Below are 57,671 nucleotides of genomic sequence, written 5' to 3' on the forward strand. Positions count from 1 at the left end.
TGTAGAGGCCGACGATATCCTCGACCTTGCTGGCGAAGGCGGGATCGGTCGAGCGTTTGAAGGTGCGCAGGCGGTGCGGCTGCAGGCGGTTGGCCTGCCAGATCCGCTGTACCGCGCTCAGGCTGATACCGACCTTCTTGGCCATGGCCCGTCCGGTCCAGTGGGTGACGGCCCCGGGCGGCTCTGCGCAGGTCAGCGCCAGCACCTTGGCGACCGTCGCCGTGGCCAGCGGCGCCCGGCCGGGTTTGCGCGTCTTGTCGCGCATCAGACCATCGACGCCCTGCTCGGCGTAGCGCCGTTGCCAGCGCCACACCGCAGGGCGGCTCACACCCACGCGGCGGGCCACCTCCAGGACCGGTAGCCGCTTGGCCGACAGCAGAATGATGTTGGCCCGCTGCGTATGCTTGAGCGGGCGGTTCCGGTCGCCGATGATCTCAGCCAAGCGGGCACGATCCTCGGATCCAACAATGACACTGACGGTCTGGGCCATGCCCGGAGCATTCCACCGCCCCAGCTCGCTGTGAATCCTCCGTCTGGGTCAGTGCATTAGACTGCTCTGCCCGGGAGAAGGTTCCCGTTCCAGCGCTCTCAGACACCCCCGGCGGTTGCGAGACGGCCTGCGGCTGCGCTGCCAGGCGCCCCGATGGCAGGCAAACTGCCATCGCAGCTGCCATTCCGAAGGATGTAGCCAACCCGTAGCAGCTGGTCATCTTGGCGACACCTCCGTGTTGGGAACGATCGGTCAAAAATCCACGTTTGAACGGTTACCGCCCTGGTTCCAACCGAGACTAAGCCATTCAGCGCACGACGTGACAGTTCTCTTCCGGCACTCGGACGGAAGGCCCGCCCCTAGCGGCCTTCCCCAGATGTTCCATTCGAAGGCGGACTTGCTGCTCTTCTCGGTGTCATCCAGGCTTAGTGTCCGTCCATGATCATGTTGAGTCTTGGGAGGCAGTTATGATTCTCTCGTGGCTGCCGCCGTTGGGAGGAGCCGCCCGATGTGGACCGTCGAGAACCGCGCCCGGCATGATCGCAGCAAGCTGCGCTACCCCAGCGACCTGACCAACGAGGAACGGGACCTGGCCAAAGCGGAGATCCCACCTGCCAAGCGAGGCGGCGACAAGCGGTCGGTGGACGTCCGTGATGTGATGAACGGCCTGATGTATGTGCTGAGCACCGGCTGCCAGTGGCGCGCGCTCCCGAAAGACCTGCCACGCCGGAGCACGGTGAGCCACTACCTCTGCCACTGGCAGCAAGACGGCACGCTCGACCGGCTTCACCATGCTCTCTACGTGCTCTGCCGCGAGCAAGCGGATCGCGCGGCGAGTCCGACAGCGGCGATCATCGACAGATAGAGCGTCAAGAGTGCTGAAAAGGGGGGCGTCGGATCGATCCGTCGGGCTTTGACGGCGGCAAGAAGATCACAGGCACGAAGCGGCACGTCCTKGTCGAYACMCAGGGCCTGCTGATGCAGGCAGTCGTCCGGGCAGCCGACCTGCAGGATCGCGATGGTGGCGTGCTTCTGATAGCGACGTTGTTCGGGCTCTATCCATTCCTGCTGAAGCTTTACGCCGACGGCGGCTATCAAGAGCCCAAGTTCAAGCAGGGCTTGGCCAAGGTCTGCCGCGGCGTGAACGTCGAGATCGTGCGACGGTGCGACACGGGCAAGTTAGTGGTGCTGCCCAAGCGCTGGATTCTGGAACGCACCATCGCCTGATTGAACCGCTGCCGACGCCTGAGCACGGATTGGGAGTGCCTGAACCGCAACGCTCTGGGGTTCCTGCGCTGGGAGTCAATCAGGCTTATGCTACGAAGGCTTTGCCCAATTTGAGGATGATCTTGGACGGACTCTTAGCTGGACTTTGGCCATTTTTCTGGGCTGAGGCGGCGGAGCGGGTGATCGGCTAGGCTGGCGACGTCCCCGCCAGAGGACCGCCACCATGCTGCGCCTGCCAGCCCGCTTCGCCGCGGCCATGCTATGCTTCGCGCCCCTGTTCCAGCAACGGAGTTGGCGTCACGCCCAGGTGCTCTTGATCGGCGCCATTCTGGTGCCGGGGCAGCGCACGGTAACCAGCATCATGCGCATCACCGGGCTCTGCCGGGAGCGGCGGTTCGTCAACTACCACCGCGTCCTCAACCGTGCTGCCTGGAGCGGACGGGCGGCGGCGCGGGTGTTGCTCGGCTTGCTGCTCGACGCCTTTGTGCCGACGGGGCCGGTATTGCTAGGCCTCGACGACACCATTGAGCGCCGACGCGGCAAGCGCATCAGCGCCAAGGGGATCTATCGCGACCCGGTCCGCTCCAGCCACGGCCATTTCGTCAAGGCGAGCGGCCTGCGCTGGCTCAGTCTGATGCTGATAGTGCCGATTTCCTGGGCCGGGCGGGTTTGGGCACTGCTGTTCCTGACGGTCCTCGCCCCCTCGGAGCGGTACTGCCGCGGGCGCGGGCGACGCCATAAGAAGCTCACCGACTGGGGACGGCAGTTGGTCCTGCAGGTCCGCCGCTGGATGCCAGGGCGGCAAGTCGTGCTGGTGACCGACAGTGGCTTCTCCGCTCTCGAGTTCCTGGCCGCCCTACGCCATCAGGAGGTCACCTGCGTCACCCGCTTGCGTCTGGACGCTGCCCTCTACCAACCGGCCCCGCCACGCCAACCCAACACCCTCGGGCGGCCCCGGACCAAAGGCGACCGCCTGCCCACCCTGGCCGAGGTGCTGGCCGACAAGGCCACAGGGTGGCAGCGCGTCACCGTGCCCGGCTGGTACAGCGAAGGCGAGCGCGTGGTGGAGATCTGCTCGGATAGCGCCGTTTGGCGCCACAGCGGCCTGCCGGTCGTGCCGATCCGCTGGGTGCTGTTGCGCGATCCCGGCAACCGCTTCGACCCCCAGGCTCTGCTTTGCACCGACCTGGCGCAGGAGCCGCTGCAGATCGTCCGCTGGTTCGTCCAGCGCTGGCAGCTGGAAGTCACCTTTCGCGAGGTGCGCGACCATCTCGGCGTCGAGACCCAGCGCCAATGGTCGGACAAGGCGATCGCCCGCACGACGCCCTGCCTGCTCGGGCTGTTCTCGATCGTCACCTTGCTGGCAACTCGCCTCGATAGCCGTGCTCGGATCAAAGTTCCGGCCAGCGCCTGGTACCGCAAGCAGCGGCCAACCTTCGCCGACACCCTCGCCGCGGTACGACGTGCCATCTGGAGCGAGCAGGGTTTCAGCATGTCCCGGCAATCAGCCGAAGCTGGGAAACTCCCACCAGCCCTGCGCGAAGGCATCGCTTATGCCCTCTGCCATGCCGCATGAATGGCCAAAGTCCAGATTAGGGCAGGAAAGGAGACCTGCGTTGTTAATCGACCGGTCCCCGTTGGCATTCACCGGTGAGGGTGCGTGATTGCTCGTCGTCGAGCATGCGGCCACCTCGGGGGTTAGCCACGGTGAAGACTGTGCTCAGTCTTGCCGCGAACGTCTCCTTGTCGACAGCCATCCTGTATGAATAGGCGGCCTCCCCGGTTTGGATATCGGGGAGGATCCATTGAATGTCGTAGGCGGCTGGGGTCTCAAAGAACTGGCTTCCAACGCTCACTTGCTGGCCGTTTAACCGACGTAGCTGGCGCCGATTGAGGGATATGGTCACCGTTGAGCTGCTGTCGGGATCTCGCGGGTCCCGGAAAGTGCAGGCGAGGCCATCCCTGGGCAGCAGCAATTCGCCCAGGGTTTCAGCCGACAGGATGATGGGCGCGGCCTGCTGGACAGGACGCCTAGCCTGGACGACGCGTTCCGTGGAACAGGCGGAACACCCCAGGGCGAGAACGGCGCCCAGAATTTGGCCGGTGCGTATCATATATGAGACATGGTGGGAGACCGCATCTATTCAACGGCAGAGGGCGCGCACATCTCTTCGTCCGATTTTCGTAGGTGACCCCATCATCTTTTTCGGAGTGTGCTGACCCTTGGAGCGGACCAAGCGCGGCACCTGATGAAGAAAAATGCTCGAAAGTTAAAGTTGGACATGGCCCAGCGGCGTTCGTTATTTGTTCTGCCACGAACTGCGTGATACCCTCATGTGAGCTGGTGGAGCCAATGGACGTTGCACCACTTGTGCCGCGCACTGTCGATCTTCTGCGCGCCACCTTTCGAATAGGTGGGACTGCAGCGGCCTAACGCTGCACGTCCGCACTGCGGACCAGACCCACAACACCCCTGGAACTTCCGTCATGATTCTCCTGCATCGCGGGCTCGAACGCGCACGCCCGCTACTCCTCATCGAAGCCGAGCGACTCGAAAACCTAGCGCGCGATCTTCGCGCCATTGCCGGGGGCACCAGCCCCTCTCCAGCCGACCTCCATGCCGCTCCCGTCGTAGACCTCTGGCGGTGGAGTTCACGCAGCATGAGAACCGTTGTAGGAACCCTGCAGGGACATCCTCGTCTCCCTGATGGTCCTGTTCACACGACCGAGCTGTGGGCCGTCGACCTCAAACGCAGGTGGGCCAGGACCCTGTCGCGCTACTACGTTCTCGGCGACCCGCACGTGGAGACTGATCATGGCGTTTGATCGCAAGCGCCTTCAGAAATCCTTTCAGGGTAGAGGCGATCCACCTCTCGCTGAGGCAACCCGAGATCTCCTCGGTAGCGACGCGGCAGGCAATGACAGTCGGCTACATGAGGAGCCGTCTCGCTCCGAAGTACGGCCGATCTCCGACAAGGGACGTAAAGGTAAGGCCCGCAAGAAGGAGCGCAGGCTCTCTGTTCCCTGGGGTGACAACGTGTCGGCAGGGATGGATCCCTTTCGTCGCGCTGCCGATCGGTCGCCCTCCACCGTTGTCGGTTTGCTACTCGTGCGAGCCGCCCTGCTGGCAAAGCCTGGTTTCCTGGTCCGCGCCATGGAGCCTGGTACTGTCTCCGTGATCCAGCTGCCCGACCGAGAGTGGAGCTACAGCGTCGTTGAGGCCTGGAACCTAGTCACGGACGCCATCGTGACGCGCGAGGATGCTGTTCAAGGTGATGCACTCGCTCAGGCGTCATCGCAGCGCCTTGCGTGCGCTCGCTCCAAACTCGGGGATGGCGACCGGAGCGGGGCGCGAGCAGTGCAGATTGTCGCTACCGAGAAGCCGATGCGGGTTATCGACCGAGAGCAAGTGCCCCGGAATACAGCGGGTATGCATCGGTTCGTCCACGCATTCTCCACCGAGCCTGAGGCCCTCCTTCCACAGGACGTCATCCTCACGGAAGATCAACGGCTACTCGTCCCGCTGCCGGATTCTGAGATTTTTGAACTGCTGGCAGGAGCCCTTGTCTCCGGCGATGGATGGCCATCGACACGGCTGCCGCAGGTGCCTGCCCGTGTTGCGGCCGCGCCCAGTGCGGTTACGTCCACCATTGTCGATCTGGCGAGACGTCCGGGACAGACACCGGATGCTTACCTGCAGCGCCTCGCCGAACTGATGGCTAGGCGTGAAGCCCTTACTGCGAGAGAAGAGAAGCCGACAGGCATCACCTTGGATGACCTTCCGGGTCTCGGCGCCGCTGGTGTGTGGGGGCGACAGACAGTTGCAGACCTCCAGGCCTACGCGGCCGGTAACCTTCCGTGGTCAGAGCTTGATCGCGGCGTCGTGTTGGAAGGTCCGCCAGGGACGGGAAAAACCAGCTTCGCAGGTGCGCTCGCGAACTCGGCAGGGGTGGCTTTTGTCTCTGCATCACTAGCGCAATGGCAAGGCGATCGCGATGGTCACCTTGGCACACTATGCGCTGCAATGTGCAGAACTTTTCAAGAGGCCCGAAGCAAAGCTCCATGCATCCTGCTCGTCGATGAGGTGGATGGATTTCCGACTCGCGCTCTGGTCCGCTCCGACCACCGCAATTACACCATTCAAGTCGTCAACGCATTCCTTGAACAACTCGACGGCGCCACTGACCGGGCTGGTGTTCTTGTTGTTGCGGCTTGCAATGATGCATCGGGTTTGGATCCAGCCCTAACCAGACCGGGGCGCCTTGAACGAATCATCAGGCTAGAGAAGCCCGATGAGGATGGACTTGTAGACATCGCACGGGTTCACCTCGCCGGAGATCTGCAGGAGGCAAATCTAAAGCCGCTTGCGATGAGTGCGTTCCGTCGTGGAGCTGTGGGCGCTGATGTTGAGAACTGGTGCCGCGGTGCTCGACGGCGGGCCCGGACTGCAGGACGCCCGATGCTTCTTGATGACCTCATTGCCGAAATCGGGGAAGCGCCCCCCGTGCATGGACCGGAAGCCATCTGGCGCATGGCAGTGCACGAAGCCGGGCACGTGCTGGCCTGCGCTGCCTTAGATGCATCATCCGTTCAGGAGGTGACCGTCGATCCGAAGGTTGGTGGCCGGTCGGCTACCATGGTCAATACTTTCGATCTCTATAGAAGGGTGCCAAACGCAACGAGGCCTCAGGCGCGAGCAAAGTTGAGAGTTGCCCTTGCGGGTCGTGCAGCCGAAGAAATCATCCTCGGGGAGCCCTCAAGCGGAGCAGGTGGATCGGCTGACTCCGACCTAGCGAGGGCAACCAGAATGGCAGGTATTCAAGTCGTATCCTCCGGTCTCGATGAGCACTTTGAAGGTTTGCTATACCTTGGCGGTGCCGATGACCAACAACGGTTTGACAGCCTTCTGCTCCTGCCAGAGGTCCGCGGTCGAGTAGCTGCCGTCTTGCGCAGCGCATACAGCGACGCCTTGGATCTGGTTCGGCGACATCGTTCAGGGGTGGAGCGGGTGGCTGAGGTCCTGGTTGAGCGAGGAACCCTGTCTGGAGAGGAGGCCCGAGATCTTCTTGGTGACCTAGGGCGTGAGGAGGACACCCGGTGAACGATCTGGCCAACAGCCAGGGATGTACGTCCCTGGAGGAGGGAACGCGGGTTGGACGCTACGTCACCGTGAGGGATACCAATGGTGTCCTCCATGCAGTGGCCGCCTCCGCTGTGGCGGCGATCTGTGAAACGGAGGATGGCGCCCTGCTCATGTTGCCAGGGGGGCGCATGGTCCAGGTGGAGCACTCACTTCGGACGGTGCTCTCCTGGCTCGAGGTGGGAGTGCGCTGAGCTTGTCTTGATCCCGCCCGAATCCGAGGAGGAGACGACCCTGCGAAACAGGGAGCGCCCTCCTCGGGAGTGGATGTCAGTTGTCGGGCGAAGGGAGTCACGCTTCCCGATTGTACCGACAGAACCGGCGTTCTCCAGCACATCTCGTGATTGCGAAGTAACGCCGCGTTGAGAGCTACCCATCCGAGGAAATGCGCTGGCTGGGAATTGCGCTGTGCTGTTTTAGAAGACCTTCGGCAACGTAGGACCGATGCTGCCAGAAGGCTCAGTGGAGATGTGGCTGCCACCTGCCCCTACATGCGCGTTATCATCGCCATGGCGGACCTCGTGACCAGGGTAGGGGACAGCGGATGGGTCAAGGCCGGTGGCTACCTGGCGAGATTGATGTGAGGTCCGTGGGAATAGGCCGGAAGGGAGATACCGTGATCGGAGATTTGGTGATTTCTGTTCGATATGGAACTGAGATCAAACTGTGCATTTGACCACGAAACAATCTGTGAAGAATTCCTCGATATAATACCGGCTGCCCCCCGTCGTTGACCCGTACGGAAATCCCATCTCAGCAGTGAAAAGCTTACCGGCTGCTAATGGCCTACCGGTCAGCTAGGGCGGCTGGTATAAGGTGCGAGGAAGCCCCGATGCAGACCCTGACGTCCTCACCCGGACCAAGCACCCTGAGCCATGCTCAGATCCGGATCATGCTCCAAGACGCCGAGGGTCTGGCGGCCGCGATGCGCAGGCAGCTGACGAAGCGGCCCAAATCGGGGCTGTCGCGTGCCCGGGCCCTGGTCTTCCTGATCTGCGCCTCCCTCATGAAGAGATGCGTATCGCTTGGCGCTCCTGCACGGGTCGATTGAGAATAGGCGAACATTGCGGCATGGGGGTGATCTTGCCAGAGTGAGCCTATAATCCCAAAGCCGCTTCAGGCAGTCATCTTCGATATGGATGGCCTCTTGCTGAACACTGAAGCTCTTTATCGAGAGGCCATCTTTGCCGCTTGTGTCAGCCAAGGGCATGAGATGGTGGACCACCTGCGTCTCAGCTTGATCGGCACGCCCAAGGACCTCGGGGATACGAAGCTTTTGGCCCATTTTGGCGACAGCTTTGATCTGGAGGAATACCATGCCGCCTGCGCTGAGCACTTCGACAACCTGTGCAGTCTGGATGTCCCGTTACGTCCCGGCGTCCGAGAGCTCCTATATCTCCGAAAGCGTGTTGCTATTTCAATGGGTGTCGCGACGTCCACGGCACGCCCGAAAGCGGAAGCCCAACTTGCGAGGGCAGGCATTCTAGATGCCTTTGACGCCCTCGTGACCCGGACAGACGTCTCGCTGGGCAAGCCGCATCCAGAGTCCTTTCTCAGAGTTGCCAAGTTGCTTGGAGCTGAGCCCCCGTACTGTCTTGCCCTCGAAGATTCCCATAATGGCGTCCGGGCTGCCGCTGCCGCTGGGATGGCGACGGTCATGATCCCCGATCTCCTGGCACCGACGAGGGAGATTGAAAACTTGTGCGTCGGCGTGCTTCCAAGTCTTACCGATGTCGCAAGCCTGATTGCAGCGCGCCAAGCGTAGTGGCGTACAAGCTGGACAAAGCTCTCTACCTGACGAGCCGAACACGATCTCCAAGGCGGATCACCCCAGGCCGCGCAGTCGCACAGTAAACCCCGACCTTGTTCCCGAAGCTTCTGGCTACTGTCCGCATGACGGAGGGATCCCGCTCAGCTGTGTCAGGGTCAATGGTGATGAGCGCACAGCGGGGGATGCCCGCATTCACCAGGAGCTGGGCTCCCTGCTCGTCGTCGCCAAAGATGAGCCGCCCCGAGCTCCAGCCTGCCTCCTCCACGCTGCTTTCGATAACAATGTTCAGGCGGAAGCGCCTTGCATCGAGGGGCTTGCCGTGAACAGCATCAATTGCGGTCAGGCTGGCGGTTGAGGCCAGAGAAACCGGCATTGCATCAAAGACGCCTCGCCCAACTTGCATAAGCTGCACGTCCCTACCAGCTTCATGGGAGATACGGGCTGCTAGTGCCGGATCCTCAACAGGAATTTGGGCGCCGGAGGGAAGCAGTACATCAACGGGCGAGTTCCGGGGATCTCTGGGATCGCGGTAAGCGGGCCGGTAGAGCACTAGGCTGGACAGGTCGCGGGCCGAGAGCCAAGGGAAGCGAGTCTGGTCCCCGGTGCGGCAGAAAGTATACTGCCGATCTCCATGGAAACCGGGCCACCGCAAGTCCAACATCTCCGATGGCTCCCCAGCCATAGACTTCACTGGGAAGCGCGCAAGGGAGGTCACGACACCAACCTTTTCGCCTCCATTGTCGCTGATTGCCATCGTGCTCCTTCATGGTTCCGGCGCCCGCACCGTGGGCTGGGATCCAGTGAACCATTTCTGCCTAGCGGTTGTCGTGAACCACGGCATATGGCTCACCCTGCTCGTGTCGCTCATCCCCATATAAAGGCTGATCTAGCGGTCGTCCTTACACAAGGCGAGCACGTAAAGGCAGGAGCAGTAGGGCTGAGACGCCTGCGACAGCACCGGCGAGCAGCAGCAACTCTGGTCCTGCTATGCCCGCGATGAGGGGGGCGGCCAGGGTTGGCGCAACGGCCTGGGCTAGCATAACTGGTAGTGCAATCTGACCGAGCCGAGCCGCATAGCCCTGTGATCCCAGCACCAGCATGGGCAGGGTGCCGCGATTGACGGTCAAAATACCGTTGCTCATGCCATAGAGCAGCGCAAATCCGAAAGCGGCGTCCGGCATGCCGGAGAGTAGGAGTAGGGCGCCAATCGGGAAGAGCAGTGCCCCAACCCGGGCACGAGACAGCGGGTCAAGGTGACGCGCCGCAAACCAGTCCAGCAGGCGTCCGGCCACTTGGCCCGGCCCGATCAGCATGGCCGCCGCCATTGCTTGCGCTGGACCTAAACCGAGCCCACTCATCAGCAGTAGCACCTGGGCAGCGATAGCTGATGTGATGAACCAGCGCAGGGCGAAGAAACCGCTCATGCAGGCGAGCTGCAGGTTGTGACCCCGCCGGTCCACAAGGTCAGATGTAGGACACCGAGCCGCAGCTGGCGCACCGCTTGGCAAGGTCAGGACGATCAGGGGTAAGCTGATGGCTAAATGCAGCCCTGCATAAACCAGTAGCAGTCCGCGCCAGCCGAGATGGTGAAGAAGGGCACTTCCAACAGGCCAGCCTAATGTGCTGGCGAAACCGCCGATCAGCGCAACGCCGGTGATCGTGGCCGAAGCGGTCGAACCGAGCGCGACGCCCACCGTAGCAAAGGCTGCATCGTAGAGGCTGAGGGCCATGCCAAGGCCGAGTACCGCCCAACCCAGCCACCAGACGGCGAGACCAGGGCTGACTGCGAGCAAGATAAGGCCGACACCTAGAAGCAGCGCGCCACACCCCATTGGTCTCCGCCCACCCACTCGGCCGATCCATGTGCCGACCAGCGGCGCACAGCCACCAGCAACGAGCAGAGCCCCCGAGAAACCGGCTAGCAGGGCCGCAGGGGTGGTGCCGAGATCCTTGGTGACCTCCCTTAGGATTACGGCTGGCACGTAAAAGGTGGTCGCCCAGGCCAGAAGCTGATGCACGCCGAGAGCAAGGGTCAGTCGGCGTGCCAGTGAGATGCCTACCTGGTCAGGCATCTCGCACCTGCGGCGCCGAGGATGCGCCCTCCCCAAGGCGGCGCTGCAGCAGGACGACTTCGAGCCAACGCCCGTGCTTGTGACCCACCGCCTCCAGCGTGCCGATGCGACGGAAGCCCTGCCGCTCGTGGAGGCGGATCGAAGGGGTATTGGCGCTGTCGCCGACCACCGCGATCATCTGCCGGAAGCCTTGCGCCTCGCAGGCCTCGATTAGGGCAGTGAGCAGGTGGGAGCCCAAACCGCGCCCCGTGGCGTCGGGACGCAGGTAGATCGAGTCCTCCACCGTGTTGCAGTAGGCAGCGCGCGGGCGGTAAGCGCCAGCGTAGGCGTAACCCAGCACCTCACTATTGTCCTCTGCGACGACGTAGGGGAAGCCACCCTCCAGGAGGGTGGCCCGGCGGCGCGCCATCTCCACAACGTCGGGCACTTTGGTTTCAAAGGAAGCAGAGCCTTGACGGACGTGATGGGCGTAGATCGCTGTGATGGCCGTCATGTCTGCCTCGGAGGCAGGCCGGATGCCGGTAAGGGTAGAATCAAGGGGCAGCGTCGCGCTCGTTGAGATCCGCTCTTGAGGAGCCGGAACCAGCTCCGGCGGCTTGAGAACGCTGGTTCATGGCTCTCCCAGAGCAAAGAAAGTTTTTCGGATACGGCGCATTCGAATAATTTGCGCTTATGGACACGCCGACGCTTCGCCAACTCAGAACCTTCCTGGCTGCCGTGGAGCGGGGCAGCATCACCGAAGCGGCACGGTCACAGCACCTGACCCAGCCCGCAGCCAGCCAGCAGCTCCGGGAGCTAGAGCGCATTCTCGGCGCGCGCCTGCTGGACCGGGCGGAGGGACGGGTCATGGCAACCGCGGCAGGAAACGCCATCCTTGCTCCCGCCCGACGGGCACAAGCGGCGGTTGAGGAACTCGTTGGCGCGGCGGCGACATTCCGCTCGGGTGAGACCGGCAGGGTACGGCTCGGCACCGGCGCTACCGCCTGCATTCACCTGCTACCGCCAGTGTTGACTGCCGCCAAGGCGCGGATGCCGGGCCTGGAAATTTTGGTCGCAATCGGCAACACGCCGGACGTCCTGCGCCGGGTTGAGGAGGGCGATCTGGATGCGGGCTTTGTGACCATGCCACGCACGCTGAGCCGCGCCTTGACCACAGCGACCCGGCAGCGCGACGGGCTGGCGGCGCTGGTGCCCGCAGACACGCCTGGCGAGGGCGCCCTTACGCCCGCACAGCTCGCTGCGATGCCGCTTATTCTCTACGAAAGCGGCGGCGACACGCGAGGGGTCGTCGATGCCTGGTTCCGCAAGGCCAAGTTGGCTCCAAGGCCGATCATGGAGCTGGGCAGCGTCGAGGCCATCAAGGTGCTGGTGGGCAGTGGGCTCGGCGCCTCAGTACTACCCTGCCTCGCCCTGGGTAGCAGTACGCCCGGTGCGGAGCGGCGACCATTGCGTCCTGAGACGTCGCGCGAACTCGGCCTCGTGCTGCGCAAGGAGAAGGTGCGCGATCGAGGGCTGCGGGTTCTGACGGAGGCCTTGGAAGCTGTCGGCTGACCGGCCTATTGGGACGGCAGTAGCAAATGCCGAGACGGGCGGAGCTATCGGAAAGCACCCTTGTGGTAGCCAGGACGGCCACACAGAACATTCCTCGACCTTTGTACGCCAGTCCGATGACACCATCCGTCGGCCGCAAGGCTATGCATGTGGGGCGGGCGCAGTGATCGGGGCGATGGCGTCGCCTCGTCTACGACGCTCAATCTGTTGAACTTGGAAGATCCGGGAAATGACGTCTCAGACCGTTAAGGGCTGCTGTCCCCTGGATTGTCAGGATAGCTGCTCCTGGGTTGCCCAGGTTGAGAATGGCCGCGTCGTGCGGGTAGTGGGGGCGCCCGACCACCCCATTACGCGCGGTGTTCTTTGCGCCAAAGTCCGGGATTACGAGACACGGCTGGATGCACCCGACCGGTTGCTCCACCCCTTGCTACGCAGGGGCCCCAAAGGCAGGGGCCTGTTCCAGCGTATCACCTGGGATGAAGCGGTGTCGCACATTGCAGAGCGGTATGGCGCAATCATCGCTCATCACGGTGGGGAGGCACTGCTGCCGGTGAACTTTGCCGGATCACTCGGTGTCGTTCAGCGGCGCGCCCTCATGAGGCTCTTCCACGCGCTTGGGGCATCACGCTTCCATGGCAGCGTCTGCGGGCAGTCAGGCAACGCGCTCGCTGCTGAAGGCCACGCCCTCGGCTTTGACCCCGAGGAGGTGGCCGAAAGCCGCCTCGTGTTGCTCTGGGGAACCAACTTGCTCACCACTGCCCCGCATGGCTGGCACTTCATCAAAGCAGCTCGCGAGCGGCATGGCGCCCGCGTGATCTGCATCGATCCACGCCGCACCCGCACCGCTGCGGCATCGGACGAACACATCTCAATCCAGCCAGGATCCGATGCAGTGCTGGCGGCTGGCCTCGCCCATGTAGCCCTCCGGGAGGGTCTGGCGAACCTCAACTACGCCCAGGCAGCCGCGAGCGACTTCGATGCCTTTTGTGAGCAGGTCGCCCCCTGGACACCGGAACGCGTCGCGGGGCTGTGCGGGATCGGATCGGACGCGGTGGTCCGTCTCGCTCGCGAACTCGCAGGGGCGCGTCCAGCTGTCATCCGGGCAGGCATCGCGCCTCAGCAAACGCGGCGTGGCGAGGCTCTCGTACGCCTGCTCTCGGCACTCTCCGTCTTAGGCGGACACCCAGCCCAGCGCGGGGGAGGGCTGCTGATCGAAACGGGCCCCCACTTCCACGACGCCCGTGTAGCCCGCCCTGATCTGATGTCAGCCCCTACTCGTAGCTTCGACATGGCCCGGCTTGGGGAAACCCTGACCAACGAGGCGCTCTCGCCGCCGATCAAGGGTCTGATGATCTGGGGCACGAACCCCGCCGTCACGCAGCCTGACACCGCGCGCGTACGTCAGGGACTCAGTCGGGAGGATCTGTTCACGGTTGTCATCGAACACGTCCCCACGGACACGGCGGCATTCGCCGACATCGTCCTGCCGTCCACCATGCAGCTCGAGCACTTCGACGTGCAGGGGGCCTGGGGCCACCATTATATTTCGGTCAACCACCCCGCCGTTGCACCCCGAGGCGAGGCAAAGTCACATGGGGGGATACTTCGCCTTCTTGCTCGGAGAATGGGGTTAACGGAGCCTGCCCTGCAGGAGAGCGACGAAGAGATTGCCGAGGCGGCCCTGCCAGTAGGGATGGAGCTCGGGGCATTGAAGGAGAGGGGATGGATCAAGTGCTCCCCCGTGGGCTTTACGCCTGCTCCTAAGGTGAGACTGTGCGTGGGCGACGGTGTGCCCCTTCCAGCGGTGGCTCCGTCGCTTGGGCACCTCCAGCTTCTGACGCCCAAGGGGCTCTTCTTCCTGAACACGACCTTCGCAGACATGCCGCGACACCAACAATCGGCCGGGCGCCCCACGCTGGAAATGAGCCGTGGGGATGCGGAGATGCGAGGCCTGAGCGATGGAGGTATGGTCGAGGTACGGAACACCCGAGGATCTATTTGTGCCCACCTCACCGTGGTGGACGCCATGCAGCGCGGGGTGGTCGCGTTACCGGGCAAATGGTGGAACATGGCCACGGCTCGCCCTTGGAGCGCCGTCAACGACCTGACTACTCCCGCTTGGTCTCCTGCTGGGCAGCCAGCCTACAATGAGACCTTCGTGGAGGTTCTCCCCTTACCGTCGTGCTCGGATAGAGGGAGCTGACACACCTAATCCTGCCCACCTCTGGGTGCAGCACGGCCTGCTGGCGACGGTGGACGCCGTGCGAGGGGAACGCGGGCGTCGTATCATCAGCGAGGGGCTGGCTGCCTTCGAGGAGGCCTCTATCACCTCGACCGAAATCTCGAAGTGATTGGGGTGCGAGAGCTTTGCTGCCTCCAGGCGGCTGACCGCACTCGGTATCCCGGCTCTGATCCCTGGCTCGGAGACGTCGATCTACCCGCGGACGCTCGTAACCTACGAGGTACTCCAGGGCCTAGCAGGGGATGTTGCGGCCTAAACCAGTTCGCCCGGGAGCCAGACCGGCGAGGTTCGGCGTGGCCAGGAAGGGTGTTGGGCGCCGTCGCACTGGAGCTCGCGGTTGTGCTACGACCAGAGAACAACGGCCATGTCGCGGCGATGGCGGAGATCGCGGTCGAGGTAGTCGTCGAGATCCCGCAGCCCTTCCTCTCCAGGTAGGTGTTCTGCCTCTATGAAGGGATACAGCGCCGTCTGACCAGGAGCTCGCCGGATTTTGTCGCGATCGGCTTCGTGGGTCTTGAGGTCCTCGCCCGGGTTTCGTCGCCGGAGGTTGAAGGGATCTTTGGGGAGGAAGCGCTCTAGAAGCCGCGGGTCTGGGTGTCGGTGGACCTACAGGGCAGGGTGAACGGGCCAGTATTGGACCGCTTTATGAAGCCGCTACAAGACGCAGACAGGTGAGCTTCAGCCCTGACCTTTCCAGCGCCAATCCGCTCTTGAAAATCGAACAGGAGGCACGTCGCTACATGAGGCAGGGCGGGCACCAGGGTACAGTCAAGCCGATGTCGGCAGGTTGCGCTGACGGTTTAATCGAATGACTATTGTTGCTTCAAATAGGCAAGGGATGGCTGCCTGATGGGATCGTACAAGTTGAGCAAAGGCGATCACCCCGCAGTGGCATCAGCAAAAACCTGCAATGCCTGCCGTAGGAAAATTGCCGACCTCTTTGGCATTGAGCCAAAAAAAAGGGGACAGTGCGCGATCTTCGTTCGAGGCAACCATCCTACATCTCAGAGCACTGATTGAGAGTGGATCTGTTTCAACCGACGGGAAGCAGGTGAAAAAGCCTTCAGTCAAGGACTTCCTTGAAATTGAGCATTTTTCTCAAGAGCAAATTGTCGAGGCCCTTCTGAGGGCCAGAGCGGAGTTCCTTGCGCGCGGCATGCCAGAAGTCGCGAGAAAGCTACTCATTACCCAGGCTAGGGACATTATGAGCAGTGAATACGGTTTGCGCCGTACTGTTCTTAAACCTGCCGCTCTGACAGGTATCTACGCGGCCTTCGACGGCCAGATGCAAAGATTTTTCAAGCGTATGCCGCACGATGTAAAATCGGGCGGTCCGAACCCCGATGACCCTGTCATCCTTACTTGGCCAGAAGGATGGACCTATTTCGAAGCCTGGCAACGTGGTCTCCGGAAAACTTCTGACGACGTTATTTTGATGCTGTATGAAGATGTACGCCAACATTTAGAGGAAACCTCTGGTGAGGGGCAGGGGATGGAGTTGCCCGCTCACGCCAATAAGAAGAGGCGATTGGACGCCCAGATCGGCTTCCTGAGAGGTTACTTCGTAGATATTTCCTTTGACGATCCGGAATCCGGAAAAGAACGATTCGGTCGAAGTGTGTTCCGGGTGCTAAGTGCGTTCGATAAGAGTTCACTTGATGAGAGCTACTGGATTTTCTTTGGCACGAACGACATGGAAGCGGCTCCTCCCGGTGACTCTCACCATTTCGACGGAGTAGAGGCTAATATTTTTTGTCGCAACTTGGATGATGTCGATTTTGCCTCAGCCATGACAATTCTGCCATACGACCGAATGATAGTAAGGAATAAAGCTGGGAAGGACTGGAGTGAGGTTCAGATTAAGAGGTTCCTGCAACACTTAAAAAACGACCTGGCCTTTGATGATTTTGATGGGGACTTTGCCAAGGAATTTGATTACGGTCCTTTCCTTGGCGTTTATGCAAAAAATCCTTACTGGGAACGCTGATGCGTTTTCTAAAATGCCGTTCAGTGGATTACTCGAAATAGGACGCGTGCTGGGCACCAGCGCAGTTAACCCTTAGAAAAGGCTGGTGCACGGCTGACGCCGAAAGTTTTGTTTTATCGAGCGTCGGTGCACCGGCTTTATGTTTGGGGTGAGGGCTGGGGCGCCGCGATGCTTCAGGGGTCACGAGGTGCAGGTGGGGATGGTGCTCCAGCGGACCCGCCTGCGTCAGGATCAAGAGGTGCCGGAGTGGACGTGGCGGCCGTATGGTGAGCTCAAGGGGATGCCCATCCTCCACCTTTGTGTTGGCGGTCGATATTGTGGTCGCCGAATCGCATCGTAAGTCGCTACAACGATCCAATGATGAGGAGCCCAAGCGCAGGGCCATTCTTTCTTTTTATCGCAAACCGACTTGGACTTCTTGCCCGCCACTTTTGGTGAGCCACTGGCGCCAGGTCTCCTCGACCCGCCGCCGAACATCTTGAGCCAGTGCAGGCCGGGTTGGACCATCGTCGCGCCCGAAGCCCACCACCTTAACCGTAGCGCCACGCAGACTGGCATCAATGCCATCCCGCTCCAATCTCCGCAGCACATCGGTGGGTGCCATGCGCCGGATCTGCCCTTGCGGGAGCACACTGGAGGCCTCCAAAAGGTCGGAGTAGAGGACCATCTGCCGCAGTGGCTTGTACCCATTTGAGGCGATCAGTCGGGTCGCCTCAGCAACGGAGCGAAACAGGTCCGAGGCGCTCGCCTCCTCATCCTGCTTGAGCAGAGACAGCAGCGAGGCGATGAACCGGCGCTCGAACGACAGGTAGTCTCCTCGCGCGATGACTGGTCTGCATGTCGACAGAAGCTGACTCAAGATGTTCGTCTCCGGGCATCCTGGACGACACTCGTTCAGCACTAGGCGGATGTCCGTGTATGCACCGCTCACCGCCGCCACGATCACGCGCTCACCCGGGTCCTGATTCCGGAAAAAGGAGTCCGCTGCGGCAACGAGGATGTCCTGGTCTGTGCGGTCGAACCGGGTGGTGCGATCCACCACAAAGAGGGAGGTTTTCTGGCCCACGGTGCAGTAGTCGAAGCCAGCGGCCAGGGCAGGCCGTCCTACGAACGATACGCCCAGGACCATGGTAGTGAGTACAATGCCCCCAACGGCACGGCTGAGCAGGTCAGCTCGCATTCGCCACTGCCTCCGATCCAAGCTTGGTCTGGTTCGTGAGGTCCGCCAGAAGCGCCCCGAACTCTGGCGTCTCCATTGTGGGCGTTTCCTTGCTCTTGGCGTCGTTGAAGGCGTCCACAAATGTGCCGCAGCGCGAATGGACAGTCTGTGCGGCGAGGCCAGTTGCCCGGACCAAGTGGGACCTCACCATGTCCTCGTCATTGGCAATGGCCGTCAGAGAGGTCTGCAAGCTGTTGATGCGGGTTTCAAACCCCCGCTTACGGACTTCGAAGCGCGACACCTCATCGGCAACCTTGCCCTGGTACCTAGTGTCGAGCTTGAGCTTGACCTTGTCCGCCCTGGTTTTTGCCTTAACCGCCTTTTCGTAGTCGGGATGTGGGTCGTGCCGAAGAAACGAAGCGGCGATGCCGAAGACGAAAAGAAGTAGGTTGATGGCGATAAAGGCGAAGTCACCTACCGAGAATGGCGCGTCGGTCACGATGGCAACGACCTGCCCTGGCCCGCCCTGAAGGGCCTCCTGAAGGCGAGACCCGAATCCCTCGCTTTCGGCCGAGGTGAGCCGCAGGAACGTCTGGCGCATCCGGGCTATGAAGTAGATGCCCAAACCTGCGATTGAAAGGAGCACAGCCATTCCGCCGACCCGGACGATGATCTGCGACACGCGCGGCTTGTCGGGCCATCGCCGGAGGATCAGACCTATGAGATGGGCGAAAAAGATGAGGACGATGCCGACCGCCATAGCGAGCAGCAGGGAGTACAGGGGCTCTTCACGGAAGGTGAGCTCAAAGGCCGCCCGATTGATCGGGGCCTCGGCAAGGGCGAGCACGCCCATAATAACGTAGTAAAGCCAGCCAAACTGGATCCGTAACGGGCGGGATCCGACGTCCGACTGGACCTTGCGCAGATCCTTACCTGCGTCGTCCACCCGAGCTGCCGCGTCCTTGTAGACCTCAGACTCAGGCCCGATTGATCGGCGGAGCCCACCCAAAAAAGCCTCATGGGCGTCGTTCGCCTGCTTGGATTCCGAGGTGACCTCGTTATCGAGTTCCTTCTGAAGCTGGTCGCGCTTCTTCTCCTGTTCGTTTAACAGCGAACTGCACTGACCTTGGAGCAGGGTAATGTCCCGGCTGGCCTCGGCTATGAGCCTCCGTCTGAAGGACCGTATCGCCTCGGCGGGGCCGGAACCAGATAAAGCCAAGCGCTTGCCATCGGAACGGTCGGACTGGTCGGAGCCAGCATCCGCGGTCCGCCACTTGGAGGAAAGCTGAGGCAAGTCCGCGCTTTTTGAGAGATGTGCGCTCATAAGCAGGCGTGGACTCCTGAGGATACAGTCAAATAGCCTCTAGGCGAGGCTTGGATTTGATGCAACGAAAGTACTGTTGGTTACGCATAAACAGTGACCGAATGTCACAAGCGCTTTCCGGCATGATCTCTGTACCACCGGAGCACCGCCCAGCCACCCTGCCTCACACGTACCGGCCGCTTCGCGGGAGACGAGGCGGCGAGTCCGTCCGCCCGGCCCTTCGGCCCCAAACCAATCTGAAAGCGGTGCGGCGGACATCCCGCGCCCGTACCGGTCCGCCCCTCCCTACGACCCCGGAGCGTATTCGCGCGGAACATGCTTGTCCGTCTAAATGTACCGCAGACTAACCGGCGTTGGCTGAGCTAGCCTTCGACAAATCCTGTGGGAGGGGATAGCGTGTCCGGACTGCTGGCGCTCGGAGCAATCGCCCTGGGCTTGGTCCAGACCATGGCCGAGGCCGTTCCCGGCGGGGTCGCCGGGAACGTCACCGATCGTCGCTTCTGCGGTCTGCTCCGCGGCATCCTGCATCGCTTCTCGGGCATGCGTGCTAGTCCCGGACGAGCCGGGGTCATCGCTGGCATCCGCTCCGCCCAGGCGCGCGCCCTTGAGCGTTCGGCTCGGGCCTGCCGCGCCATCGCTATCGCCCGTCCGGCTGGAAGCCGCGACGAGGCTCTGGTCCGGTACCTCGATCGGGTGATTGCTACGAGCGCGCGCACCGCTGGCCGCCCCAGCACCGCTCCGCCGCTGTCGGACGACGTGGCCGAGACCGTTTCGCCCGCCCTGTCCGATCTGCTCGCAGCGCCTCCAAACGACGGACCGGCCAGCGGTCGAGCGCGCGCCGTTATTGAGTTCATTGAGAAGACGGTGATCGACGACCTAGCCCTCCTCCTCGCCGGGTCCGACCTTCCGAAGGAGTTCAAAGTCTACCTGCGGGAGGGAGGACCCGACGGTGCGAACCGGTTCATAGATCTCTTCGTCCACGCCATCCTTGAAGAGCTAAACCGGAACGACGTCCTCCGGAACATCCTTGCGGCCGAGGAGCTGGCGGCAATCCGTGCGCTCTTGGTCGACGTCGCTGATGACGTCTACGCGATCGGACGACTGCTCCATGCACTCGAGCGCTCCCCACCCTACTCGGATCCGCTTGCGCTCCTCAGGGCGATGTCGGAGGCCAGGCCCTTCGCCGGGATCGTCCCGGCCTCTGCGACCTCCGCGATCGGAGCAGGACGTCCGCGACTCGCTGCGACGGAACTCGTGATCGGGGAGAACGTCCGCCTGCGAATCGACATGCCCTTCGACGGGCACCTGACTGTGCTGCACCACGGCTATGAGGAAGCGCCGGAACGGAGCTTTCTCTGGCTGAACCCCCTGCTCGACCTCGCCGGGCGGCTGGTAGCGGGAAGGCACGTGCTGCCCAACAAGGGAGATGGCTTGCCGGTGTCGGGCCCCGAAGCCCGCAGCGCGCTTCTCTTCGTCGTCACTGCGATGATGCCGCGACACGGTTGGAGCGGGACCACGGCGCTCGAAGCGACACCCCTCGAGGTCTTCCATCTCGCGTCGTGGCTTCAGTTCCTCCCCGCGGGAGACCGAGCGCTCTGCGTGGTCGAATACGTCGAGCAGGATGCACCACCGCCATCGCGGTCGGCGCAAAAGGCATGACTGTTGAGGAGGAACTCGTACGGTTCCTTGATGCCGATCCCCACACAAAGGCGCGCATCCTCGGCTCCGCATCGGAGCATCTCCCGGGCCGCCCGGCCGTCGCCGTCCTGCTGCGGTGGGCGGAGAGGGACGACCGTCCGTACGACGTCCAGGATCTCCGGGATCACGCCGAACTCCTTGAGCGATGCTGCGACCTCCCAGCGAACGGACGGGCAGACGCGCTGCGGGAGTGGACCCTCTTCCGCCAGTGCCGCGCAGATCTCGTCGAGGCCACCGATCGACCCGGCGCCGGTCCGGACGAGATCGGTCCCGCGACGGCCGAGGTCTACGCGAGGCTGACGTCGACCCTGCCACTCGGGCCGCGCCTTAGGATCGCTGCGAACGTCGGCGAGGCGCTCGCGATGGCGGCGGCAAGGCTCGACAGCGCCGCACGCGCCTTCGCTGCGATGGAACTCCTCGGTCTGGCGGCCAACGATCCTGGTCCGGGATACGCCCCCGACGAGCGGTGGTCCGTGGTCTCGACGCAGGCGTTGTCGCTCTACGTCCTCGGCAGCGTGACGGCAGACGCGGACCCACTCTATAGGGCGGTGGCCATGCTCCGCAGCTTGCTCGGAAGCGGATACATGGAGCCGGGTAGTAGAGCCTGGGCGGTCGCGCAGGATCGCCTGGGACTGGCTTTGGTGCAAATCGGATCGTGGGCGAGGAACGGAGGCGTCCTGCGCGAGGCTGTCATCGCGTTCCGTGCTGCGCTGGAGCACCTGCCGCGTGCGGCGGAGCAGCACTGGCGGAGCGCTATCCTGAACAACCTGGGAGGCGCGCTCCAGACGCTCGGCCTCGTTGCCAACGACCTCCGGGCCACCCAGGACGCAGTGTCGGCGTACAGGCAGGCCATACGCTTTCGACCGAAGCCCGCTCGAGCCCGCGAGCGGGCGGCCGCCGAGGCAAATCTTGGCGCGGCGCTCCTCACGCAAGCGGATCTCGACAACTCCGTAAGGTCGGCGCGGCTCGCCGTACGCGCCTACCACCGCTCTATTGAGGCGGAAAATAGCCTCCCTCGCCAGGCCCGGGCGAGCCGCCTGACCGGGTTGGGGTCGGCCTACCGGGTCGTCGCGGCGAGCGGCCAGGATCTCCGCCTAGCCCGGAAGGCGGTTGAAACACTGACCAAGGCTTGCTCGCTGGCGACCCCCGAGGATCCAGCGGCCGAACGGGCGAGCACCCTGTCCGAACTCGGCAGGGCGTCGTCCCTCCTCGCCGCGATGGCCGGTGACGTGAACCTTTCGCATCGATCAATTGCCCTGATGCGCGACGCGCTGGCCGTCCGAAGGGAGGACGGGGCGAGCGACGCCACGCTGGCAATCACCGAAGCCAATCTCGGGACGGTCCTCCTTTCCCATGGCGACCTCGTCACCGACCCCTTGTCGATCCAGGAGGCCGTCGCAATCCTCCGGCAGGTCTCGGGAAGCGGCCAGGAGACCCTCGCGCCGGGCGCAAGGGTACACGTCTCAAAACAACTTTCGACAGCGCTCACCCGCCTCGCCGATCTCCGTGGGGACCCGGCTCTGGCGCGCGAGGCGGTAGAAGTCCTGATGGCTCACAAGGAGACGCCGCCTTCCGGCCGGTTTCTGCGTGGCCTGGGCGAGGCTTGGCTCGCGGTGGGCGATCTCGCCCGGGATACGAGGGCCCTTCGGCGAGCCACGATCGCCCTGCGGCGCAGCGCCCGGGCGACGCCGGAGCCGGAGTTCCCATCGGAGTGGCGAGCTGTCCAGAGCCAGATCGGCGCTGCCTGCTCCAGCCTCGCGCAGCGCGCCGACGATCCCGCCGCGGCGAAAATGGCCGTCGCGGCCTTTAGGGCATCCCTCGAGACAGGGGCGAGCACGACGCCCGCGACGCTCCGCGCGAGGAGATCGGCGGGCCTCGCTGCGGCGCTCCTCCTTCTCGGACGCCTTGAAGGCGACCCGGTTCCCATCACCGAAGCCGTCCAGTTGCTTCGTGCCGCCCTTGTCGCGCCCGGCATTGGTGGACGGCCCGCCGACTGGACGAGGACCGCGATCAATCTCTCGTCGGCGCTGGGAGCCCTCGGGCGGCTCTCAGCGGACGGGGAGGCGCAAAGGGAGGCAATCTCCCTCGCGAGGAGGGTACTCGCCCGCCTAGACCACACGGACGCGCCAGAAGACTGGGCGCGCGCGGCGCGGAGCCTCGGCCGCATCCTCGTCGACAAGGCCGTGCACGAGGACACGCTGGGAGCATGGACCGCCGTCGCGTTGCACGAGGCCGCGACCTTGGAAATCCTGGAGACCCTGGTCGGGGCCGCCCTCGACTTGCGGACCCAGATGGCATGGTCGGGCGACGTCGCGCGATCGTCGTTGCGTCTCGCGGCGGCCTGGATGCGGACGGAACGTACGCACGACGCGTTCCTTGCCGTCCAGAGAGGGCTGGCAATCCAGTTGACGACTTCTCTCGACGAGGGAGGAGGGGGTGGCGAGGCTCGGGCGGCAGGGATCCGGTTCGCGCGGGTCCGATGGCGGGAAGCAGCAGCTCGTCTCGGCAGCCTTGACACGCAGATCGCGAAGACGCCGCCCGGGGAGGTGCGACACACGCTGGCGATCCAGCGCGATGAACAGCACGCCACCGCGCGGGAGGAGTTCGCTCGCCTGCAGGAGCGTCTGCTGGAGGCCGGGATCGGACCGCCGTCGCCTCTGCCACCAGAGGTTGTCGCCTCTGGCCTCGGCGCCGAACATGTCTTCGTCATCCCGGTGATCGGTGCCGGGAACGGGTTTCTCCTGGTCTTGGACGCGCATCGACCCGGCGCTGGTCTTCACCGCCTCGAACTCGAGGAGCGGGCGGCGCTCGACCAGATCGGACTGCTCGTTGCCCCGGACCGAATCGCGCCGACGCGGCCGAGCGACATCGCGTGGCTCGACGGTTACGCCAGGTTCCGCGGCGCGATCGACAAGGACGGGCGGGTATCCGGCGCGGAAATTGCGGCCTGGAACGGTGTAATCGAGCGCCACCTGGGTTGCCTGTGGACGGCGATCATGGGACCGCTCGACGCGTTCCTCAAAGGCGAGCTGCGGCTTCCCCTTGGTGCGCGGGTGACGATCGTACCGTCCGGGCTGCTGTCGGTGATGCCCCTGCACGCCGCACGGCGCCCGACGCCGCAGGGGATGCGATACTTTTTAGAGGACTGGATCGTCAGTTACGCGCCGAGTCCGGCGGCGTTCCTCGCAAGTCGGAAGCGACGCGACAGCCGAACGTCCGCGGGCGAGGTGCTGGCGGTCAACTTCGGAACGACCGTCACGTCGGTGCCCGGAGCACTCCGAGGTCGCGCGCCGCAGACCCTGACCGGGGACGCCGCGACGGTCGACGCAGTTATGCGATCGCTGCCGGGCGCCGCCTACCTTCTCTTCTCCTGTCACGGAGTATGGGACTTTGAGAATCCGGCGTCATCGGCGCTCGTCTTGGCACGCGAGGGGACGGAGGGCGACGAAGCGGCGGGTCGGCTAACGGTCGGACGGATCCGTAATTCCGATCTCGGCGCGAGCCGACTAGCCATACTCGCTGCGTGCGAGAGTGGGCTCATCGGCCTCGGCCATAGCCAAGAGGCGATCGGCTTCCCAGCCGCGCTTGTGGAGGCGGGCCTGCCAGGCGTGATCGCCTCGCTCTGGATTGTTGAGCAAGGCGCGACGAAGATCCTCGTCGACACGCTCTTCGAACGCCATCTGCTGTCGGGGCTGGAACCAGACGAAGCCCTACAGTTCGCCCAACTAGACCTGCTGCGCGGCAACGTCTCGCTATCGACGCCGGACGAGTGCGTCAGGTCCGGACTGGATCAAGCGACCCTGGTGATGACGACTGGGGCCATCCCGAACCGCAGGCAGCGTATGTCGGCGATTGGCCGCCCTACGGGGTCCGGACCCTCGCCAGCGTCTACTCCGCCGCGCTCGGCGCCGTTCTACTGGGCCGCCTTCGCACTAACCGGCGTATAGTCCCCGCCGCTCGGCAGGATCGCGCCTGGACTCATCGTTCAATCTGAAAGCTCCCTGGATGCTTTCCTGCCCATGCTGGATGCCGAATGGGTGACAGGTTACCGCAACGGCGCCGAGTTCTGGCGCAGGTTCGGCGACTAAGGTGGGAATCAGTGCCGAATTGGGTCCTCCTCCGAGAGCGACCGCAAATGCCTGATCTACCCGCCGGAGTTGACGAGCGGGTGAGGTCTCGATTGGCACCGCTGAGACGATATCTTCGCTCCAGTTTCCGCACCATCCGAGGGAAATAGGGCACATTTCCGCGGGGTTCCGGCTCGCCGCTTACTCACACGCACTAAAAGATGCCACTGAGCTCATGACGAGACCCGCTGGCTTCAGGGATCGCCAGGGAGCTTGCGGCTGTAGGGGCAAGTGAGTCAAAATTCACGGGGTGGTGCTTGCCTGGATGATCGTGTAGTGCGCCCGAATGTTGAGACAGCTGGCTGCGCTATTCAGGCGGCCAAGGGTAGGTTGGCCGTTGGGCATTGAGCAAGGCTGCGGTGCTCAGCGCGAATCTGGTTCGGGGTGCGATAAGCGTGCCGGGCGACGAGCCAGGTCGCGTTGTAGTGGGCGACGAAGTCCTGCAATCCACGGCGCAGCTCTTCGATGGTGTCGAAGGTGTGCACCCAGAGGACGTTCTCTTTCAGGGTGCGGATGAAGCGCTCGGCAACGCCGTTGCCCTCTGGCTGGCGGACAAAGGAGGGCGAGCTCTCGATGCCAAGGAAGGCAATCTCGTCCTGGAAGTCGCCTGACATGTAGTTGGAGCCGTGGTCGTGGCGGAGCGCCAGGCCCTTGGCCGCGTCCTTCTCGATGCGGCCCAAGTGGCGCAGGACGCCCTGGCGCACCGGCTCGAGCGCCTCGAAGCGGTTGGCTGAGCGGGCGGCATGGCTGCCGACGCACTCGCCGGAGCAGTGGTCGACGGCAACAAACAGCCGGGCCCGGCCTTCTCTGACGGTCACGGTTTCGGTCATGTCGGTGCCCCACATCGCATCCACCACGGTGGTGGTGATGGTGCCGTCATGGGCGCGCTGCCCGGGACGGCCGACCCGGTGCGGCGCGAGCAGGCCGTGCTGGCCCATCAGGCGCCGGACCCGCCGGGCCGAGGTGCGGATCCCGGCATGGCGCAACCGGGCCCAGATCTTCCTGTAGCCCTCGCCATGCAGGCGCGAGCCGAGGATCTGGGCGCGAATGTGCCCGAGCAACGCGGCATCGGAGGGGGCACCGACCGGGCCCCGGCGTGGCGGACCGGCCGGAGCCGCGGGGTCGGGCGCCGCGCGATGGCGGTAAACTGTGGCGCGTGAGAGGTGCCAGACCCGAGCGACCCTAGCCAGGCCGTAGGGACGACCCATGGCCGGGGAGACGGCCTGGCTCACCGCCTCGACCTCCGTCGGGCCAAAGGGCGGCCGACTTCCAAGGCCGCGATCTTCCGTTCCAGCAGCTCGTTGGCCATGGTGACCTCGCCGAGCTTGGCCCTGAGGCGGAGCAGCTCCTCGTCGCGCCCGTCGCGCTCGCGCGCCTTCATCGCCGCCTCTGCCGCGACCAGGGCGCGGTCGCGCCACTCGCTCAGGCGGGCGACGGTGACGTTGAGCTCGCGGGCCACGGTCTCCAGCGGCTCACCGCGCAGCAGGCGGGTGACAGCGGCCAGCTTGCGCCGGGCGGAGTTGCGACGCTCCGGCACGGCACCGCCCGTCGGGGCGCCAGCATCAGCGTTCTGGGCGCCCGCTGGCGCCCCCACGGGCTTGTCGCTGTGGTTCTGGTCCATCGGTCTGACCTCCGGTTGCGGTGACCTCTACCGCAGTCGGCTGTCTCATCGAACCTTGCCGCACCCCAGACCGAATCACGTCCTCACACTGATCTCCGCAACAGCGCCCGGCCGAGGTGCCCGGCTGGGATATCGTTTGCCCAACCGCAATCGGCAGGCTCCAATGGTGGGTCACGTCGCAACCGGCGGCATGCGGATTAACGGCATGGAACGGTCCGTACCTCGGCCAACCGCGAAATGTCCTGGACTGCCTCAGCAGGAATGTTAGGGTTTTCGCGACTGTTCCGGAGATCATCCGTTATGGATCAGCGTCGCTTCCTCATCTCCGGCTCGATTATCTCGCCAGCTATTCGGTATCCTGCACACCCTGCGTGTCGTCCACATCGGATGGTGGCGAGACCTGCTCTCATATCGGTCGGCTTTAGGCCATGAGGATCACGTCGCCAAAAGTTTTTGCCCCCGTCCGGCGCCTGCGGGTGTTCGCGTTTGATCCGAGCCTGGCTCTTCGCCTCGACACGTTCGACATGAACGAGATCACCGTCCGCATCCCCTCTGAACGAGACCCTCGGACCGGCGAGCCGACCCTGAGGCCTGGGCCAGTCGGGGAATACGTGGAGGTCGTCGACGTCGATCCCGCCTCGGGTCTCGCCTACGCTCCGGTGAACCTCGACGAGGCGGCAATCCTCGCCGAAGACGGACTGCCTCCTTCCGAGGGCAATCCGCAGTTCCACCAACAGATGGCCTACGCTGTCGCCATGGTCACTATCGGCAACTTCGAGCGGGCACTGGGTCGCGTCGCCCTCTGGTCACCACGCCGCTCAAAGGACGGCATGATCCGGCAGTTCGTCCGACGTCTCCGAATATATCCTCACGCCCTAAGGGGTAGGAACTCCTTCTACAGCCCTGAGAAAAAGGCGATCCTGCTCGGCTACTTCCCCGTGCGGACCAAAGACGCCCACAACACACCGGGCACCATCGTCTTCTCCTGCCTCTCGCACGACATTATCACGCACGAGGTCACTCACGCACTCCTGGACGGTATTCACCCGCGCTTCAACGAAGCGACCAACCCCGACGTGCACGCGTTCCACGAGGCCTTTGCCGACCTCGTCGCGCTTTTTCAGCATTTCTCGTATCCAGGCGTTCTGCATGACCAGATCGTGCGCGCGCGGGGCGACCTGTCCGGCGATACGCTCCTCGCGAAACTCGCTCAGCAGTTCGGACGAGCCACTGGGAGGGGATCGGCGCTTCGCGACGCCCTGGGCAGGGAGGGGAGCGACGGAATCTGGCGGCGCACGTCTCCCAACGCCCGCGCTCTCGAGACCGTCGTAGAGCCGCACGACCGGGGCGCCATCCTCGTGGCCGCGATCTTTGCCGCCTTCATCCTCGTCTACCAGGCGCGGACAGCCGACCTGTTCCGTATCGCCACCCAGGGTACCGGCATCCTGCCCGCCGGTGACATACACCCGGACCTCGCCAAACGCCTCGCCGAGGAGGCGACGAAGATCTCGCAGCACGTCCTACAGATGGTCATTCGGGCCCTGGACTACTGCCCGCCCGTAGACATCACATTTGGCGACTACCTCAAGGCCGTCATTACGGCCGACCTCGACCTCAATCCCGAGGACGAGTACGGCTACCGCGTCGCAATGATCCAGAGCTTCCGCCAGTGGGGGATCCACCCTCGCAAGACGCGGAGCATGTCGGTCGAGAGCCTGACTTGGCCGGACCTTCGCGAGGCGCGGATGCAGTCCGACACCGGCGCCCAAGGTACTGGAGCGGTCCTGCTCTCGGAAGTCGTTATGAAGAGCAGCCTCGACGAGACGACAAGCGCCGTGCGGAACCTCATCCAAGAGGAGCAGCCGCCGGAGGACGACGACGAGGGCCCCGACTCCCCGGAAGTCACGCCGATCCTCCTAACCGCCTTGCCCGCGCCGCGATCCATCAGCAGGAGTTCCTTGCGTTTCGAGCCTTGGACGCTCGACAGCGATCGGCGGAAGATGTGGAACCTGTCCCAGTCGAATGCAAAGGCTATGCATCGCTGGCTGCTCTACGGACAGGGTTCAGGGCAGGCGGCGAACTTCGGCCTCGTCCTCGATAAGGGGTTAGCACCTTTGACCGTCTACACGACGAAGCACGGCAAACCGGCCGTGGAAGTTCACGCCGTGCGCAGGGCAGTCCGGCGGAGTCCTCGAGGTGCCCTCGTCGCCGACCTCGTGGTCGAGATGACGCAGCGGCGCAAGGGCTACTTCAGTCCGAAGGTGCAGGAAAGGATGGACTTGGGCGACGTCGACGACGCGGACTACACAACGCATCAGCCCGACTTCGTCTACAGGGCGGGCTGCACGCTGCTCATAGACCCGGTGACATCGACCGTGAGGCGGGTCATCCGTACCTCTGGCACAATCGCCGACAATGCCGAACTTGCGCGCGTCCGCGAGTTCATGACCGGTGGCTTCTCGGTTAGTGGAAACGCGTTCGACTCCGGGCTGTCGCCGAGCCGCGCCGTTGCTGAGCGTGACATCCGGGAGCCGTTCGCGATGCTGCACCGCTACGCGGAGGGATGACTCGATGCCGCTCATGATGGCCCCGGAGAGCGGCGTCACGGTCCGGATGTACCGACCAGGTCATGGCGACTGCTTCCTGCTCGCCTTCCCCACAGACACGGGAGGCACGTTCAGGGTACTAATCGACTTCGGCTACAAGCCAGGATCGAAGGTGCACGCCACTGTTGCTGAGGTGGCAACTGACATCGTTGAGGCAACGGGAGGTAAGCTGGACCTGGTGATCGTCACGCACGAACATCAGGACCACCTCAACGGCTTCTTGTCCGACGCGTTCGACGAACTCAAGGTAGGGGAGGCGTGGTTCGCTTGGACCGAGGACCCTTCGGACTCCGTGGCCAACGCCCTACGCGCACGGCACAGGGACCAACTCATCGGCCTCCTCTCCGCCTACGAGCAGCTTGGCGTCGATGGAGGGGATGCTCCGAGAACGTGGCTGAAGGCCCTGATCGAACTCGAACTTGGCGATGAGCCGGAGGCGAGTGGCGTCAGTCTCGGCTTCGCCGCGACCGACCCCGCCCGTTCCGGCAACAAGCGCGCGATGGCCATGCTCAAGGAGAAGGCGAAGCGCGAGCGCGGCATCCGCTTTGTTGCTCCCCATGGCGATATTCTTAACATGGAGGGCGTCAGCGGCGTCCGGGTGTTCCCGCTTGGCCCGCCGCGCGATCCAGACCTCATTGCCGACGAGGACCCCGTCGGGACGGAGAGCTTTCCTGGCCAAGCGATGACCGCCCCTTCGAAGCACAGCTTCCTAGCGGCGGTGCGGGCGGCCCAAAGTGACGGCAATGGTATCTCAGATGGACCTTTCGACCCTGTATACGGTGTGCCCATCGACCGGGCGATGGATCATCCGGACTTCGGGTCGTTCTTCTCCAAGCATTATGGAGGCGGCAGCGCGATCGACGTGCCGGATTCTGAAAGGGAGGTCCCGGACGACGCACCATTCCGTCGTATTCCCACGGACTGGCTCCAGTCGGCGGAAGACCTAGCGCTTAAACTCAACACGGGTATCAACAATACAAGTCTCGTGCTCGCTTTCGAGCTGAAGGCTTCGCGCAAGGTCCTCCTTTTCGTAGGCGATGCCCAGAGAGGGAACTGGATCTCCTGGACTGACGGCGAGTGGCCCGAGGACAAGGGCGCGATCACGGCAAAGGACCTGCTTGCGCGGACCGTCCTCTACAAGGTGGGCCACCACGGAAGCCATAACGCCACGCTCGACGGTACGGCGAAGAGCGCCTATCCGAACCTGTCCTGGATGGCCCAGGGCCGGTACCGCCGCGAGTTCACTGCGATGATTACCGCCGTCCCGGCATGGGCCTACAAGCAAGTGCCGGTCTGGGCACATCCGCTCGCGGCCATCAAGACAGCTCTTGTCGACAAGACCTCCGGAAGGGTTTTCCAGACCGACACCGATGCCCCGGAGAAGCCGGAGAGCGTCTCCGGTGAGGAGTGGTCCGAGTTCATGGCGCGCGTGCGGTGCACGCTGCTCTACTTTGAGTGCGATTTCGCAGATTCGGACGTGTAGGCGCGGGGATAGTGTTTCAGGCCGCGACCTAGTTTTCCATTGCACAGGTCAGGCGCGCGGATCGCTCCGACGCGATCCCAATCCGGGAGAACAAAGCGGACGTCCCCGCAGGTTTGGAGACGACCCGGGGATGGACCACCAAGCGCCGTGGGCGCCCCACTCACCCATTCAATAGTTGAGCATTAGCAGCTAATTGTTGAATGATCGAGTCTCCAACCGTCGCCTTGGCGACCGCTGGGAGGACCGTCGGCTTGCCTCATTTCAAGATTTCGGAAGCGGTTGCCCCTTCAAAGGGACACCTCTGGAACCATCGAGAGGCCCGGAGCGGCTGCTATCGCCGGTGGCGCCGCGGCTTCCTTGCGATGGCGTTGGCCGCCGTCGCGGGATGCTCATCCCCGCCAGAGATCGACGTCGAGCATCAGTGGGCCGACACCATGCGTCGACTGAATATGTTCGCGTTCTACCCGATGTCCGAGGACGTTTCAGTCGGCGACTTCTATCTGCACGCCCCTCCCGCCGACGGCAGTGCCTCCGCGCCGCGCTTCAGCCTCGCGCGCGTCGGGTCGTTCCCGAGGGATGCGGTCATGGGCGAACTGACCCGCCAACAGACCAAGGACCGGCCGCGCATGCAGCCCCTGACGCGACCCGACGCTGTGGACGGCATCGCGCGTCCCGGGGCGGTGGTGAATACAGCCAACTGCGGCGGGTACGACATCGGGCACGCCGACGAGGCCGGTTGCCCAGTTCGCCTCCAGCGTGCAGCGATACCGAACTTGTCGGTCGGCCGGATCACCGTGGGACAGTTAGGCGCGGCAGGGGTCTACGGGAACTTTGGCACCCGTATCGGGCTCGGCCGCAGTTCCGAAACCGCGATCCGGATCTCGCTTCGCAACGTCCAGGACCTTTCGCTCGACGCTTGGCGGCTCAACCTCCTGCACAACAACTACGCCGACGACGTTTACCAACGCGTCTGGGTGGAGGTTCTTTTCGAGGTGCTGGGGCAGCTCCGCCCCGACATGGTCGGGATGGCCTGCCAGGGCGATGCTCGCGCCCTTGCTAATGCGGGAATTGAAGTGCTCGTGATGAATCGGGTGATCTACGCCGGGGGTCTCGAATACGCCTTCACCAACAACGCGGAGACGGCGGTCCGCCTCGCCCTCGACCTGCAGCGGGTCGTCTCGAGCACGTCACCAGCGGTCCCGGCGTTCGCGGGTGGTACCGGATCGGGCAAGGTCGATTCGCCTCCGCAGACGCCGCCGACGACCGACAACGCGGCGGCAGGACAGCGCCTCGCGGCGTTGATGGCGGGGGTCACCGGCGAATCCGGCGGCGCCGGGCGGTTGGGCGTCACAGCGAACTTCGGTGTCGGGACATTCGGATCGTTGTCTCTGAAACATGACTTCAACCGTCCCGTCGCAGTCGGTGCAGGCAGCCGCTTCCGGATCCCGTTCCACACCGCGCTCCGGGGAGTCGGGGCCCATGTTCAGGAGCGCATCATCCGGGTGAAGAGGTACTGCTCGAGCGTTCTCGGATCGCGCTACGACGAGGCAGCGCTGATGCGGACGCTGGGGAACTGATGGCGCTTCACGAAGTCTGAAGTGGCAGACCGATTGCGGCTGATCTCTCCTCGGCACATGTTCGACTATGGCTTCCGCTCGGCATGGTCCGGAACTGGAATGCTCATCCTCATTGGCGACAACCGCTGAACCCGGTCGCGGCGGAGGGGAAGCCGGGCTGGCCGGTTGATCCGGCGAGCGGCTGCGCGGTTTGGGACTGTCGGCCCATTCCCCACAAGGCCGTGGAGTGGTCGAGCGAGCGAGGCGTCTTGCCGAAACGCGACTGCTCCACGCCGGTGCGACAAGCCTACCGTTCGATCAAAAAATAGACATGTGTCTGAAAAGGGCGATCTTTGTCTTTGCTTCGTCAGCCGGATGCAATTACCGGAACACGACGTTTTGGGGAAATAATATGCGCTTTGTTAACAAGTTCGCTGTCGTGGCTGGTGTGGCGCTCGCGCTTGTCACGATGGGGCCGCGAGCAGAGGCTGCCGTTTATTTCGATGCGAACTCGCTGAGTGCGGCACTCGAGGCCCGCCCCACGAGCACGCAGATACTTACGGGCTATCAGGTCACCCTCCAGGACTCGTTCGGGACGTTTACACCCGCGACGCGGACCAATCCGATCTTGGTCGGGACCTCCTCTCCGCCCTACAACGACCCGAACCTCGTGATCTCCCGGTACACGGGCCAGCAGCCCTCGGTCATGCCGGGCCAGATCGGCGCCAACTTCACGTGCGCTTCGCCGGTCTTCGGGTGCCTCGGCGCCTACCGCGCCACCTTCACATTCGATCAGGCAATCCTAGGCTTCGGCGGCGACCTGCGCGCCGGGACGCTGGCCTCATCCCAGTCGTTCGCAGTCTTCCCGCAGCTTGGCATCAGCGATGCCGTGTACCAGTCCGTGATCGGGATCAACACTTTTTACGGCATCGTCTTCGACACACCGACCACCACCTTCACAGTGGATTGGACGAGTCTCGGTGACCGCACCGCGATCGACGCGAGCGGCAGCTTCTTCATCAACAACGCCTTCGTCATCCTCCCGGGCAACCGCAACGGGCAGGATCAGGTGGCCGTGCCCGAGCCCGCTTCTCTCGCTCTGTTCGGCATGGGTCTGCTCGGCATGATCGGCGTCGCCCGCCGCCGGGCCTGAGAGCGCACGACTCCTCCTTCCGACGGGAGGGGTCGCACCCGGCCGAGGCCCTAGTGGTCTGAGTTGGAGGTTCTCTGACAGTTTAATCGGCGTGTAGGGTTGGTCGTCTCTGGTAGGAGGCGCCCATGGCACGCAGCCCGAAGGCAGCAAGGCTGGTGCTAACGGAGGAGGAGCGCGAGGCGCTGCAGCGCTTGGTTCGGCGACGCGGTGCGGGTCAGGTGGCGGTGCTGCGGGCGCGCATCGTGCTGACTGCCGATGCTGGGCCGGAGTTACCAAACGGCGTCATCGCGTGCCAACTGGGGGTGAGCCGCCAGACTGTGATCACCTGGCGGCAGCGCTTCCTGGCACACCGGCTGGAGGGGCTGATGGACGCCCCTCGTAGCGGCGCGCCACGGCGGGTGAGCGACGACGCCGTCGAGGCGATGATCACGCGGACGCTGGAGACGCAGTCCACGGGGGCAACACACTGGTCGACGCGCGCCATGGCCCGGCAGGTCGGCATGAGCCAGACCATGGTGTCGCGCATCTGGCGCGCCTTCGGCCTACACCCGCACCGCGCTGAGACCTTCAAGCTGTCGCGCGACCCGGCCTTTGTCGACAAGGTGCGCGACGTGGTGGGCCTCTACCTCAACCCGCCCGATCGCGCCCTGGTGCTGTGTGTGGACGAGAAGCCGCAGATCCAGGCGACCGAGGGCACGGCGCCCGTCCTGCCCATGCGCCCCGGCCAGGTCGAGCGCCACAGCCACGACTACATCCGGCACGGTACCATCGACCTGTTCGCCGCCCTCGACGTGAAGGCTGGCACCGTGATCGGCGCCTGCAAGGGACGTCACCGCGCCACCGAGTTTCGGGCCTTCCTGAATCAGGTCAGGGGGCCGTGCCCACAGACCTCGACGTCCACCTCGTGCTCGACAACGCGGCCACCCACAAGACGAAGCTTGTCCATGACTGTCTGCTCAAGCGCCCGCGCTGGCATTTGCACTTCACGCCGACCTCGGCGAACAGGGAGTGGTACCGCCATCCCCACCGCGATCTCCAAAATCGCATCATCCGTCTCGCCTCTATAGTTCAGGGAAGCTCTCCGCGTAAGCTTCCCCATCCGACGCTTTCGCTGTCTGTTTGCTGATCTAGTGAGGAGCACTGTCTGCAAAGGGTCGGGGGCGGCGCTACAGTCCGGATCGAGGGTCCAGAGGCTTGCTCATGTAGACGGCGACGCCGAGGTGCGAGGTTTCTTCCCGCTCCACCCGGTAGCCGACCCGCTCATAGAGATTCACGTTCTCGGTGAAGCGGCCATTCGTGTAGAGGCGCACCTCCCCCGTACTCAGCAACCGGGCAAGATCCTCGGCATGGGCCAGCAGGGCGCGTCCGTATCCGCGTCCCTAATGGGTAGGCAGCACGGCGACGTTCACGATTAGCAGGTGGTCCACCTCAAGACGCATCTCGATCAGGGCTACCAGTTCCCCGTCGACTTCCAGCAAGTCTACGATGTGATCCCTGACAGCCGCATCATAATCGGCCGTCATCGGCTTCGGCTCCCGACCAATGACCGGAACCGACTTCGCGTAAGCCTCGCGCGTGAGGCTGCGAACGGCCGTAGCATCACCCGGAACTGCCCGGCGTAGCGCCGAACGGATGGATCCACTTAGCGGCTCGGAGAAGGCTTGGTATGCCGATTTAGGGCTTTGCTGCACAGTCGTCTCCTGAGGTGAGGGCAAAGAAAAACCCCCGAAGCGAAAAGCTGCGGGGGTTCGGAGGTGCGGGCTGATGCCGCCTCGTAGGTGGGCCGCTAGGGAGCGGACCTCACCGGGGAGGAGGCCATTCTGCACGCAGCTGCAAGAGCCGCCGCTGAGAAGCAGCGACGGCGTCGGTTCGCGGTGCGGAGAGAAAGGCCACCCATGGGGCGGAAGTTAGTGGTCTGCCCGAATACCCGTCAATGAGGTTTGCAGCCATCCTCCTGCCCCGCTAGGGCCACTATGGGTCCAGGCTGTTAAGCATTCGACGACGGATAGCGGATCGCAGGTGTAGAAAATTGCGGTACAATCGGAGCGCCGATGTACCGGCAGTGAGCTAAGGGACCATTAATCTGTTTGTCATGGTGCGCCCACGCTGCTTTGCGCTTTCCTCTTTGTGTTTAACAGATCTCTTAGTAATTCCCTGACTAAATTTTCGTAGCGAGTAGCGTCGATCTTGGTAATATTGTTGTTGTGAAAAGCCTCGTTGCGCAGCTCTTTGAGTTTGTTAAACCGCGTGCGAAGGTTCAGCACACTGTCCAGCAAATCCTTCATGTCTGGCGATCGCCTTGCGTTCTCCAACAAAGAGTCGATATTTTCTGCAAAAGCTTGTTCGACCATGTGATAAGCAACAGCAATGAGCCTTAGCGGTGTATCGTCGGTAGGTGATGGTTTTTGTTTCTGCCAATAGTGATCCGGTTCGAGAGAGTCATCTACTGGAGGGGACAGCTGAGCACTGGCTGGAGCCGAACCATAACCTTGTTCACTAGGCTGAGGTGATCCTGCCACCGGGCCGGACACTACACCCGTACCTTCGATTGCGAGATTTGCTTCCGCTTTGTCCAGCTCCCTAGAGAATTCTACTTCTCCGCCGAACATCTTGGCTTTGACCAGCTTACCCAAAGCTGCAGTAATCGGTCTGCGGTATGTGAGCAGAATGATTAGTGCCGTGGTTGGCCATGCCAGCGCGGCAATCACATGACTTGCGAACGTGAATTTGTCCACGTGGATTTCCTATCCAAGGCTAGAGCCATGCGGCGCGCAGCGCTTCAGCGGACAGAAATTCGAAGTTTTCAACTTTCGTTGCGGGAGATTTTCAACGAACGGTAAAAATACAGGTGGTCTGATAGTAGCTTGCAACCTTAAACGTGTAAACTTATTTTGTAGCTCCAAGCGGCGTTGTTGCGTAGATTTTGCAGATAGGCCTGCATGAGCAAGGCACCGACGCAGGGCGAGCGCCCTACGACGCGCTATCGAACCCGGAACTGGCGAGAGTACGACAGAGGGCTAATCGCCCGCGGTGACCTGAGCGCCTGGATCTTGTTCGATTTGACTTGGCATGCCGCCGAAGGGACGGGGCGGCGGGGTCGGCCTCAGGTCTTCACGGATGCGGCGATCCGAGTGCGCACTAGATGTGTTCAGCTGGCAAGCCCGAGAGCTAGGGCCTGTTAGCGGCTGACGAGCTTTGCCGATGGTCGGGAGGTGCGGATGCGCCCCAGGTTGTCGACGATCCGGGGCCGTGCTCCCGGGTTGCCGACGTAGGTATCCGTCGCAGTCCGACCATAGACGTCCTCAACGGTGACGACAAAGGTTGCTGAGGCCCCATCGGTGGAACAGCGCGCTTTAAGCTGCCGAAAGGCAGCCTCCGACACATGGTGCTTTTTGCAGAGGTCCGGCAGCGCTTCACGAAAGCGGCTGATTGCTTCATTCAAGGTTGTGGAAACTGGGCCGCTGGGTGCTGTCCCAGCGAGGAAATCCACGTCGATAAAGCCCTGCGGACTGCTCGCTGCCTCTCCGAAGACGTCTAACTCGTACATGCCGACGAGTTGGCTATAGCCGCTCGCGAGAGAGTCGGCGACGTTGTGGGCAATGGATCGCAATTCGCCGAACCGCATGGAGTTAGCCTACACTCCGGGCTGGCTCTTGATCCAATCCATTGTTGCCGCGAGGTGGAGAACGCCGAGGAAGGACGAGGCGGTCTTCTCATAGCGTGTAGCGACGGCCCGCCACTCCTTGAGCCTGGCCCAGAGGCGCTCGACGCGGTCGCGGTTAGTGTAGACCCAACTCGGGCACGCAACTGGGGCCTCATTGCTTTTGGACGGGATGGCGGGGCGTGCACCGAGGTTCCAGACGTGCTCGCGGAAGGCGTGGCTGGAGTAGCCGCGGTCGCCCACAACCCAGAACGGCACGCCGGGGAGGGTGGCGAGGAGGGGGATGGCATGAGGCAACTCGTGCGCCTTCCCTGGTGCAAGCGAGAAGGAGATGACGCGGCCTCTGCTGTCTGCGATCACGCAAACTTTGGTCCCGAACCCGCCCCGAGATCGGCCAAGCGCCTCACGCTTGTCGCGCTCCGGTCCTGGCGCGCCTTTTTAGCCGCCCCTGCTGCCTTGGCGTGGGCCCGGATCGAGGTGCCGTCGAGGAAGGTCATGCCGAGCCCTACACCTCGCTCCTGCGCCATCTTCAGAAGGCGCTCCCAGACACCCAGCCGCGACCACCGGATGAATGTCTGCGCCGCAATCCACCATGGTCCCTCCTCTGCGGGGAGGGCTCGCCACTTCGCTCCATTGTCGTGCCGCCAGAGGATCGCGCCGATGGTTCGGCGCAGGTGCTGGGGCGGTACCTTTGCGTGCGGACGACAAGCCTCGATCAGTGGCTCCAGCACCGCCCACTGCCCATTTGTCAGCGCCATCGCGTTCTCCAAAAGCCACAGCACGCAGGCATGGTGCTCTGGAATCAGGTGCTAACGGGCCCTAGTCAGGTCAGGCGGCACCTGATGCAGAGTCCCATATTGGGCCGGAGCTGGAGCAAACAGTGCCATAGCTATGCCGCCCCAGAATACTACGCGTCGCCACCGTTTCGGTTTAACGAAGACCGGCCTGCAGATCCTCGCTCATGGTTGCTTCGAAGGCGGGTACGCCAGATCGGCAATCGGGCATGAAGCACGTCAGCCTATTCAATTAATTCTTGTGCTAACCGGGCAAGCTAGCGGAGCATGACTTTCCTAGATGAGTGTCACTGTCCTCATTTCAAAAGGGAGGCGACCATGCGACCTATGTGTTTCATCTTTGCCCTAGTCGCCGCACCGCTGCTGAGTGGGTGCGGCCTGGACCTTTTCTCAACAAGAGCCACAAATTCGGTCTTAGAAGCTGATATCAACGACCGTCCTTTTGGCCGGAAACTTTACAGTGTCATGGCTGTGTCCGCTGGTCGGCGCATCGTGCTTACATCGATGCAGCCTGATGAAAAAACGCGCCAGTTCATCACCTGTGCTGAAGCTCCACCCGACGCGCTGGAAGCCTATGGTGAGGGGAACCGCGGCAACGTTTCCGTCACTGGAAGTGTTCCGGTTGGGGTGGAGGCATCCCGCTCCTTCGCAGTTAGCACGGCGTCTTTCGGCCAGCGATCGCAAGGTTTACATTGGGGCAGCATAATCTTGGCTCGTTTATGCCAAGATCGCATGAACGGGGTGCTAGATAATCTTCAATACGCCGCAGAGACTCGGCGGGTGCGAGAGTTGTCCGCCAAGTTGATAGAACGTGAGGTGGACGCTCTGGTTGAAGCTGCCAAACATCCGGTTACTGTGGTGACTGCCCCAACGCCAATGGCACAAACCAGCAGCGGAAGTACCACGACAACTACCACCACAGCGAAGTAACACGGAAGACATTTGCGCCAAAGCAGCCATCCTGACGGCTGGGCACCGCATGCGGGCCTGTGCACGACATTGAAGATGTTGCTGCTCTTTCTATTCCAATCATTCAGGATCGTCGATCTACACCGTTCTGATGGCCAAAGAAATTACTTGAAGCCGTGTTAAGCCCACTCCAGCCTGGCTTTCGCCAACAGGCCATTGAGATAGATTTGGTGACCTGTTGTTTCGATTGTCTCGGACGGAGAGCTAGTGTCGAGGGTGACTGCGGCCTGGCTTCGTTCATCTCCAGCAGCATTCTTCGCAGTTCCACTGCTGTCGAGGTCCTCGACGCCTCTTACCGTCGGAGCTGACAGGAAGAGCGGAAGAGAGCGAGCAGCGATCTTGAAGCCACAGCGGGTATCGCTGGGGTAATGCAGTCCTAACACTTCACGGTTCCTCGCAATCCTCCGAGCCATCACTCGCAAAGGCCCAAGTTCGGCGCCGCCCGGCGGGATGATCTCACTGGGAAGAATTTGCTCTAGCAACAGAGCAACCATCATTGCCTCGCATGCATGCCCACTGGGATAGGCAGCATGCCCAGGCACCTCGATGGGTGGAACCAATGTGGGGTCGAGCCGAGAGGGCCGTGGACGCTTAAACACCCGCTTCCAGTACATGTTCTGAAACTGTGCGAACTGAAACCCGAGGACACAGAGGCGGTACGTTGATGGATGCGAACTTGCGCGAAAGTTCAACACTCCGCGCATATAGGTGAGCATGCCTGCTCTCTGGGCCATCGCCTCATCAAAGACTCCTGCTCGATACTCAATAAGGCTGCGTAATTCTGCCAACTCAGCAGTCGTCATCGCGGGATCGTAGGCGTCAACAGTAGTATCCAACAACTGCGCCCAGGTTTTGCCCGGAGAAGCACCTAATGTTTGTTGAACAACCTCACCCAAAACCGCAATGGAGATTTTATCAAGGTCCCAATCGGAATCTCTGAATTCTGACGAAGGTACTAGGCCCCAGTCGTTACCCTGAGAACCCGGCCAGCGTTCGCCCGTAAAAATAAGTGGAGCGCCTGATGGAAGACCGCTGACAACCATGGTCGATGGCGAGATCAGCAGGGGCCGGTAAATATCGCCGCCTAAGGCTGTGACATCTGGGCCAATCACAGAACCAGCGCTGGTGCCGCTAGTCCCGCTGGTGCCGCTAGTCCCACTTGTACCGCTAGTGCCGCTTGTACCACTCGTGCCACTCATGGCGCGCTCCAATCATCAAGGGTTAACGAGGAAGGCCCGCTTTACGGAGATCTTCGGCAAAGCGCATGCGTACACCGCTATCTTGGAAAGGCATTCTCCGCGAGGTGTAGCTAGCAATTCCAAATTCGGGTTCGAGTGCAATTAGACGGTATCCGGCCTCTTTGGCTTCCTCAACCCGTCCCTGAGCGGCGAGAATGACTGCTTGCATTCTCCAGCTAGACGCATGTGCCGGGTTACCACCTATAGCCAAACACCCGCAGCGCTCTGCTTGCTCAAGGTCACGCGCAGTATAATGCGCAATAGAAAGAAAATGTTGCTGGTAGTAGCTCAGGGGGTCATAGGGAGAAAGGCGCAAGCCACGCTCCGCGTGTGCTGCCGCTTCCTTTCCCCGGCCTAAATAACTCAATGTTGCACTCGACAGCGTCCAGGCAATCGCGCTGTTGGGGCATACTGCAAGAGCTCGGCCGAAGCAGTACTGTGCTGTGTTGAGGTCGCGCCGTAAATAGGCGCTGTTGTGACCAAGCACTGCAAGCCCAAGTGAGTTGGCCGAATCGAGATCAAGCGCACGTTCAGCGAATGAAAATACCGCTTCTGCATCTTCTTCGCGATTCTCAGACCAACCCTGACCAATTCGAAGACTATGCCATTGAGCAGCCCAAGCTATAGGCTGCGCAAATGATGGATCTTCTTCCATCGCCCTTATCAAGTGACCTCGAGCTTCGATAAAGGCGTCTCTCTCGCTCGAGGCCATTAGGTGCAAGCCTCGAAGCATGTGATCATAGGAAGTAAGGCTATCAGGACGTTTACGCATGGCATCCCGAAGTGCTGTCGCACGGATGCTCGGTGAAACGCCCGCTACGATTCTGGCCGTCACATGTTCCTGTACAGCAAAGATTTCGTGCTCAGCCACATCCATGCGTTCGCCCCAAAGATGCTCGCCCGACACGCCATCGGTGAGCCGGAATGAAGCGTGCAATCCGCCGCCTGCTCGGCGAAGATTGCCAGATACAACGAAGCGCACTCCTAGGGTTCGCGCAGCACGCTGCGGTGAGGGGTTCTGCCCCCTAAACATTCGGGCGCTATCTGGTGATATGACGAACAGTTCTCCGAGCCTTGACAGCGAAGCAACGACATCCTCTACAAGCCCGGACGCCAGGTACTCATCCGCTGGATCCGCTGACAAATTAAAGAGTGGTAGAACAGCTACTGATGGTAGCTGTGTTGGCGCGAGCGGAATAGGAACTGGAGTGTTTTCGGGTGGATCGAGAGACAGCGCGTGCACCGCACGCGTTAAATTTCTCAGCGGCAGCTTGCCTAAATCTCGCATTACGGCTCTATCGTCTGGCGATAGTAACAGCGCTGCTTCTGCGGAGAGTAGTGTTCCGCCCGGAGTGCAGTACTCCTGCAATCTGGCTGCCATGTTGACCGCATCACCTAGAATGCGGTCACCTTCTACGATGACGTTCCCATGGTGTATTGCTATCCGGAACACGATGGGTACATCGTCACTCGTTTGCTGGTCGAGTACGCGTGACGCTTGGTGCAGAATTTTAGCCCACCGCAGTCCAGACTGGACATCGGGGAACTCCGCCAGTGTCCCGTCTCCCTGGACGTCCACGATGCGTCCGCCCTCGGCTGATGCAGCCGGAGCAACGATCTTTTTAAATAGCCTCAGCCACCGTGCGGTCGTGTAGTCCTCGTTTGCTGCGGCCAGCACGGAGTAGCCAACGATGTCCGCAAAAACGATCGTCGCGTGACGCCGCTTCAACGCAGTGATATCGCGCTCTATCGGAGAGGTCTCAGAGAGCATCTGCCCGACCCTTCTGAGGCAGCGTCGAGTACCATTGTGATAAGGATTTTGCAAGTCTGGGTTCGCAAGAGCAGTGTGACGGGGAAGGCACTAAAGTGCTCCTGACCAGGAAGGATTTCTGGCGATGCGACTCATGGTTACCCTTCCCAATGATCATAGCCTCAGGCGTGCTTATCAGGCATCTGTGCTGGATCGGCAGTCACCTTCGAAACGGTTAGAAAGCGCTCTTCGGAGGATTATCGACTTATCGCAAGAAGAATTCGAGATCGTTTCTTTGCCTTCGCTGTCGAACGGATTTCAACCACTGAAAGGCTTCGAACGCGAAGCAATCGCTGGGAAGCAGCGTGCCACCGCAGCCCTGCCCGTACTTGTCATCAGTATCGAAGCAAAGAGCCACTCGTCTGTTGATAAGCTTCTGCAGGCAATCAACGCCGTGCCCGGCGCCAGCATTGCTGTTGATCTCCCTATAGGAGCCTTCGACGCTTGGTGCCCATCTGCAGACACTCCATCAATTTTCCACACCCGGGATGCGGCATTGCATCTCGTCAGAGCAGATTCACTCTTGGACCATACCCCGCCACTGAGAGGCGACGGTGTGAACGTCGTAGTAGTGGATCTTGGACTAAATCGAGCAGCCCTGGATCAGTTCTTGCCAACCGCCCAAATTGCTGGTGCATGGGAAGTAGAAAAGCCCACTGTCCCTCTTTGGACCAGCGTCACACAGGACCGACCCTTCAACGGCCATGGAACTATGGTGGCCAGAAACGTGCTGTCCATCGCTCCTAATGTAAGATTGTTCGATTTCCCCTTGCTGCCGGACAGGGTAACCAATGTGGTTGGATGGACAAGCTGGGCCTTCGCGGCATTGTCGCAAATCAAGACGGACATAGAGACTTGGCTTTCCGTGATTTATCCGGGCCCCTGGGTTTTCTGCAACGCGTGGGGCATCTATGATCGCCGGGAGGAAAACTTACCCGCCGATCATCCGGCGAACTACACCAGCAACCCAGCGCATCCGTTAAACCAGCTGGTAACGAGCTTGGCGTCGAGCGGCTACGATCAGGTATTTGCTGCCGGTAATGGTGGTCAGTTCTGCCCGCATCCGCTGTGTGGACCAAATGACACAGGACCGGGTAACAGTATTTTCGGCGCTAGCTCGCATGCGGATGTGCTTACTGTGGGGTGCGTCCGTGCTGACGGAACGTGGATCGGATATTCCTCACAGGGCCCGGGGCAGCCTGCGTTCCGAACGCCTTCACAATCCTTCTCTGACAAACCTGATCTTTGCGCGCCTAGCCACTTCGTGGAATCAACTGATGCCGCGGCATTAAGTAGCGGGACGTCGGCTTCATGCGGCCTAACTGTTGGCGCGGTTGCTGCACTGAGGAGTCAAGGTTCGCCTTGCCAAACCATGAGCTCACCCCAACTCCGCAGTTATCTTAGGGAGACGGCCGATAAAAAATTTAGTGACACACCAAGCTTCGATCTGCGTTACGGATATGGTATATTGAACCTCGCGGATGCTGTGAGCCGAGAGAAGCAGGAGGTCAACTTACCCGCCTCGAAGTCATCTGAAATAAAATCTGGTACCGGTTGAGATTGCTTCAGTACAATCCTTAAAACCTATGGCTAGCGCCAAATGTCGAGAGATTGAGGGAGTTAACTATTGTTGCATAATTTCCGACGGCGGAAAGTTGGCATCTTGGCGGTGAGATACCGAGAACCCTTCGGCACATTTTCCGTTCTGAATGCTTTTCGTCAAAACGTTTTTGATCTGGCTTTGCTGCATCGATCCAAAGTAGTACTCGATCGTGGAGACGAAATTGCGGTCTGGCCTGAATGTCAAGGTGTTCAGGAGGAGGTATCCACTTGTTTGAAGATCGGGCTCGCGCTACTCGCTAATGAACGATGGCATAGGTTGTTTGAGACGTCGGTTCATGCGGGTTTAGCGTCGGCTGGAGCTTTGCGAGAAGGGGAGGGCTCCGTTTTACTTGGAAGTGAAAGAGACAAAGCGTTTGAGATGCTTCAGGGGAAATGCATTGGATCAATAGTTGTGAGTGACGCTGCGTGGAGCATTCTCGAAAGTACCTCTTAAAAAAGATCTAGCCGAAATATTCTGTATCGTCCACTCGGCCGCAAAACAACATTCTCTAAACATCTGTCGTCAGGCTTTCTCTGCTGGGATCATGCTTGCGCCCCACCCTGTTCGATTACTCCTGGTGTGGTGCAGTTAATTTTCACCTGTTCGCTAAGGGCAACTTTGTCTCAGCATGCGGCGAGGCAATAAGCTCCCGAGAGGGCCGGTCTTGTCGATAATAATTGCTTCCCCGATGATACAGCTTATCCACAGGACCAGGCGCCAGACTGTTTTCGCAAGCGAGGTCGGCTATGCTCGAGAGTGCAACCGCATCTAAACATGCCGCGGCTCAGCGGATCGAAGCGGTTTGCTACGGAGAGGGGTCCGGCAAACTCAGCCAGTCGTGCCCTGGCTCGCCAGTGCAATCACACAGACAAACCAGATGTTGGGAGTGGTGTCACGGCAGCCACCTGCACCGGTGAAGAGAGCTCTACGTGCGCTATGATGGATGCAGGCAGAATCGTGTTGCGGCCAGTTGGTCGGAGGCACGCTCCCATTTACCAAGGCAGGCGCTCGTCGAACGTGAGTTCTAGCTGTCCAGCAGCTTGCTGCCGCGCTCGGAGGAGGCGCTGGACCGGTCGGAGCGCAGCTTCGCCATGACGAGCATAGGGTGTTCGGTGACTGCCTCGGTGCCGGTAGCAGGGGTGTCTGCCCCAACATACAGGCGTCGGCGGCAATGAGTGCCTCACGCTCCGTAGCTGGTGCCGCGCTGAGCACCTCGACGGTTTCGGCGTTGTCCGAGCGCGACCGTCATAAAGCGAATGAGGCAAGCGACGGGAAGCGTCGTTAGCACGATTACCGCTGTCGCGACATGATCAGCTTGCTACCTGCGGTTGCTGTGCGTGCTGCACGTCCGCGAGTGGATTCCATCGGGCATGTAGTCCAGCTGGGGGGGAGGAGATCGACACACGGCCCTCCGCGATTGGGACTGGGGAGCTCACCGCAGAGCTGGTAAGTGGCCTAAATTTCCACCGCCCTCTGAAAATTCGACTGGATGTGAAGTGAACATGGCCACGCAATCAAACGAAGATGTTCGAGAGCGATCATACTTTGCGTTTTGCTGAAGATGCTGAGATAAGGCAACCGCCTACAATGCACGCCATTCCCATAATGGAGGCCAAGTCTGGCCTAATCCCAAAAAATGAAAATCCGATAACTGCCGCAAAAAATAACCTTAGGTAATCGATGGGAGCTAATACAGATGCGTCCGTAGCACGGATTGCCAAGATGCCGAGGTATTGACCGAGAGGTCCAAGAATCGCAATTGATAAAACATACGGTGCGTCGGCGCCGGAGATGGGGGCCCAACTATAATAAGCCGGTCCGGAATAGGCAAGAAATGAGAGTGTTGCCACATACGCCATAACCGTTCGCGCGCTATCTCGCTTCTCTATAATCTTGGTTAAAGCTATCAAAGCTGCGCTTAGACCGGCACTGAGCAATGCCACTAGGTAAGCCGCTTCAAACTGCGAGCCCGTTGGGCGCAAAATAATGAATGTGCCAGTCGCCCCTAAGATGGTGCCGAACCACCGCCTTCCACTAACTTGCTCTTTGAGGAAAAAAGCCGCAATTGCTATTAAGAAGAATGCTTTCGTGTACGTTATGGCTGTTGCGTCAGCCAAAGGCAGACGAGCAAACGCATAAAAATAGGCAAAGACTCCAATGATAGAGAGCGATGCTCGTAGAAATTGCAAACCAAGCGCCGTCGTAAGGAAAACAGAAAATCCGTCACTCCGTGCCACGACGAAAACCAAACAGAGCCCACCTATACTCCGGAGGAACGCGAGTTGAGAAGTTGGAACGTCAGCGCCAATTTGTCTTGCTGCTGCCGTCTCTAGAGCAAACATTGCGACAGAAGCAACCGCAAGAACGACACCATTTAACTGGGGCGTCGAGCGTATTATCGAATTCATCATGTTTGCTCTTGGGGTAAAGAGAGCAATGCCCACTTTGCTAGGGTTTGAAGCCCGGCGGAGACGTGCTTTCCTGCTTCCGCTCTCCCTAGTCTATTCCCAAAGAGATCGGCATACAAAGAAACAATCTCCTGTTCAGTTCGATTTTCACAAAGTTCCAGCACAAGCCAGGCTGTCGGATTGAGAAGACATAAGCCTGGACGCTCTGGGTCGAAGACCATGGCTGAATGCCATTCAGGCAAACCACGAATCTTTATATCCTGACGACGTGAAAATTTCGCTTCCACTTTCCTCAACGCTCCACCCAGGGTTGCCGCCAATGCATTTCTTCCGGCAGAGTCTTTAAATCGACACCAGCATTCATGTGAGAACAAAACGGGTCTGGAGCATCCCACCTGCCGTGGAACGCAAAAGCTGTGGCACGGCAGCCGCCGTTGCTTTTCTGAGTGTCGTGACAATGAGCGCACGCGTCTTCAACTACACCAGATCGTAGCTCTTTCCACAATGGATCATCCCACGTTTCGATAAACGGCTTCGTTCGGACGTCTCCAAGGTCAACAAACTCGCGGAGGTAAGGGCAGCCGATAGAGCGGCCGTGGGGCGAAATAGATGACATCTGATAACAGGTGTTGCCATCATTCGGATGCCAGCTTTGTACATAGTGTAGACCTGCTGGAACTGAGACGTTTGTGATTGCCTCTTCCATCTCTGAAAGAGAAAGGGCTAGCTCCGACCAACGACGCTTTGCGCGCCCAATTGGATAGAACCTTAGAACCGCAGCTTTGTACGCGCCGAGAGATGATGCGAGTTCAAGATATTGCTGTACTTTCCCATGGTTGGCGCGATTCAAAATCATTAGCGTGTACACGGGCACTCCGGCCGCTTTGAGATTGCGCGCGCCTTGTAGGCCAGCTTCGAAGCTCCCAGGAACTTCTGAGAGATAATCGTGGGTCTCGGCGTCTGGCCCAAGAAAATCCACACATACCATACTCACTTTGAGGCGCTTGATCTCTCGCGCGATTTCCGGAGTTATCAGATTGGCAAATGTCCTCACGGTAATATCTAAACGACGGGACATGTGGCTTAGCAGTTCGAGAAAGTCAGGCCTTGAAAATGGTTCGCCACCTTCGATGAAGACGTGCATAACATCGTTGCTAACTAAATGGTCAATGACCTCTTTCCACTCGGCTGTCGTCAGTTCTTTCGATGATGGTGTTTTTGTGCAATCCGAATAGCAGTGGGCGCAGTTTAGGTTGCATGTATTGGTTACGATCATAGTTAGCTTCAGGGGCTTGGAAAACTGTGGATGTACCGTCATAGCCACCTCGTTAAGGGCCCTGGGCCGCTGCAGCGGCCCAGGGCGAAATAGTTTTAACGCTTGTCTTCGTGCTTTTCCGCTGCCACCGTGCGCGTGTGCCACTCACCTGGTGGGAACATCTCCCCTGAGCGAACGTGACGATCCACTTCCTGAACAACCGGGGGTTCGATAATATCGAGCTTCTTCGCCAGCTCCGCGATTGAGGCAAGCTTATTCATCGCATGGGTTCCTACGAACACACGAGCGGCGGAATACCGCCCAGGGCCATCTGACAACCTGGGATCAGCCATCGCAAGAATTTTCGAAGGCGAGCTCCACTCGTGGGCGGCGCAGATACCTGGGCTCCCAAGCTTCTGACCTGAGCCTCATGATTTCGACCAAAAAGAGGTGGAGTCCGTCACCCATTTGGAGGCTGCCATGAAGCGCAGACGGTTCGCGGACGAGCAGATCATTGGAGGTATTGCGGGAGCAGGAGGCGGGGTTGAGGACGGGGGATCTCTGTCGCAAGAATGGGTTTACAGCGGTAACCTTCTATGCCGGAAGGCCAAGTACGGCGGTCTCGGTGTGCCGGAAGCCAAGCGGCTGCGGACGCTTGAGGACGAGAACGGCAGGCTGAAGCGGTTGGTGGCTGAGGCGACGCTGGACGATGCCGTGCTGAAGGATCTCGCTGCAAAAAAGTACTGATGCCCTCGGCGAGGCGGGTGGCGGTGTCCCTTGCCCAGGAGGTGCGCAGGATCGGCCAGCGGCGGGCGTGTTCGCTGCTCAGCGTCGACCAGACGTCGATCCGCGATCGAGGCAGGCGCCCCGGTAATGCATCAATCCGGGCGCGGCTGCGGGAACTGGCGGCTGGGCGTCGCCGGTTCGGCGCCGGGCGACTGGGCGTCCCGCTGGTGCGCGTTGGCGCGCGGATGAACTACAAGAACCTCGCGCCTACTATCGCTATTCACCTCCACCGCGATGGTGACCGCCACCGAGATGATGCGGCCTGCCTCACGCACCTTCACGTAGGTGGCGTCCAGCCACAGGTAGGGCCAGTCGCCCTTGATGGGGCTGGCCAGGAAGTCCTGCACCCGGCCATCGATCTCGCCGCGGAGGCGGCTCACCTGACTCTTGCTGATCCCTTCCATCCCCATGGCCCAGACCAGATCGTCCACCGAGCGGGTGGAGATGCCCTGCACGTAGGCCTCTTGGATCACCGCCGTCAGCGCCTTCTCCGCCAGCCGCCAGGGCTCCAGGAAAGCCGGGAAGTACGAGCGAGCCGCGCCGGAGCTTCGGGATCCTGAGCTCCACCGTCCCGGCCCGGGTCTGCCAGTCCCGCTCGCGGTAGCCGTTCCGCTGGTTCACCCGCTCAGGCCTGCGCTCGCCATGGCCAGCACCGCATGCCCCCTCCGCATCCAACTCCACGTTAGCCGGGCCCGTTTCGGGTACAGGGTCACTGTGAACTGGTGGTCCCGTGTGAACCGGTATCACTGATACTGGCTCAGATTACCGAGAGATCTAAGGTTACCAAGAAGCGGCGGTAGCAAGGCACATGCCTCCCCCCACTACCCACAATCCAACCGATGCCGCCGTGATGATTTCTGAATTGGAACTACATGAATAACCTTGCAGTACTGACGGTACGGAGGGGATGATTGTATGGGGCTCCCGTTTGGCGGGCGCGAGAAGGAGACATAACCATGTCCGAAAATGGCGAGTCCGTACGAGTGGCGCAGAATGATCAGACGGCAAGCGCCGATCCAAGACCTATCGAATCGGATGGAAACGGCTACCGCATCGAAGTGGCAGGCGTCGCTCGGCAGTTCTTCCGTATCCGTGTGGAGGCGCTTGGCGGCTTGGCACACGTCGAGGGAACACTCGTGCGGCGATCGAAAAAGGGGACCGATCTCCGGCCGATGACCTTTGTAATGCGCGACGAGGACGCCATGGCGCTGTCCGTATGCATCGCTGCCAAGTACGGACTTCAACTCGAACCGTACTTGGAGAAGTGACCCGGGCTGGGTTCATCATAGCTTTGGCCCGACCGTGGATTGGGTCGACGGGCGCCAAGGCTTGGGTCTCGGCGCCCACCGTGGTGCCGGGTACGGTAAGGAAACCTGCTGCGGCCCTGGCAGACTAGCCTCCGCGTGTACGACTTTGGCTTCTCTACTGTCTGCTTCCAAGGCTTGTCGGAGTTGATGGGCAAGGTCCGGGCCAAATTGCTGATCGATAGAGCAGGAAAGGACGTAGCGTATGTTTCCTTTTGCTAAAAAGTTGGCGAGATCGTCTAATGAGACAGACGTGCCCCCTCCATCCGCTACGTCGCGCAAGGTTGACGTTACAAAGCTCGCAAGATCCGACGTTCCTGTCGATAGATCTGTGCATCCTGTTTGAAGGATGTCATCCTCAAGTGCATCAATCGGTTTTACTAAAGGTAGGATCACTTCTCTAATGATTCCTCTGTCATAGAGAAGGTAAGCTCCGCGAATTGCCGGACAGTTTGCCTCAAGCTCTCGCAGCTTCAACAGTTGCGGCATATCCAGGACCTTGCCCTTGGTGGGCGTCCAACCTTTCCCGATCCACTGCGGCTTTCTTCGGTGGTCGGTTCGCTTTGCCTGTAGGCAAAAGGCGAACTGCCAATTCCCGTCGTGATGTACAAGTGCAACATCGCCCCCGGTTTCCTGCTCAAGATTATGACCGATCAGTTCAATCAGGCATACGTTGCTGCTCGGCCTGGATACATCTCCCAGGGCGCGGGAATTCAGCAAGGCTGCTGCGGTCCAAATCCTAGTCATCAAGGAACCTGTGAGCGAATCTTCACGTCTGTCAGATCTGCAATCAATAACAGCAAAATCAGTTTGAGCAATTCTGAGGACGTCGTGCAGGAAGGCCCTGGGGCTCCAAGTTTCCTCATTCAGACTCTTCAGACTTCGAAGCTCTGCAATAGCCGCGTCGTACTCAGCACTGCCTATGCTAATGAAAGCCTCCTCGTCCTGTCCCCAGGAAAGCGAGCATGAACCCATCCCATCGTGCGCATGGATCGCCGCAAGGAAAATATGAGGATAGCGTGTGTAGGTCGCCCGGTACACCCGGTTGGCGAAGGAGTCATCGAAGAGATGCATGACTGCAAATCTAACACGCTTGGTGACATTATACGATAAGCTGATGTCAGATCCACTTATGGTGCCATGGCCTGTGCCTTCGTGCCATGCTGCTCGGGCATTTTGATGAAGTCCTAGTGGCCGTCTCCGTGCGTCTTCTTCTCCTCGTTGGTTGTGTTCCTAAGCGTTCTCTAATTGGGTCCGTCAAGCGTTTCGATGATCGACTCCACCGCGCTCATGGTTCTGTTCGTGGTCGGCCTGAGCCGCCACACCATGGCTCTTGGGTGGGTCTGGGTGATGCAATGTGGTTCGCTTGATCATCTTAATGCGGCTGATCTGTCCTTCGACCGGGCTCGTCGTTCAGGGCAGATGGAGGGCGGCCTGGATGGCGATTTGGCCGTCGAAATCCGCTGCACCGTCGTCGACCCCTACCTGCAGGTCTTCTTGAACTGGGGGAGGGGACCGCGGCTCGGGTTCGACATGCCTGGCGAGTTCCCCTCCTGGTCCCGGCACGCGAAGCGCCTCGCTTCTCGCGAAGCGGTCGCGAGGGTGCTGGAGAGGGAAGGAATCGCCCTGCCCTGAGAAGGCGCCCCAGGCCCCGCCTCAGGAAGGGGCGAGGAACGCCCGTACGGGGCTGGCCGTCGGACGGGTGTCGACGTCGTCCGGCATGCTACGCACCAGCCCCTCGGCGACGACGGCGCCGAGCCGGGCGAGCACCTCGAGTTCGGTCGCGTCTAGGATTGCCCGGGCCGCCGCGGCGTCGCCCTCAACCAGCCGCCCCCGGAGATCCTCGGTCAGGGCGCGCATCGACGCCTCCGCCCTGGGTTCCTCAAGGTCGAGGCGACGGACGAAGCGCGTGAAGTCTAGGATGCGGTTTCCCTGCGCGGTCAGGGCCTGGTTCCCGCCAAGGGCTGCCAACCCCCGGAACAGCAGCTCGGACGCCGCCATCGCGTCCTCGCACGTGTGGGGAGACCGGTCGTCCGCCGGGTCCTTCCATGCCGCGAGGATGTCCGGGCGCTCGACGACGTTCCGCAGAAGCATGAACATGAGGGCAATGTTGTGCTGCATGTCGGCTGCGCTGAGCGCCTTCGCGAAGTATCCCCGGTTCGGGATCGCATCGATGAGACCCTCGCCAGCGAGACGGGCCACGGCCTCTCGGACCGGGGTGGCGCTGGAATGCACGAGGGTGGCGAGGTCGTCCACGAGCAGCTGCTGCCTGGGCCAGAACCGGTACTCGAGGCACATGGCCCTCAGCTCGGGATAGGCTTTGGCGCGTCCCTTCCCGGCCTTCTCGTTGGATCTAATAGGCACGCGTTCCTCCACCTGTCCGGTCTGTCCGTCTCCTCGGCGGAGGGGACGGCCGGACTGCGACTTTCAACGGACGGGCAGGACAAGGGAGGCCGGTAAGCGGGCCTCATTACCGCATGCAGACGCCCCGGACTGCGTCGACGACGCGGTCCAGGTTGCCGGGATTGAGGGCCGCGAGGCACAGCCTGCCGTCCTCGATCGCGTGGATCGCGTGCTCCTCGCGGAGCCGCCCGACCTGGCGGGCCGTCAAGCCGGAGTAGGAGAACAGCCCTTTCTGCTCCTTGACGAAGGAGAAGTCGCGGGGGGCGTTACCGGCCGCCAGGCGCTCCGTGAAGCCCGAGCGCATATCCCGGATCCGGCCTCGCATCGCGCCGAGCTCGTCCTCCCAGTCCCTGTGCAGCACGGGATCCGACAGCACCTCCGAGACCAGGAGCGCTCCGTGGGTCGGGGGGCTGGAGTAGAGGGTGCGGACCAGGGCGCGACCGCGCTCCGCGAGGAGAGCTGCCTCGGCGCCGTCCCGCGCCACGACGCAGAGAGCCCCGACGCGCTCCCCGTACAGCGAGAAGGACTTCGAGAACGACAGGGCGACGAAGACGGGCGCGCAGGCCGCGACGGCGAGGCGCACGGGCAGCGAGTCGGCTGCGAGTCCGTCTCCGAAGCCCTGGTATGCCATGTCCACGAAGGGGACCAGGCCGCGATGGGCGATCGCTACCACGATGCGTTCCCACTGCGAAGGCGTCGGATCCCAGCCCGTCGGGTTGTGGCAGCACGCGTGCAGCACGGCCAGCGATCCCCGCGGGAGGGCCTCGAGGTCGCGGATCATGCCCTCGACGTCCGGTCCGCCGGAGCCCTCTCCAGCGTAGGCGTACCGTCGCACCTCAAGGCCCACGGCGCGAAGGACGGCCTCGTGGTTGGGCCAGCTCGGATCGCTGACCGCGGCGACCGTCCGGGGCTCGAGCGAACGCACCATCTCGGCGCCGAGGCGGAAGGCCCCCGTTCCCCCGGGAGTCTGCAGCACGGCGGTCCGCGTTCCCGCATCTCCCGCCAGCGCGGGACCGAAGGCCAGGTCGAGGGCGCCTCGGAACAGGCCCGGGAGGCCTTCGACAAGTAGATAAGGCCAGGAACGCCCGCCGCCGATGCGCTCCTCGGCGCGGCGTACCGCTTCGAGCACGGGCACGTGCCCGGCCGCATCGTAGTAGATTCCGACCCCGAGGTTGATCTTCTCCTTCCTGGGATCGGCCGCGAAGGTGCGAGCGGCGCGCATCAGCGCGTCCGGGGGCATGGCAGTCAGACGCTCGAGCATGCGGCTTCCGATGGTTTTCGAGGACGGGGAGCGGTCCGGGACACCGCTCAGGCGCGGCGGGCGGGGAGCCGGACCAGGACCGGCACGAGCAGGACGACCGGCGCGACGAGCAGCAGCCAGGCCACCCTGTATCCCGCCAGATCGACGACGGCCCCGAAGAGGAAGGGCGCGAGCGACATCGCGACCATGCAGAGCGTCGTCGCGAAGCTGACGGTCGACGCTATCGCCGACTTCGGCGCGATCTCGGCGATTTGGAGGATGTAGAGCGGGAACCATCCGATCCCAAAGATCCCGAGGAGGGCGAGCACCGGGTACAGCGCCCAGGCTGGCGCTCCGGGAGGGAGGAACAGGTAGGCGACGGTCGCGATGGCGCAGGCGGCCATGATCCATCCCAGGGCGCGAACGCGACGGCCGGGCCAGAGCCGGTCGCAAACCCACGGCAGCAGTACGCGACCCGGAATACCGACCACCTGGACGAACGCGAAAAGGCTGGCCGCCGCGACCAGGCCGACACCGAAGCTGTCTGACATGAAGGCGATGGCGCCTGCCGTGAAGGTGAACTGGAAGGCGGACATCGCGACGCCCGCGCCAACCACCGGCCAGAAGGCGGAATCTCGCCCCAGCGTCGCGACCAGCTCCCGTACCGGGATGCGGGGCGGCTTGCCGCCCTCGGCAAGATCGCCCTCGCGGTAGAACAGCCAGAAGAAGACGCCGCCAGCGATCCCGACGAGGCCTTGCGCGACGAGGGCGCCGCGCCAGCCACTCGAAGAGGCGATCCACGGCAGGAGCGCGGCGGCAATCGAGGTGCCGAGCGGAACCGCCGCTTGGCGGAAGCCGGTGGCGAGACCCCGGTGCCGCGGCGGAAACCAGCGAAGGATCGCGCGCGTCCCTCCGGGCTGCACGGACGCGTAGAACATCCCGAGCAGGACCAGCCAGGCGAGGAGCGAGGCATAGCTCCCGGCCAGCCGGGCCCCGGCGATCGCGGTCAGGCCCATGCCGATCATCGTGACGGTGACCACCGCGCGCTCGCCGTGGCGGTCAATGAGGCGGCCAAGGGAGAACATGGACAGGATCTGCCCGCCGTTCAGCGCCGTGACGGCCAGGGCAGCGGCGGACAGTGGCAGCTCCAATTCGGATCGCAGGAAGGGGACCAGTGTGTAGACGCCCTGGGAAACGATGGATCCCGCCGTCTGGGCCGTTACGGCGAGGCCGAGCACCGCCCACAGGCGGAACCCCGGGGCGGCTTTGGGACCCGGGGGGAACGCGACGTCGCCACTGGCGGGACCGCTGGCAGACATGGCTGTAAGGGCTCCTTCTGTTCTCATCGGAAACTGGCCCCATCGCCGTCGCCACGGTACCCATTCGAAATCGCTTTCAGTGATTACATGGTGTAATGGCAGGTCATGCCCCAGTTGAACCCAGAGGCCGTCCAGGCCTTCGTGCTCGTGGCGGACCTGAACAGCTTCACGCGTGCCGCACGTGCTCTGAACACGACCCAGTCGGCGATCAGCCTAAAAATCAGCCGCCTGGAGAAGGTGCTCGACCGGCGCCTCCTTGAGCGGACCCCGCGCCTCGTCCGGCTCACCCCGGACGGACAGGCGTTCCTCGTCCGCGCCCGCCCGCTCTCGGAAACCTACCGCCGTGCGACGGAGGCGTTCGAAGAGAGATCGTCGCGCGTCTCGCTCGGGCTGAGCCATCACCTCGTCTGCGACGGACTCTCCGATCTCCTGCGACGCTTCGGGGGGAAGTCGCGCGACCTCGTCCTGGACCTGCGGGTCGCGAGCACCCGGACCCTGCTGGACAGCTACGACGCGGGCGAGCTGGATGCCGTCGTGCTCCTCCGGCACGACGAGAGCCGTCGCGGCGGCCAGATCGTGCTCACGGAGACCTTCCACTGGATGGCGTCCCCCGACCTGTCGCTGAGCCGCGGCGCGCCCCTGCCGATGATCCTCCAACGCGAGCCCTGCAAGCTCCGCGCGATGTCCGTGTCGGCCCTCGAAGGCACGGGTATCGACTGGCGAGAGGCCTTTCTGGGGTCCGGCGTGTCTTCTACCGCGGCGGCGGCGCTCGCGGGCATCGGGATCGCGGCCGTCGCGAGCCGCATCGCCCCGGAAGGACTGGTGGACGTCGGTGCACGGCTCGGCCTCCCGAAGCTGCCTCAAATTCCCGTCGTGTTGCACTCCAGCCTGTCGAGTCCAGGTTCGCAGACGCTCCTGACTAGGATCGTCACAGCCTTCCGAGCCGATGTTAGGACTGTGAAGCGGTCGCTTCCCACAAAGGCAGCGTAGCTTGGCGAATTTGCTCTTTTCGGTAACGTCGAGTCCGGAGAAGACGCCCGATGAGCGGCTTGATTGACCAGCGGGGAACGACACCGCTGGAGCAGGGAACCCGGTGCGGGCGCTCCGTCACCATACGCGATGCTAACGGCGTTCTACACGCTGTCGCGGCCCCATCTACTGCGGCGGATTGCGAGACGGAAGATGGCGCCCTCCTCTTGCTGCAGGAGGTCAAGTGATCCAGGTGGAACACTCGCTTCGGACGGTGTTCGCCTGGTTAGAGGTTGGAGTACGCTGAGCCCGTATGGATCACGCACGTCCCGAGGAGGCGGCGACCTGGCGAAACAGGAAGCCTTCTCCTTGGGAGCGGATTTCCGCCATCGGGTCACAGCCAGCCGTGCCGTGGGAATAGCGCAAGATGCTCGAAAGTATATCGCAGGACCATGGCTGGGACGTAAGAGGTAGTCGCCCTGGCCACGAGCTGGTGTACGCCAAGGACCAGCCTCAGTCGGCGTGCCGGGTGACAGCCCGTTGATCAGGCATTCCGCACCTGAGGTGCCGAGGACGCGCCCTCCCCAAGGCGGCGCTGCAGCAGGACGACGTCGAGCCAACGCCCGTGCTTGCAACCCACCGCCTCCAGCGTGCCGATGCGACGGAAGCCCTGCCGCTCGTGGAGGCGGATCGAAGGGGTATTGGCTCTGTCGCCGACCACCGCGATCATCTGCCGAAAGCCTTGCGCCTCGCAGGCCTCGATTAGGGCAGTGAGCAGGTGGGAGCCCAAACCGCGCCCCGTGGCGTCGGGACGCAGGTAGATCGAGTCCTCCACCGTGTTGCAGTAGGCAGCGCGCGGGCGGTAAGCGCCAGCGTAGGCGTAACCCAGCACCTCACTATTGTCCTCCGCGACGACGTAGGGGAAGCCACCCTCCCGGAGGGTGGCCCGGCGGCGCGCCATCTCCACAACGTCGGGCACTTTGGTTTCAAAGGAAGCAGAGCCTTGACGGACGTGATGGGCGTAGATCGCTGTGATGGCTGTCATGTCTGCCTCGGAGGCAGGTCGGATGCCGGTAAGGGTAAAATCAAGGGGCAGCGTCGCGCTCATTGAGATCCGCTCTGGAGGAGCCGGAACCAGCTCCGGCGGTTTGAGAATGCTGGTTCCTGGCTCTCCCAGAGCAAAGAAAGTTTTTCGGATGCGGCGCATTCGAATAATTTGCGCTTATGGACACGCCGACGCTTCGCCAACTCAGAACCTTCCTGGCTGCCGTGGAGCGGGGCAGCATCACCGAAGCGGCACGGTCACAGAACCTGACCCAGCCCGCAGCCAGCCAGCAGCTCCGGGAGCTAGAGCGCATTCTCGGCGTGCGCCTGCTGGACCGGGCGGAGGGGCGGGTCATGGCAACCGCGGCAGGAAACGCCATCCTTGCTCCCGCCCGACGGGCACAAGCGGCGGTTGAGGAACTCGTTAGCGCGGCGGCGACATTCCGCTCGGGTGAGACCGGCAGGGTACGGCTCGGCACCGGCGCTACCGCCTGCATTCACCTGCTACCGCCAGTGTTGACTGCCGCCAAGGCGCGGATGCCGGGCCTGGAAATTTTGGTCGCAATCGGCAACACGCCGGACGTCCTGCGCCGGGTTGAGGAGGGCCATCTGGATGCGGGCTTCGTGACCATGCCACGCACCCTGAGCCGCGCCTTGACCACAGCGACCCGACAGCGCGACGGCTTGGCGGCGCTGGTGCCAGCAGGCAGTCCTGGCGAGGGCGCCCTTACACCCGCGCAGCTCGCTGCGATGCCACTAATTCTCTACGAGAGTGGCGGTGACACGCGTGGGGTGGTCGATGCCTGGTTCCGCAAGGCCGGGTTGGCACCACGGCCGATCATGGAGCTCGGCAGCGTCGAGGCGATCAAGGTGCTGGTAGGCAGCGGGCTCGGTGCGTCAGTGTTACCCTGCTTGGCCCTGGGTAGCAGTACGCCCGGTACAGAGCGACGACCATTGCGGCCCGAGACGTCTCGCGAGCTCGGCCTCGTTCTGCGAAAGGAAAAGGTACGCGACAGAGGGCTGCGGGTTCTGACGGAAGCTTTGGAAGCTGTCGCCTAACCAATATACTGGGACGCCGAAAGGGAATGCCGGATTGGGATTGGCTACCGACAGGAAGGCACCCTTCGATTATCTTGGACGGCCACGCAGAATACTCCTCTACCACCGCACACTGGTCCGATGACACCTCCGTCGGCCGCAAGGCTATACATGCGCGGTGGGCGTCATGGCTGGGCGGTGGCGTCGCCCGTCTACTACGTTCGCTGTACTGGAATTTGGAAGGCCGGGTGATGACGTCTCGGACCGTTAGGGGCTGCTGTCCCTTGGATTGTCAGGACAGCTGCGCCTGGCTCGCCCACGTCGAGGATGATCGTGTCGTGCGGGTGGTTGGTGCGCCCGACCACCCCATCACGCGCGGTGTTCTTTGCGCCAAGGTCCGAGATTACGAGACACGACTGGATGCACCCGACCGCTTGCTCCATCCCTTGCTACGTACGGGCACCAAAGGCAGGGGGCTGTTCCAGCGTATCACCTGGGATGAAGCGGTGTCGCACATTGCAGAGCGGTATGGCGCAATCATCGCTCATCACGGTGCGGAGGCACTGCTGCCGGTGAACTTCGCTGGATCACTCGGTGTCGTTCAGCGGCGCGCCCTCATGAGG

Annotated in this window: 45 protein-coding genes and 5 pseudogenes (1 of these 50 running past the window's edge); 25 read left to right on the plus strand and 25 right to left on the minus strand. The window is 62.1% G+C overall.

Annotated elements, in window-relative coordinates:
- The coding region (locus tag EAH89_RS18830) for a helix-turn-helix domain-containing protein (RefSeq protein ID WP_140885263.1) at positions 1-490 on the minus strand (490 nt) is incomplete at its 3' end.
- 508 nt (positions 491-998) lie between these two features.
- On the opposite strand from EAH89_RS18830, the pseudogene EAH89_RS18835 reads away from it, so the two are divergent.
- Both EAH89_RS18835 and EAH89_RS18840 read left to right on the plus strand, forming a co-directional pair.
- A pseudogene (locus EAH89_RS18835) lies at positions 999-1,831 on the plus strand (IS5 family transposase).
- 109 nt (positions 1,832-1,940) lie between these two features.
- Positions 1,941-3,293, plus strand: a complete 1,353-nt coding sequence (locus EAH89_RS18840; protein ID WP_140885264.1) for an IS701 family transposase — start codon at positions 1,941-1,943, stop codon at positions 3,291-3,293.
- A gap of 43 nt (positions 3,294-3,336) precedes the next feature.
- Here EAH89_RS18840 and EAH89_RS18845 read toward each other — a convergent pair whose 3' ends face one another.
- Positions 3,337-3,831, minus strand: coding sequence for a hypothetical protein (locus EAH89_RS18845; RefSeq protein WP_140885265.1), 495 nt, complete (start codon positions 3,829-3,831; stop codon positions 3,337-3,339).
- A gap of 373 nt (positions 3,832-4,204) precedes the next feature.
- Between EAH89_RS18845 and EAH89_RS33500 the strand changes: the two genes are divergently transcribed.
- From EAH89_RS33500 to EAH89_RS18865, 5 genes are all read left to right on the plus strand, one after another.
- A complete protein-coding gene (locus EAH89_RS33500) occupies positions 4,205-4,543 on the plus strand; it encodes a DUF6634 family protein (protein WP_408906305.1) in 339 nt (112 codons plus the stop codon).
- A 349-nt stretch (positions 4,544-4,892) separates the two neighbouring features.
- Positions 4,893-6,818 (plus strand): AAA family ATPase, encoded by a 1,926-nt coding sequence (locus EAH89_RS18850; protein ID WP_161993676.1) that lies wholly within the window; start codon positions 4,893-4,895, stop codon positions 6,816-6,818.
- Positions 6,815-7,051, plus strand: coding sequence for a hypothetical protein (locus EAH89_RS18855; protein ID WP_140885267.1), 237 nt, complete (start codon positions 6,815-6,817; stop codon positions 7,049-7,051). The genes EAH89_RS18850 and EAH89_RS18855 overlap by 4 nt, the downstream gene beginning before the upstream one ends.
- 638 nt (positions 7,052-7,689) lie before the next feature.
- Positions 7,690-7,908 carry a hypothetical protein gene (locus tag EAH89_RS18860; RefSeq protein ID WP_140885268.1) on the plus strand — a complete coding sequence of 73 codons (219 nt, stop codon included), beginning with the start codon at positions 7,690-7,692 and terminating at the stop codon, positions 7,906-7,908.
- 75 nt (positions 7,909-7,983) lie between these two features.
- A complete protein-coding gene (locus tag EAH89_RS18865; RefSeq protein ID WP_277753865.1) occupies positions 7,984-8,622 on the plus strand; it encodes an HAD family hydrolase in 639 nt (212 codons plus the stop codon).
- Between the two features lie 25 nt (positions 8,623-8,647).
- On the opposite strand, the gene EAH89_RS33505 is transcribed toward EAH89_RS18865, so the two are convergent.
- From EAH89_RS33505 to EAH89_RS18880, 3 genes are all read right to left on the minus strand, one after another.
- Complete coding sequence (locus EAH89_RS33505; RefSeq protein WP_140885270.1) at positions 8,648-9,382, minus strand: MOSC domain-containing protein; 735 nt, start codon at positions 9,380-9,382, stop codon at positions 8,648-8,650.
- Between the two features lie 145 nt (positions 9,383-9,527).
- Positions 9,528-10,700 (minus strand): MFS transporter, encoded by a 1,173-nt coding sequence (locus tag EAH89_RS18875; RefSeq protein WP_140885271.1) that lies wholly within the window; start codon positions 10,698-10,700, stop codon positions 9,528-9,530.
- On the minus strand, positions 10,693-11,286 hold the full coding sequence (locus EAH89_RS18880) for an N-acetyltransferase family protein (RefSeq protein WP_456306511.1): 594 nt from the start codon (positions 11,284-11,286) through the stop codon (positions 10,693-10,695). Before EAH89_RS18880 ends, EAH89_RS18875 begins: the two co-directional genes overlap by 8 nt.
- Before the next feature lie 86 nt (positions 11,287-11,372).
- Here EAH89_RS18880 and EAH89_RS18885 point away from each other — a divergent pair, with 86 nt between their 5' ends.
- From EAH89_RS18885 to EAH89_RS18895, 4 genes are all read left to right on the plus strand, one after another.
- The gene (locus EAH89_RS18885) at positions 11,373-12,251 is read left to right on the plus strand and encodes a LysR family transcriptional regulator (RefSeq protein ID WP_140885273.1); all 879 of its coding nucleotides are present in this window, start codon (positions 11,373-11,375) and stop codon (positions 12,249-12,251) included.
- Between the two features lie 229 nt (positions 12,252-12,480).
- Positions 12,481-14,454, plus strand: coding sequence for a molybdopterin-containing oxidoreductase family protein (locus EAH89_RS18890; RefSeq protein ID WP_140885274.1), 1,974 nt, complete (start codon positions 12,481-12,483; stop codon positions 14,452-14,454).
- A gap of 348 nt (positions 14,455-14,802) precedes the next feature.
- Positions 14,803-14,928, plus strand: a complete 126-nt coding sequence (locus EAH89_RS33150) for a hypothetical protein (RefSeq protein WP_277753858.1) — start codon at positions 14,803-14,805, stop codon at positions 14,926-14,928.
- A gap of 475 nt (positions 14,929-15,403) precedes the next feature.
- Positions 15,404-16,480 (plus strand): hypothetical protein, encoded by a 1,077-nt coding sequence (locus tag EAH89_RS18895; protein WP_140885275.1) that lies wholly within the window; start codon positions 15,404-15,406, stop codon positions 16,478-16,480.
- Positions 16,481-16,874: 394 nt separating this feature from the next.
- Here EAH89_RS18895 and EAH89_RS18900 read toward each other — a convergent pair whose 3' ends face one another.
- Positions 16,875-17,660: a hypothetical protein gene (locus EAH89_RS18900; RefSeq protein WP_140885276.1), complete on the minus strand. Its 786-nt coding sequence runs from the start codon at positions 17,658-17,660 to the stop codon at positions 16,875-16,877.
- On the minus strand, positions 17,650-18,963 hold the full coding sequence (locus tag EAH89_RS18905) for a hypothetical protein (RefSeq protein ID WP_140885277.1): 1,314 nt from the start codon (positions 18,961-18,963) through the stop codon (positions 17,650-17,652). Before EAH89_RS18905 ends, EAH89_RS18900 begins: the two co-directional genes overlap by 11 nt.
- A 396-nt stretch (positions 18,964-19,359) precedes the next feature.
- Between EAH89_RS18905 and EAH89_RS18910 the strand changes: the two genes are divergently transcribed.
- Positions 19,360-20,622, plus strand: coding sequence for a hypothetical protein (locus tag EAH89_RS18910; RefSeq protein ID WP_140885278.1), 1,263 nt, complete (start codon positions 19,360-19,362; stop codon positions 20,620-20,622).
- Positions 20,619-24,608, plus strand: coding sequence for a CHAT domain-containing tetratricopeptide repeat protein (locus EAH89_RS18915; RefSeq protein WP_140885279.1), 3,990 nt, complete (start codon positions 20,619-20,621; stop codon positions 24,606-24,608). The genes EAH89_RS18910 and EAH89_RS18915 overlap by 4 nt, the downstream gene beginning before the upstream one ends.
- A gap of 491 nt (positions 24,609-25,099) precedes the next feature.
- On the opposite strand, the pseudogene EAH89_RS18920 reads toward EAH89_RS18915, so the two are convergent.
- Positions 25,100-26,409, minus strand: a pseudogene (locus EAH89_RS18920) (IS3 family transposase).
- 524 nt (positions 26,410-26,933) lie between these two features.
- On the opposite strand from EAH89_RS18920, the gene EAH89_RS18925 reads away from it, so the two are divergent.
- The 5 genes and pseudogenes from EAH89_RS18925 to EAH89_RS18945 all read left to right on the plus strand — a co-directional run.
- Positions 26,934-28,976 (plus strand): gluzincin family metallopeptidase, encoded by a 2,043-nt coding sequence (locus tag EAH89_RS18925; RefSeq protein ID WP_140885280.1) that lies wholly within the window; start codon positions 26,934-26,936, stop codon positions 28,974-28,976.
- A gap of 4 nt (positions 28,977-28,980) precedes the next feature.
- Positions 28,981-30,498 carry a ComEC/Rec2 family competence protein gene (locus tag EAH89_RS18930; RefSeq protein ID WP_140885281.1) on the plus strand — a complete coding sequence of 506 codons (1,518 nt, stop codon included), beginning with the start codon at positions 28,981-28,983 and terminating at the stop codon, positions 30,496-30,498.
- Between the two features lie 362 nt (positions 30,499-30,860).
- Complete coding sequence (locus EAH89_RS18935; protein WP_140885282.1) at positions 30,861-32,075, plus strand: hypothetical protein; 1,215 nt, start codon at positions 30,861-30,863, stop codon at positions 32,073-32,075.
- Positions 32,076-32,466: 391 nt separating this feature from the next.
- Positions 32,467-33,207 (plus strand): PEP-CTERM sorting domain-containing protein, encoded by a 741-nt coding sequence (locus tag EAH89_RS18940; protein WP_161993679.1) that lies wholly within the window; start codon positions 32,467-32,469, stop codon positions 33,205-33,207.
- A 125-nt stretch (positions 33,208-33,332) separates the two neighbouring features.
- Positions 33,333-34,210: pseudogene (locus EAH89_RS18945) on the plus strand (IS630 family transposase); the annotation flags it as partial.
- A gap of 163 nt (positions 34,211-34,373) precedes the next feature.
- Here the strand turns inward: EAH89_RS18945 and EAH89_RS32210 are convergent.
- From EAH89_RS32210 to EAH89_RS18975, 7 genes and pseudogenes are all read right to left on the minus strand, one after another.
- Positions 34,374-34,574 (minus strand): annotated as a pseudogene (locus tag EAH89_RS32210) (GNAT family N-acetyltransferase); the annotation flags it as partial.
- Between the two features lie 12 nt (positions 34,575-34,586).
- Positions 34,587-34,898: a hypothetical protein gene (locus tag EAH89_RS32215; protein WP_206667609.1), complete on the minus strand. Its 312-nt coding sequence runs from the start codon at positions 34,896-34,898 to the stop codon at positions 34,587-34,589.
- A gap of 399 nt (positions 34,899-35,297) precedes the next feature.
- A complete protein-coding gene (locus tag EAH89_RS18955; protein ID WP_140885284.1) occupies positions 35,298-35,942 on the minus strand; it encodes a hypothetical protein in 645 nt (214 codons plus the stop codon).
- A gap of 443 nt (positions 35,943-36,385) precedes the next feature.
- Positions 36,386-36,832: a hypothetical protein gene (locus tag EAH89_RS18960; RefSeq protein WP_140885285.1), complete on the minus strand. Its 447-nt coding sequence runs from the start codon at positions 36,830-36,832 to the stop codon at positions 36,386-36,388.
- 9 nt (positions 36,833-36,841) lie between these two features.
- A protein-coding gene (locus tag EAH89_RS18965; protein WP_140885327.1) for an IS5 family transposase occupies positions 36,842-37,626 on the minus strand; the annotation gives its coding sequence in 2 pieces (ribosomal slippage) (positions 36,842-37,308 and positions 37,308-37,626; 786 coding nt in all).
- 1,124 nt (positions 37,627-38,750) lie between these two features.
- A complete protein-coding gene (locus EAH89_RS18970) occupies positions 38,751-39,743 on the minus strand; it encodes a phosphatase PAP2 family protein (RefSeq protein ID WP_161993680.1) in 993 nt (330 codons plus the stop codon).
- A gap of 109 nt (positions 39,744-39,852) precedes the next feature.
- Positions 39,853-41,640, minus strand: coding sequence for an adenylate/guanylate cyclase domain-containing protein (locus EAH89_RS18975; RefSeq protein WP_140885287.1), 1,788 nt, complete (start codon positions 41,638-41,640; stop codon positions 39,853-39,855).
- 124 nt (positions 41,641-41,764) lie between these two features.
- Here EAH89_RS18975 and EAH89_RS18980 point away from each other — a divergent pair, with 124 nt between their 5' ends.
- Positions 41,765-43,237, plus strand: coding sequence for a S8 family serine peptidase (locus EAH89_RS18980; protein ID WP_140885288.1), 1,473 nt, complete (start codon positions 41,765-41,767; stop codon positions 43,235-43,237).
- Between the two features lie 1,583 nt (positions 43,238-44,820).
- Here EAH89_RS18980 and EAH89_RS18985 read toward each other — a convergent pair.
- From EAH89_RS18985 to EAH89_RS31415, 4 genes are all read right to left on the minus strand, one after another.
- Positions 44,821-45,693: a DMT family transporter gene (locus EAH89_RS18985; protein WP_140885289.1), complete on the minus strand. Its 873-nt coding sequence runs from the start codon at positions 45,691-45,693 to the stop codon at positions 44,821-44,823.
- Positions 45,690-45,977 (minus strand): PqqD family protein, encoded by a 288-nt coding sequence (locus tag EAH89_RS18990; RefSeq protein WP_161993681.1) that lies wholly within the window; start codon positions 45,975-45,977, stop codon positions 45,690-45,692. The genes EAH89_RS18985 and EAH89_RS18990 overlap by 4 nt, the downstream gene beginning before the upstream one ends.
- Before the next feature lie 5 nt (positions 45,978-45,982).
- Positions 45,983-46,966, minus strand: coding sequence for a radical SAM protein (locus tag EAH89_RS18995; RefSeq protein ID WP_206667610.1), 984 nt, complete (start codon positions 46,964-46,966; stop codon positions 45,983-45,985).
- A 95-nt stretch (positions 46,967-47,061) separates the two neighbouring features.
- Positions 47,062-47,226: a hypothetical protein gene (locus EAH89_RS31415; protein WP_161993682.1), complete on the minus strand. Its 165-nt coding sequence runs from the start codon at positions 47,224-47,226 to the stop codon at positions 47,062-47,064.
- Between the two features lie 199 nt (positions 47,227-47,425).
- On the opposite strand from EAH89_RS31415, the gene EAH89_RS19000 reads away from it, so the two are divergent.
- Complete coding sequence (locus EAH89_RS19000) at positions 47,426-47,692, plus strand: hypothetical protein (RefSeq protein ID WP_140885292.1); 267 nt, start codon at positions 47,426-47,428, stop codon at positions 47,690-47,692.
- A 227-nt stretch (positions 47,693-47,919) separates the two neighbouring features.
- Here EAH89_RS19000 and EAH89_RS19005 read toward each other — a convergent pair.
- Positions 47,920-48,385: pseudogene (locus EAH89_RS19005) on the minus strand (transposase); the annotation flags it as partial.
- A 302-nt stretch (positions 48,386-48,687) separates the two neighbouring features.
- Between EAH89_RS19005 and EAH89_RS19010 the strand changes: the two are divergent.
- Complete coding sequence (locus EAH89_RS19010) at positions 48,688-48,999, plus strand: hypothetical protein (RefSeq protein WP_140885293.1); 312 nt, start codon at positions 48,688-48,690, stop codon at positions 48,997-48,999.
- Positions 49,000-49,014: 15 nt separating this feature from the next.
- On the opposite strand, the gene EAH89_RS19015 is transcribed toward EAH89_RS19010, so the two are convergent.
- Entirely contained in the window at positions 49,015-50,109 is a 1,095-nt protein-coding gene (locus tag EAH89_RS19015) for a hypothetical protein (protein WP_140885294.1), read from the minus strand.
- Positions 50,110-50,304: 195 nt separating this feature from the next.
- On the opposite strand from EAH89_RS19015, the gene EAH89_RS19020 reads away from it, so the two are divergent.
- Positions 50,305-50,670, plus strand: a complete 366-nt coding sequence (locus EAH89_RS19020; protein ID WP_140885295.1) for a glutathione S-transferase family protein — start codon at positions 50,305-50,307, stop codon at positions 50,668-50,670.
- A gap of 21 nt (positions 50,671-50,691) precedes the next feature.
- On the opposite strand, the gene EAH89_RS19025 is transcribed toward EAH89_RS19020, so the two are convergent.
- The 3 genes from EAH89_RS19025 to EAH89_RS19035 all read right to left on the minus strand — a co-directional run bounded on the left by EAH89_RS19025 (position 50,692) and on the right by EAH89_RS19035 (position 53,997).
- The gene (locus EAH89_RS19025; RefSeq protein WP_140885296.1) at positions 50,692-51,411 is read right to left on the minus strand and encodes a GntR family transcriptional regulator; all 720 of its coding nucleotides are present in this window, start codon (positions 51,409-51,411) and stop codon (positions 50,692-50,694) included.
- Positions 51,412-51,505: 94 nt separating this feature from the next.
- Positions 51,506-52,699: an aromatic amino acid transaminase gene (locus EAH89_RS19030; RefSeq protein WP_140885297.1), complete on the minus strand. Its 1,194-nt coding sequence runs from the start codon at positions 52,697-52,699 to the stop codon at positions 51,506-51,508.
- 47 nt (positions 52,700-52,746) lie between these two features.
- On the minus strand, positions 52,747-53,997 hold the full coding sequence (locus tag EAH89_RS19035) for an MFS transporter (RefSeq protein WP_140885298.1): 1,251 nt from the start codon (positions 53,995-53,997) through the stop codon (positions 52,747-52,749).
- Positions 53,998-54,102: 105 nt separating this feature from the next.
- On the opposite strand from EAH89_RS19035, the gene EAH89_RS19040 reads away from it, so the two are divergent.
- Complete coding sequence (locus tag EAH89_RS19040; protein WP_140885299.1) at positions 54,103-54,987, plus strand: LysR family transcriptional regulator; 885 nt, start codon at positions 54,103-54,105, stop codon at positions 54,985-54,987.
- 523 nt (positions 54,988-55,510) lie between these two features.
- Here the strand turns inward: EAH89_RS19040 and EAH89_RS19045 are convergent.
- Positions 55,511-56,074: a GNAT family N-acetyltransferase gene (locus EAH89_RS19045; protein WP_140885300.1), complete on the minus strand. Its 564-nt coding sequence runs from the start codon at positions 56,072-56,074 to the stop codon at positions 55,511-55,513.
- A 116-nt stretch (positions 56,075-56,190) separates the two neighbouring features.
- Here EAH89_RS19045 and EAH89_RS19050 point away from each other — a divergent pair, with 116 nt between their 5' ends.
- Complete coding sequence (locus tag EAH89_RS19050) at positions 56,191-57,069, plus strand: LysR family transcriptional regulator (RefSeq protein WP_140885301.1); 879 nt, start codon at positions 56,191-56,193, stop codon at positions 57,067-57,069.
- 230 nt (positions 57,070-57,299) lie between these two features.
- Positions 57,300-57,671, plus strand: the beginning of a protein-coding gene (locus EAH89_RS19055) for a molybdopterin-containing oxidoreductase family protein (RefSeq protein ID WP_277753864.1). Its footprint extends 1,608 nt past the window's final position; the window shows 372 of its 1,980 coding nt (coding positions 1-372); it begins with the start codon at positions 57,300-57,302; the stop codon falls past the right edge of the window.

This window comes from Muricoccus nepalensis (assembly GCF_006438825.1).
Lineage (GTDB): Bacteria > Pseudomonadota > Alphaproteobacteria > Acetobacterales > Acetobacteraceae > Roseomonas > Roseomonas nepalensis.

Coding starts and splice junctions, on each gene's coding strand:
- EAH89_RS18915 (WP_140885279.1), top strand. CDS start 20,619: ATGACTGTTGAGGAGGAACTCGTACGGTTCCTTGATGCCGATCCCCAC.
- EAH89_RS33505 (WP_140885270.1), bottom strand. CDS start 9,382: ATGGCAATCAGCGACAATGGAGGCGAAAAGGTTGGTGTCGTGACCTCC.
- EAH89_RS33500 (WP_408906305.1), top strand. CDS start 4,205: ATGATTCTCCTGCATCGCGGGCTCGAACGCGCACGCCCGCTACTCCTC.
- EAH89_RS18900 (WP_140885276.1), bottom strand. CDS start 17,660: ATGCGAGCTGACCTGCTCAGCCGTGCCGTTGGGGGCATTGTACTCACT.
- EAH89_RS18890 (WP_140885274.1), top strand. CDS start 12,481: ATGACGTCTCAGACCGTTAAGGGCTGCTGTCCCCTGGATTGTCAGGAT.
- EAH89_RS18930 (WP_140885281.1), top strand. CDS start 28,981: ATGCCGCTCATGATGGCCCCGGAGAGCGGCGTCACGGTCCGGATGTAC.
- EAH89_RS18895 (WP_140885275.1), top strand. CDS start 15,404: ATGCCTGCCGTAGGAAAATTGCCGACCTCTTTGGCATTGAGCCAAAAA.
- EAH89_RS19020 (WP_140885295.1), top strand. CDS start 50,305: ATGATCGACTCCACCGCGCTCATGGTTCTGTTCGTGGTCGGCCTGAGC.
- EAH89_RS18940 (WP_161993679.1), top strand. CDS start 32,467: ATGCGCTTTGTTAACAAGTTCGCTGTCGTGGCTGGTGTGGCGCTCGCG.
- EAH89_RS18875 (WP_140885271.1), bottom strand. CDS start 10,700: ATGCCTGACCAGGTAGGCATCTCACTGGCACGCCGACTGACCCTTGCT.
- EAH89_RS19030 (WP_140885297.1), bottom strand. CDS start 52,699: ATGCTCGAGCGTCTGACTGCCATGCCCCCGGACGCGCTGATGCGCGCC.
- EAH89_RS18885 (WP_140885273.1), top strand. CDS start 11,373: ATGGACACGCCGACGCTTCGCCAACTCAGAACCTTCCTGGCTGCCGTG.
- EAH89_RS18980 (WP_140885288.1), top strand. CDS start 41,765: ATGCGACTCATGGTTACCCTTCCCAATGATCATAGCCTCAGGCGTGCT.
- EAH89_RS18845 (WP_140885265.1), bottom strand. CDS start 3,831: ATGATACGCACCGGCCAAATTCTGGGCGCCGTTCTCGCCCTGGGGTGT.
- EAH89_RS18840 (WP_140885264.1), top strand. CDS start 1,941: ATGCTGCGCCTGCCAGCCCGCTTCGCCGCGGCCATGCTATGCTTCGCG.
- EAH89_RS18995 (WP_206667610.1), bottom strand. CDS start 46,966: ATGATCGTAACCAATACATGCAACCTAAACTGCGCCCACTGCTATTCG.
- EAH89_RS18935 (WP_140885282.1), top strand. CDS start 30,861: ATGGCGTTGGCCGCCGTCGCGGGATGCTCATCCCCGCCAGAGATCGAC.
- EAH89_RS18975 (WP_140885287.1), bottom strand. CDS start 41,640: ATGCTCTCTGAGACCTCTCCGATAGAGCGCGATATCACTGCGTTGAAG.
- EAH89_RS18860 (WP_140885268.1), top strand. CDS start 7,690: ATGCAGACCCTGACGTCCTCACCCGGACCAAGCACCCTGAGCCATGCT.
- EAH89_RS19040 (WP_140885299.1), top strand. CDS start 54,103: ATGCCCCAGTTGAACCCAGAGGCCGTCCAGGCCTTCGTGCTCGTGGCG.
- EAH89_RS19015 (WP_140885294.1), bottom strand. CDS start 50,109: ATGCATCTCTTCGATGACTCCTTCGCCAACCGGGTGTACCGGGCGACC.
- EAH89_RS18960 (WP_140885285.1), bottom strand. CDS start 36,832: ATGCGGTTCGGCGAATTGCGATCCATTGCCCACAACGTCGCCGACTCT.
- EAH89_RS18985 (WP_140885289.1), bottom strand. CDS start 45,693: ATGATGAATTCGATAATACGCTCGACGCCCCAGTTAAATGGTGTCGTT.
- EAH89_RS19000 (WP_140885292.1), top strand. CDS start 47,426: ATGAAGCGCAGACGGTTCGCGGACGAGCAGATCATTGGAGGTATTGCG.
- EAH89_RS19050 (WP_140885301.1), top strand. CDS start 56,191: ATGGACACGCCGACGCTTCGCCAACTCAGAACCTTCCTGGCTGCCGTG.
- EAH89_RS19035 (WP_140885298.1), bottom strand. CDS start 53,997: ATGTCTGCCAGCGGTCCCGCCAGTGGCGACGTCGCGTTCCCCCCGGGT.
- EAH89_RS19010 (WP_140885293.1), top strand. CDS start 48,688: ATGTCCGAAAATGGCGAGTCCGTACGAGTGGCGCAGAATGATCAGACG.
- EAH89_RS18905 (WP_140885277.1), bottom strand. CDS start 18,963: ATGAGCGCACATCTCTCAAAAAGCGCGGACTTGCCTCAGCTTTCCTCC.
- EAH89_RS31415 (WP_161993682.1), bottom strand. CDS start 47,226: ATGAATAAGCTTGCCTCAATCGCGGAGCTGGCGAAGAAGCTCGATATT.
- EAH89_RS18925 (WP_140885280.1), top strand. CDS start 26,934: ATGAACGAGATCACCGTCCGCATCCCCTCTGAACGAGACCCTCGGACC.
- EAH89_RS19045 (WP_140885300.1), bottom strand. CDS start 56,074: ATGAGCGCGACGCTGCCCCTTGATTTTACCCTTACCGGCATCCGACCT.